51 protein-coding genes, 3 tRNA genes and 1 other RNA gene (2 of these 55 only partly in view) are annotated in these 57,068 nt (G+C 71.7%); 32 read left to right on the top strand and 23 right to left on the bottom strand.

Features of this window, described 5'->3' with window-relative positions; translation table 11 throughout:
* From ACGFRG_RS09110 to ACGFRG_RS09100, 3 genes are all read left to right on the top strand, one after another.
* Positions 1-457 carry the end of a sensor histidine kinase gene (locus ACGFRG_RS09110; protein ID WP_393262686.1) on the top strand. Its footprint begins 797 nt before the window's first position, so 457 of the gene's 1,254 nt are visible here — the last part of the coding sequence; its start codon lies beyond the left edge, outside the window; its stop codon occupies positions 455-457.
* A gap of 227 nt (positions 458-684) precedes the next feature.
* The gene (locus ACGFRG_RS09105; protein WP_361431576.1) at positions 685-1,287 is read left to right on the top strand and encodes a response regulator transcription factor; all 603 of its coding nucleotides are present in this window, start codon (positions 685-687) and stop codon (positions 1,285-1,287) included.
* Positions 1,288-1,309: 22 nt separating this feature from the next.
* Positions 1,310-1,382: transfer RNA gene (locus ACGFRG_RS09100), tRNA-Gly, on the top strand.
* Between the two features lie 51 nt (positions 1,383-1,433).
* On the opposite strand, the gene ACGFRG_RS09095 is transcribed toward ACGFRG_RS09100, so the two are convergent.
* The 6 genes from ACGFRG_RS09095 to ffs form a co-directional block, all read right to left on the bottom strand.
* Complete coding sequence (locus ACGFRG_RS09095; protein WP_361431553.1) at positions 1,434-2,345, bottom strand: phosphoribosylaminoimidazolesuccinocarboxamide synthase; 912 nt, start codon at positions 2,343-2,345, stop codon at positions 1,434-1,436.
* Between the two features lie 116 nt (positions 2,346-2,461).
* The gene (locus tag ACGFRG_RS09090; protein ID WP_361431551.1) at positions 2,462-3,925 is read right to left on the bottom strand and encodes a N,N-dimethylformamidase beta subunit family domain-containing protein; all 1,464 of its coding nucleotides are present in this window, start codon (positions 3,923-3,925) and stop codon (positions 2,462-2,464) included.
* A gap of 420 nt (positions 3,926-4,345) precedes the next feature.
* Positions 4,346-6,019, bottom strand: a complete 1,674-nt coding sequence (locus ACGFRG_RS09085; RefSeq protein ID WP_393262682.1) for a hypothetical protein — start codon at positions 6,017-6,019, stop codon at positions 4,346-4,348.
* Between the two features lie 285 nt (positions 6,020-6,304).
* Positions 6,305-7,561 (bottom strand): phosphoribosylamine--glycine ligase, encoded by a 1,257-nt coding sequence (purD, locus tag ACGFRG_RS09080; RefSeq protein ID WP_393262680.1) that lies wholly within the window; start codon positions 7,559-7,561, stop codon positions 6,305-6,307.
* A 61-nt stretch (positions 7,562-7,622) separates the two neighbouring features.
* Entirely contained in the window at positions 7,623-9,983 is a 2,361-nt protein-coding gene (locus ACGFRG_RS09075; RefSeq protein WP_393262677.1) for a DNA polymerase III subunit gamma and tau, read from the bottom strand.
* Between the two features lie 210 nt (positions 9,984-10,193).
* Positions 10,194-10,292, bottom strand: an RNA gene (gene ffs / locus ACGFRG_RS09070) — signal recognition particle sRNA small type.
* A gap of 71 nt (positions 10,293-10,363) precedes the next feature.
* Here ffs and ACGFRG_RS09065 point away from each other — a divergent pair.
* Positions 10,364-10,451, top strand: a tRNA-Ser gene (locus tag ACGFRG_RS09065).
* A gap of 338 nt (positions 10,452-10,789) precedes the next feature.
* Here the strand turns inward: ACGFRG_RS09065 and ACGFRG_RS09060 are convergent.
* The gene (locus ACGFRG_RS09060; RefSeq protein WP_393262675.1) at positions 10,790-11,509 is read right to left on the bottom strand and encodes a hypothetical protein; all 720 of its coding nucleotides are present in this window, start codon (positions 11,507-11,509) and stop codon (positions 10,790-10,792) included.
* A gap of 340 nt (positions 11,510-11,849) precedes the next feature.
* On the opposite strand from ACGFRG_RS09060, the gene ACGFRG_RS09055 reads away from it, so the two are divergent.
* From ACGFRG_RS09055 to ACGFRG_RS09040, 4 genes are all read left to right on the top strand, one after another.
* Positions 11,850-12,143, top strand: a complete 294-nt coding sequence (locus ACGFRG_RS09055) for a CopG family transcriptional regulator (RefSeq protein ID WP_361431574.1) — start codon at positions 11,850-11,852, stop codon at positions 12,141-12,143.
* The gene (locus ACGFRG_RS09050; protein ID WP_361431540.1) at positions 12,140-12,565 is read left to right on the top strand and encodes a PIN domain-containing protein; all 426 of its coding nucleotides are present in this window, start codon (positions 12,140-12,142) and stop codon (positions 12,563-12,565) included. The genes ACGFRG_RS09055 and ACGFRG_RS09050 overlap by 4 nt, the downstream gene beginning before the upstream one ends.
* Positions 12,566-12,773: 208 nt before the next feature.
* Positions 12,774-13,763, top strand: coding sequence for an ATP-binding cassette domain-containing protein (locus ACGFRG_RS09045; RefSeq protein ID WP_361431538.1), 990 nt, complete (start codon positions 12,774-12,776; stop codon positions 13,761-13,763).
* Entirely contained in the window at positions 13,760-14,608 is an 849-nt protein-coding gene (locus ACGFRG_RS09040) for an ABC transporter permease (RefSeq protein ID WP_361431536.1), read from the top strand. Before ACGFRG_RS09045 ends, ACGFRG_RS09040 begins: the two co-directional genes overlap by 4 nt.
* Before the next feature lie 21 nt (positions 14,609-14,629).
* On the opposite strand, the gene ACGFRG_RS09035 is transcribed toward ACGFRG_RS09040, so the two are convergent.
* Both ACGFRG_RS09035 and ACGFRG_RS09030 read right to left on the bottom strand, forming a co-directional pair.
* A complete protein-coding gene (locus ACGFRG_RS09035; RefSeq protein ID WP_393262671.1) occupies positions 14,630-17,806 on the bottom strand; it encodes a BTAD domain-containing putative transcriptional regulator in 3,177 nt (1,058 codons plus the stop codon).
* Between the two features lie 114 nt (positions 17,807-17,920).
* On the bottom strand, positions 17,921-18,136 hold the full coding sequence (locus ACGFRG_RS09030; protein WP_393262668.1) for a hypothetical protein: 216 nt from the start codon (positions 18,134-18,136) through the stop codon (positions 17,921-17,923).
* Positions 18,137-18,285: 149 nt separating this feature from the next.
* Between ACGFRG_RS09030 and ACGFRG_RS09025 the strand changes: the two genes are divergently transcribed.
* From ACGFRG_RS09025 to ACGFRG_RS09015, 3 genes are all read left to right on the top strand, one after another.
* Positions 18,286-19,380, top strand: a complete 1,095-nt coding sequence (locus ACGFRG_RS09025) for a DUF1152 domain-containing protein (RefSeq protein ID WP_393262665.1) — start codon at positions 18,286-18,288, stop codon at positions 19,378-19,380.
* A gap of 106 nt (positions 19,381-19,486) precedes the next feature.
* Positions 19,487-20,632, top strand: a complete 1,146-nt coding sequence (locus ACGFRG_RS09020; RefSeq protein WP_393262662.1) for a hypothetical protein — start codon at positions 19,487-19,489, stop codon at positions 20,630-20,632.
* Between the two features lie 457 nt (positions 20,633-21,089).
* Positions 21,090-21,878 (top strand): hypothetical protein, encoded by a 789-nt coding sequence (locus tag ACGFRG_RS09015; protein WP_393262659.1) that lies wholly within the window; start codon positions 21,090-21,092, stop codon positions 21,876-21,878.
* A gap of 217 nt (positions 21,879-22,095) precedes the next feature.
* Here ACGFRG_RS09015 and ACGFRG_RS09010 read toward each other — a convergent pair whose 3' ends face one another.
* From ACGFRG_RS09010 to ACGFRG_RS08995, 4 genes are all read right to left on the bottom strand, one after another.
* Positions 22,096-23,472, bottom strand: coding sequence for a serine hydrolase domain-containing protein (locus ACGFRG_RS09010; RefSeq protein WP_393262657.1), 1,377 nt, complete (start codon positions 23,470-23,472; stop codon positions 22,096-22,098).
* A gap of 127 nt (positions 23,473-23,599) precedes the next feature.
* Positions 23,600-24,919: an ATP-grasp domain-containing protein gene (locus ACGFRG_RS09005; protein WP_393262654.1), complete on the bottom strand. Its 1,320-nt coding sequence runs from the start codon at positions 24,917-24,919 to the stop codon at positions 23,600-23,602.
* Between the two features lie 52 nt (positions 24,920-24,971).
* Positions 24,972-25,445 (bottom strand): pyridoxamine 5'-phosphate oxidase family protein, encoded by a 474-nt coding sequence (locus ACGFRG_RS09000; protein ID WP_393262651.1) that lies wholly within the window; start codon positions 25,443-25,445, stop codon positions 24,972-24,974.
* 40 nt (positions 25,446-25,485) lie between these two features.
* On the bottom strand, positions 25,486-26,505 hold the full coding sequence (locus tag ACGFRG_RS08995; protein ID WP_361431523.1) for a dipeptide epimerase: 1,020 nt from the start codon (positions 26,503-26,505) through the stop codon (positions 25,486-25,488).
* A gap of 480 nt (positions 26,506-26,985) precedes the next feature.
* Between ACGFRG_RS08995 and ACGFRG_RS08990 the strand changes: the two genes are divergently transcribed.
* From ACGFRG_RS08990 to ACGFRG_RS08960, 7 genes are read left to right on the top strand one after another with little or no spacing between them, the layout of a single operon-like run.
* Complete coding sequence (locus tag ACGFRG_RS08990; protein ID WP_361431520.1) at positions 26,986-28,356, top strand: SUMF1/EgtB/PvdO family nonheme iron enzyme; 1,371 nt, start codon at positions 26,986-26,988, stop codon at positions 28,354-28,356.
* A gap of 11 nt (positions 28,357-28,367) precedes the next feature.
* Positions 28,368-29,783, top strand: coding sequence for an MBL fold metallo-hydrolase (locus tag ACGFRG_RS08985; protein ID WP_361431517.1), 1,416 nt, complete (start codon positions 28,368-28,370; stop codon positions 29,781-29,783).
* Positions 29,776-30,783: an alpha/beta hydrolase-fold protein gene (locus ACGFRG_RS08980; RefSeq protein WP_361431514.1), complete on the top strand. Its 1,008-nt coding sequence runs from the start codon at positions 29,776-29,778 to the stop codon at positions 30,781-30,783. The genes ACGFRG_RS08985 and ACGFRG_RS08980 overlap by 8 nt, the downstream gene beginning before the upstream one ends.
* Position 30,784: 1 nt before the next feature.
* Complete coding sequence (locus tag ACGFRG_RS08975) at positions 30,785-32,569, top strand: asparagine synthetase B (RefSeq protein ID WP_361431511.1); 1,785 nt, start codon at positions 30,785-30,787, stop codon at positions 32,567-32,569.
* A 10-nt stretch (positions 32,570-32,579) separates the two neighbouring features.
* Entirely contained in the window at positions 32,580-33,680 is a 1,101-nt protein-coding gene (locus ACGFRG_RS08970) for a hypothetical protein (protein WP_361431509.1), read from the top strand.
* Positions 33,677-35,101: an aldehyde dehydrogenase family protein gene (locus tag ACGFRG_RS08965; protein ID WP_361431507.1), complete on the top strand. Its 1,425-nt coding sequence runs from the start codon at positions 33,677-33,679 to the stop codon at positions 35,099-35,101. The genes ACGFRG_RS08970 and ACGFRG_RS08965 overlap by 4 nt, the downstream gene beginning before the upstream one ends.
* Positions 35,098-36,141 (top strand): threonine aldolase family protein, encoded by a 1,044-nt coding sequence (locus ACGFRG_RS08960; RefSeq protein ID WP_393262645.1) that lies wholly within the window; start codon positions 35,098-35,100, stop codon positions 36,139-36,141. Before ACGFRG_RS08965 ends, ACGFRG_RS08960 begins: the two co-directional genes overlap by 4 nt.
* 240 nt (positions 36,142-36,381) lie before the next feature.
* Here the strand turns inward: ACGFRG_RS08960 and sigJ are convergent, their stop codons facing one another.
* From sigJ to ACGFRG_RS08940, 4 genes are all read right to left on the bottom strand, one after another.
* Entirely contained in the window at positions 36,382-37,320 is a 939-nt protein-coding gene (sigJ, locus tag ACGFRG_RS08955) for an RNA polymerase sigma factor SigJ (protein ID WP_361431503.1), read from the bottom strand.
* Positions 37,293-38,069, bottom strand: a complete 777-nt coding sequence (locus tag ACGFRG_RS08950) for an NAD(P)H-binding protein (protein WP_361431500.1) — start codon at positions 38,067-38,069, stop codon at positions 37,293-37,295. Before ACGFRG_RS08950 ends, sigJ begins: the two co-directional genes overlap by 28 nt.
* A gap of 114 nt (positions 38,070-38,183) precedes the next feature.
* Complete coding sequence (locus ACGFRG_RS08945) at positions 38,184-40,427, bottom strand: germacradienol/geosmin synthase (protein WP_393262641.1); 2,244 nt, start codon at positions 40,425-40,427, stop codon at positions 38,184-38,186.
* 177 nt (positions 40,428-40,604) lie between these two features.
* On the bottom strand, positions 40,605-41,327 hold the full coding sequence (locus tag ACGFRG_RS08940; RefSeq protein ID WP_361431496.1) for an ANTAR domain-containing protein: 723 nt from the start codon (positions 41,325-41,327) through the stop codon (positions 40,605-40,607).
* Positions 41,328-41,457: 130 nt separating this feature from the next.
* Here ACGFRG_RS08940 and ACGFRG_RS08935 point away from each other — a divergent pair, with 130 nt between their 5' ends.
* The 3 genes from ACGFRG_RS08935 to ACGFRG_RS08925 all read left to right on the top strand — a co-directional run bounded on the left by ACGFRG_RS08935 (position 41,458) and on the right by ACGFRG_RS08925 (position 43,260).
* Entirely contained in the window at positions 41,458-42,102 is a 645-nt protein-coding gene (locus ACGFRG_RS08935; RefSeq protein ID WP_361431493.1) for an HhH-GPD-type base excision DNA repair protein, read from the top strand.
* Between the two features lie 128 nt (positions 42,103-42,230).
* Positions 42,231-42,527 carry a type II toxin-antitoxin system VapB family antitoxin gene (locus ACGFRG_RS08930; RefSeq protein WP_053725882.1) on the top strand — a complete coding sequence of 99 codons (297 nt, stop codon included), beginning with the start codon at positions 42,231-42,233 and terminating at the stop codon, positions 42,525-42,527.
* Between the two features lie 85 nt (positions 42,528-42,612).
* On the top strand, positions 42,613-43,260 hold the full coding sequence (locus tag ACGFRG_RS08925) for a LytR C-terminal domain-containing protein (RefSeq protein WP_393262638.1): 648 nt from the start codon (positions 42,613-42,615) through the stop codon (positions 43,258-43,260).
* A 27-nt stretch (positions 43,261-43,287) separates the two neighbouring features.
* Here ACGFRG_RS08925 and upp read toward each other — a convergent pair whose 3' ends face one another.
* Positions 43,288-43,923, bottom strand: a complete 636-nt coding sequence (upp, locus tag ACGFRG_RS08920) for a uracil phosphoribosyltransferase (RefSeq protein WP_101389265.1) — start codon at positions 43,921-43,923, stop codon at positions 43,288-43,290.
* A gap of 108 nt (positions 43,924-44,031) precedes the next feature.
* On the opposite strand from upp, the gene ACGFRG_RS08915 reads away from it, so the two are divergent.
* The 9 genes from ACGFRG_RS08915 to ACGFRG_RS08875 all read left to right on the top strand — a co-directional run bounded on the left by ACGFRG_RS08915 (position 44,032) and on the right by ACGFRG_RS08875 (position 49,978).
* Complete coding sequence (locus ACGFRG_RS08915) at positions 44,032-44,268, top strand: hypothetical protein (protein ID WP_361431488.1); 237 nt, start codon at positions 44,032-44,034, stop codon at positions 44,266-44,268.
* 156 nt (positions 44,269-44,424) lie between these two features.
* Positions 44,425-44,976 (top strand): hypothetical protein, encoded by a 552-nt coding sequence (locus tag ACGFRG_RS08910; RefSeq protein WP_361431572.1) that lies wholly within the window; start codon positions 44,425-44,427, stop codon positions 44,974-44,976.
* A 44-nt stretch (positions 44,977-45,020) separates the two neighbouring features.
* Positions 45,021-45,449 (top strand): tRNA adenosine(34) deaminase TadA, encoded by a 429-nt coding sequence (gene tadA, locus ACGFRG_RS08905; protein WP_361431570.1) that lies wholly within the window; start codon positions 45,021-45,023, stop codon positions 45,447-45,449.
* Between the two features lie 102 nt (positions 45,450-45,551).
* Positions 45,552-45,636 (top strand) — tRNA-Ser (locus ACGFRG_RS08900).
* A gap of 446 nt (positions 45,637-46,082) precedes the next feature.
* Complete coding sequence (locus ACGFRG_RS08895) at positions 46,083-46,244, top strand: hypothetical protein (RefSeq protein ID WP_361431486.1); 162 nt, start codon at positions 46,083-46,085, stop codon at positions 46,242-46,244.
* A 151-nt stretch (positions 46,245-46,395) separates the two neighbouring features.
* Complete coding sequence (locus ACGFRG_RS08890; RefSeq protein ID WP_361431483.1) at positions 46,396-46,689, top strand: Dabb family protein; 294 nt, start codon at positions 46,396-46,398, stop codon at positions 46,687-46,689.
* A gap of 233 nt (positions 46,690-46,922) precedes the next feature.
* A complete protein-coding gene (locus ACGFRG_RS08885; protein ID WP_393262740.1) occupies positions 46,923-47,774 on the top strand; it encodes an RNA polymerase sigma factor SigF in 852 nt (283 codons plus the stop codon).
* A 234-nt stretch (positions 47,775-48,008) separates the two neighbouring features.
* Positions 48,009-48,971, top strand: coding sequence for an RNA polymerase sigma factor SigF (locus ACGFRG_RS08880; protein ID WP_361431481.1), 963 nt, complete (start codon positions 48,009-48,011; stop codon positions 48,969-48,971).
* A 170-nt stretch (positions 48,972-49,141) separates the two neighbouring features.
* Positions 49,142-49,978 (top strand): hypothetical protein, encoded by an 837-nt coding sequence (locus ACGFRG_RS08875; RefSeq protein WP_361431479.1) that lies wholly within the window; start codon positions 49,142-49,144, stop codon positions 49,976-49,978.
* A gap of 9 nt (positions 49,979-49,987) precedes the next feature.
* Here the strand turns inward: ACGFRG_RS08875 and ACGFRG_RS08870 are convergent, their stop codons facing one another.
* Positions 49,988-50,197 (bottom strand): hypothetical protein, encoded by a 210-nt coding sequence (locus ACGFRG_RS08870; protein ID WP_188274995.1) that lies wholly within the window; start codon positions 50,195-50,197, stop codon positions 49,988-49,990.
* Between the two features lie 300 nt (positions 50,198-50,497).
* Here ACGFRG_RS08870 and ACGFRG_RS08865 point away from each other — a divergent pair, with 300 nt between their 5' ends.
* Together ACGFRG_RS08865 and ACGFRG_RS08860 are read left to right on the top strand one after the other, a co-directional pair.
* A complete protein-coding gene (locus ACGFRG_RS08865) occupies positions 50,498-50,977 on the top strand; it encodes a MarR family winged helix-turn-helix transcriptional regulator (RefSeq protein ID WP_393262634.1) in 480 nt (159 codons plus the stop codon).
* A gap of 15 nt (positions 50,978-50,992) precedes the next feature.
* Positions 50,993-52,642, top strand: a complete 1,650-nt coding sequence (locus ACGFRG_RS08860; protein ID WP_393262631.1) for an MDR family MFS transporter — start codon at positions 50,993-50,995, stop codon at positions 52,640-52,642.
* 139 nt (positions 52,643-52,781) lie between these two features.
* On the opposite strand, the gene ACGFRG_RS08855 is transcribed toward ACGFRG_RS08860, so the two are convergent.
* From ACGFRG_RS08855 to ACGFRG_RS08840, 4 genes are all read right to left on the bottom strand, one after another.
* The gene (locus ACGFRG_RS08855) at positions 52,782-53,555 is read right to left on the bottom strand and encodes a TetR/AcrR family transcriptional regulator (protein ID WP_361431471.1); all 774 of its coding nucleotides are present in this window, start codon (positions 53,553-53,555) and stop codon (positions 52,782-52,784) included.
* A 209-nt stretch (positions 53,556-53,764) separates the two neighbouring features.
* On the bottom strand, positions 53,765-55,297 hold the full coding sequence (locus tag ACGFRG_RS08850; protein ID WP_361431469.1) for an MFS transporter: 1,533 nt from the start codon (positions 55,295-55,297) through the stop codon (positions 53,765-53,767).
* A gap of 791 nt (positions 55,298-56,088) precedes the next feature.
* Positions 56,089-56,826: a response regulator transcription factor gene (locus ACGFRG_RS08845; RefSeq protein WP_361434089.1), complete on the bottom strand. Its 738-nt coding sequence runs from the start codon at positions 56,824-56,826 to the stop codon at positions 56,089-56,091.
* Positions 56,827-56,921: 95 nt separating this feature from the next.
* On the bottom strand, positions 56,922-57,068 hold the 3' portion of the coding sequence (locus ACGFRG_RS08840; RefSeq protein WP_361434087.1) for an antibiotic biosynthesis monooxygenase. The gene runs 225 nt beyond the window's last position; 147 of the gene's 372 nt are visible here — the last part of the coding sequence; its start codon lies off the right edge, out of view — the gene reads right to left on this strand; its stop codon occupies positions 56,922-56,924.

Raw genomic sequence — 57,068 nt, 5'->3', positions numbered from 1 at the left:
CGCGCGCGAATCGCAGCGGGAGGTACGGGAGTTGGTACGCGGCTACCGCGAGGCGGACCTCGCGGTCGAACTCGACGGCGCCCGTGGCGTGTTGGAGGCCGCCGGGATCGACTGCACGGTCTCGGGCCCGGCCGACGGCCTGCCCGCCGGGGTGCAGTCGGCGCTCGGCTGGGTGGTGCGCGAGGCGACCACGAATGTGCTGCGGCACGGCAACGCGCGCTCCTGCGCGATCCGGCTCGCGGCCGCCGACGCTGTGGTCACACTCGTCGTCGAGAACGACGGCGTCCCCGACCACGCCCCCGCCGCCCCCGGCTCGGGCCTCGCGGGCCTGCGCGAACGGCTCGCCCCGATGGGCGGCACGCTGGAGACGGCCCGCCCGGGCGACCGCTTCCGGCTGACGGTGACGGTACCGCTGCGGCGTCCTGCGGAGCTGGGCGAGGAGGTGGCTGCCGTATGAACGGGTTCGAGGGCGGAGTCGGGGACGGGGCTGGATCTGGGGCTGGGGTCGGACCCGAGATCGGAGCTGGGCCCGAGGGCGGGGGCGGGGTCGGACCACGGGGCGGGGCCGGGGCCGAAGCCCGGGCCCGGGCCGGAGCCGGAGCCCGGGCCGGAGCCGGGTCCGAGGTCGAGGTCGAGGTCGGGGTCGAGGCGGGGGCCGGGTTCGGGGCCGGGGCCGCGCGGCCCGTGCGGGTGCTGCTCGCCGATGACGAGCATCTGATCCGGGGGGCGCTCGCCGCGCTGCTCGGGCTTGAGGACGATCTCACCGTCGTCGCCGAGGCCGCGTCCGGGCCCGAGGCGCTGGCGATGGCGCGGGCGCACCGGCCCGATGTCGCCGTCCTCGATCTGCAGATGCCGGGCGCCGACGGTGTGAGTGTCGCCACATCCCTGCGGGCCGAACTCCCCGGCTGCCGCACCATGATCGTGACGAGCCACGGCCGGCCCGGCCACCTCAAGCGGGCGCTCGCGGCCGGGGTGCGCGGCTTCGTACCGAAGACGGTGAGCGCACGGAAACTCGCGGAGATCATCCGGTCCGTACACGCCGGAAACCGTTATGTGGACCCGGAATTGGCCGCCGACGCGATCTCCGCCGGGGACTCCCCGCTGACCGTCCGCGAGGCGGAAGTGCTTGAGCTCGCGGCCGACGGAGCGCCGGTCGCGGAGATCGCCGAGCGGGCCGGACTCTCCCAGGGGACCGTCCGGAACTACCTCTCCTCGGCGGCCTCGAAGCTGGGTGCCGAGAACCGTCACACGGCGGTGCGTCTCGCCCGCCGCCGGGGTTGGGTATAGTTAGCTGCGCGCTACGGCGCATGCGGACGTGGCTCAGTTGGTAGAGCATCACCTTGCCAAGGTGAGGGTCGCGAGTTCGAATCTCGTCGTCCGCTCAGCGAAAGAAGCCCCCGGTCGGATCTCCGACCGGGGGCTTCTTCGTGCGCTCAGCTCCAGCTGGTGCCGGTCAGCTGCTCGTACGCCTCGATGTACTTGGCCCGGGTCGCGGCCACGACCTCCTGCGGGAGCGGGGGCGGCGGCTGCTCGCTGTGGCGGTCCCAGCCGGACTCGGCGGAGGTGAGCCAGTCGCGGACGTACTGCTTGTCGTACGACGGCTGCGCGCGGCCCGGCTCCCAGGTCTCGGCGGGCCAGAATCGGGAGGAGTCGGGGGTGAGGACCTCGTCGGCCAGCACCAGCCGCTCCTCGCCGTCGACGGTCTCGAAGCCGAACTCGAACTTCGTGTCCGCGAGGATGATCCCCCGGTCGCGGGCGATGTCCCGGGCGCGGCCGTAGACGGCGAGCGTCGTCTGGCGCAGCAGGGCGGCGGTCTCCGCACCGACCTGGCGGGCGACTTCCTCGTACGGGACGTTCTCGTCGTGGTCGCCGACGGCGGCCTTGGTGGCGGGCGTGAAGATCGGCGCGGGCAGCTCGGAGCCGTTGCTCAGCCCCTCGGGCAGCGCGAGCCCGCAGACCGTGCGCGAGTCGTTGTACTCAAGGAGCCCGGAGCCGGTGAGGTAGCCGCGCGCCACACACTCGACCGGGACCATCCGCAGCGACTTGCAGACCAGGGTGCGCCCGGCCCAGTCGGCGGGGGCGCCCTCGGGCAGCTCGGTGGAGACGACGTGGTGCGGAACGATGTCCGCGAGCAGATCGAACCACCAGAGCGAGAGCTGGGTGAGCACCCGGCCCTTGTCCGGGATCTCGGTGGGGAGCACCCAGTCGTACGCGGACATACGGTCGCTGGCGACCATGATCAGGTCGCCGGACTCGTTCTGATAGAGGTCCCGCACCTTGCCCGTGTGGAGGTGGGTCAGGCCCGGGACCTGAATCGGCTCGGGCTTTTCTACAAATCCGGACACGGTTCCTCCGCGTAGATTGATCCAGGAGCGCTTCCGATTCTCTCGCACGCGACGAGTACCCGGCGACGCAGGTCAGCCCCGGGCCCGGACCCTGGTCGTGCCCGTGCGCTCCTGGATCAGTCCCGCTTGCAGATCCGGTCCAGCAGGTTGGCGGTGGCGCGCTGGATACGGGCGTCGGTGTGGCCGGGGCGGTCGAGGGCCGGGGACCAGGCGAAGGTGCCGGAGGCGAAGACGAGGGCGCCGGAGGGTGCGCGGTAGAGCGAGGTCTCCTGGTGCCGGGTCGCGCCCTCGCTGTCGCGGTACGGGGAGTGGGCGAGCAGGATGCGGTCCTGGTGCTCGGGCAGCGCGGTGCGCGGGTAGTACCGGTCGGCCTCGCCCGCCACGAGTCCGGGGATCTCGTCGCCCTCGTTGGCGCCGGTGGCCTCCCAGAGCCAGTGCTCGGCGTTCCGCACGACCAGCGGGGACGGCTCGGGGACGCGGCCCGCGTACTGGATACCGAGCAACTGCTGCTCGGGACGGGCGACTTCACGCCACAGCGCGGGCTTTCCCGGGCCGCGCCGCTTGCGGCAGGTGAGCAGCCGGTCCGGGACTCCGGAGGGCGAGGGCGCGAGATCGACCTGCCAGTACAGGGTGTTGGCGGACAGGAAGACGAGCGAGGTGCCGCTCTCGCGGGCGAGCTCGACGGTGCGGCGCATGGGCGCCGACCAGTACTCGTCATGGCCGGGGAAGACCAGGCCCCGGTAGCGGGTCGGATCGATACGCCCGGCGTGCAGATCGCGGGTGTCGGCGTACGCGAGGTCGTATCCGTACCGCTCGGCCCAGCGGATGAAGTCGTACGCGTGCCCCACGTGCAGAGGCAGTCCCGCGCCCGCGTACGGCCGGTCGAAGGAGACGGTGATGGCCGCGTCCTCCTCACCGAGCAGCCGCCCGTGCTGGTCCCACGCGTGGTAGAGCGAGGCGCCGGTGCGGCCGTCCTCCGGGAAGAGGTTGTAGGCCTGCCAGGTGATGTCGGGCAGCAGGAGCAGCAGATCGGCCGGATGGCTGTCCCGCACGGTGAACGGGATGTGCGAGCGGTATCCGTCGAGGGTGGTCAGGACGGCCACGTAGGCGCCGATGGAGGCGTACGAGGGCACCTGGTAGCGCCAGGAGAGCCACCAGTGGTGGCAGGAGACGGTCCGGTCGGCGGCGAGGGGGGCGGGCTGCACGATCCCGGCGAGCCGGGGGGAGGTGGCGGTCTTGGCCGCGCCGTCCCCCCCGTAGTGCCCGATCCGGTAGATGTCCACCGAGAACTGCTGCGGCGGGTCGACGGTGATGTGGAAGTCGATGGCCTCGCCGGGCGCGACGGCGCCGGTGGAGGCGAACCCCTTGATCTGCTGCCGGACGTCGTCGGCGGTACGGGGCCCGGGGGCGCCGGCCGCGCCGGGCCGGACGGTCTCGACGTACCAGGGCACGACGTGGCCGGTGTCGTCGAAGTAGTGCTCCCCGCCGCGCAGCCACGGCAGCGGGCCCTGCCCGAAGGGATCCGAGACGGCGTGCGCGAGGGCCCCCGACTCCCACCGCCGAATCTGCTCCGCCCCCATGCCACTCCCCTCCTTCTCCCCCGAGACCACATCGCTCCCACGGATACGCCATATGGCGCCCGCCCGTTCAGCGACCGGTCTCCAGCACATCACATAACGCACGCACTCCGTCACCGTTCGTCGCGAATTGATGTGAACGGAACGGTTGGTTCCGGTACGGGTGTTCCGGTACGGGGTGGGGGGCTGCCGCGTGTTGTTGTTCGTCTGCGGGTGGGTGGGTGGCTGCTCGCGCAGTTCCCCGCGCCCCTGAAGGAGGGCCCGAAGGGCCCATCCAAGGGGCGCGGGGCTGTGACATTTGCGGCTCCGCCGCGTGGGCGCGAGCAACCCAGCACGGTCCGCAGGCGAGAACGGGGTACTGGGGCGGAGCTCCGTAGCGGGGTGCAGGGGGCGGAGCCCCCTGGAAGGGGTGCGCAGCCGCCGTCACACCAGCCGTACCGGCTTCTCCGGCCGTACCCCCACCCCCACCAACCACCGCCGCAGGGGCTCCACATCGCCCTCCTCCAGCAGTGTCAGAACCCGCGAGGACAGATCGCCCCGGCGCTCCCCGTCCACCAGCAGCGCCGGCCCGTCCAGCCAGTCGAGCCCCGGCGCCGCCCCGGCCGTGTCGACCGCCGCGCAGCACACCATCGCCGTGACGTGGTCGGCCAGCAGCTCGCGCCCGGTCCGCGGCGGCTGGAGCGGGAACAGCGGGACGCAGTCGCCCCACACCTCCGCCGTCGGCCGAGGCGGCGAGGACGCCTCCTCGACGGCCACCTCCGCCGCGATCCCCGCCGCCAGCGCCTCCCCGTCCTGCCCGGCCAGATGCTCCATCACCCGCGCCAGCGTCGGCGCGACCGGCTCACCGCCCCGCGCCCCGGCCCCGTCCGGCTCGTCCATCCCGTCGAGCACGCGGTGCAGCCGGGACGCCTCCGCGCGCCACTTCCGGTCGACGACTTCCTCGGGATAGTGCTGCCAGTCCACCGGCGACCAGTCGGGCCCGGGCTCGGCCGGACCGCCGTGGAACAGCCGGGCGGCAAGCAGCGAGGCCGCCTCGTCGGCAGCGCCCGGCTCCTCCAGGAGATCGCACGCGGGCCGCTCCCCCAACCGGGACGCGAACCCCTCGGCCAGCCGGTCGCGCCGGGACAGCTCGGTCAGCGCCGACACCACCCCCGCGTCGAGCCGGGACGGCCACCGCCCCATCCGCCAGGCGGGCAGCGCCACCCGGGTGAGCAGCCGGTCCCAGCCCGCGTAGGCGAGCCCGACCTGCTCCTGGGCGACGATCCGCAGCCCGTAGTCGACGGTCTGGGCCCGCTCGGACGCGGCGGCCGCGACCCCGCGCTCCATCTCGGCGGCATGTGTCCGGCAGCCGCGCAGCAGCAGCCGGGCGATCGGCCCGACGAACCCGAGCAGCACCCGCCGCACCCGCCCGACGCCGGACCCGCTGGTCACCGCTACGGCGGCGTCCAGACCCCGGACGAACCGGCGGGCCGAGGCTATGTCGGGGTGCGCGGACGGTCCCGTACCGGCCACGACGGGGGCGAGGATGGCCCGCAGCTCGCCGACCCGCATCCACCACAGGAACGGCGACCCGATGACGAGGACCGGCGCTTCGTCGCCGCGGCGCCGCACGCCCGGTGTGCGGACACCGCCACGTATACCGAGGGCTCCCCGGGCGCCGGGTCCGCGTCGTAGCGAATGCGCCGGATGCGTACGGTCCTCCAGCCAGCTGTCGCAGTCCGGGGTGAGGGCTATGGCGGAGGGCGCGGGCACGTCGAGCCGGTCGGCCAGGTCCCGCACCAGCCGGTACAGATCGGGCGCGGAGGACTCGGCGAGGTCGACCGTGGGAGAGAGCGCGGGTCTCGCCCGTACGATCACGGCCGCGACCGCGGCGGCGGCCAGCAGCACGGCGAGCGCCGCACCCGTCACCGCCCAGCGCGCCGCGTCCCAGCCCCCGCCGCCGATCCGGCCCTGCGCGTCCGCGACGAGCAGTACGACGGCGACCGCCGCCGGAAGCAGAGCGACGGCCAGCGCCCGGCTGCGCACCCGCAGCACGGCCAGCGCCCGCGAGCGCGCCGACCGCGCGCCCGCCTCACCACCCATCCCGGAACCGGACACGGCCGGACGTCACCCCCTCTGCACTGCGTCGGCGTTGCTCACTCCCCCACTGTGGCACCCCCCACTGACATCGCAATGCCGGTGACCCAAGTGCCGGACCGCTCCCGCCGCACCCTAGTTGCGCCCCCGCCACGCGTCATCCGGATGGCTCAGCCGTCACTCGATGGAATGGCTTTGGGGTGTGGTTGGCGGCGCGTTCCGGCACCGGATCCGCAGACGAGAAGGTCCGGGGCGCGGCCCCCGCAGAGAGCCGCGCCCCGGACCAGGGCATCGGGAATCAGGGCATCAGCCCTGCGCGTCCGCCGCCTTCAGCGCGATGTCGCCGCGGTGCTGCGACCCGTCGAGCCGGATGCGCGCGACCGCCGCATACGCACGCTCCCGGGCCTGCGCCAAGTCCGCCCCGGTCGCAGTGACCGAAAGAACCCGTCCGCCCGCGCTCACGACCGCGTCGCCCTCGCGCAGGGTCCCCGCGTGCAGGACGTACGCGTGCGGCGCGTCCAGGGCCGCGACCTGGTCCAGGCCCTCGATCGGGTCGCCGGTCCGGGGCGTGCCGGGGTAGTTGTGCGACGCCACGACGACCGTGACCGCCGCGTCGTCCCGCCAGCTGAGCGGCGGCTCGCAATCCAGCGTTCCGTTCGCCGAGTTGAGCAGCACGCGCGCGAGGGGCGTCTTCAGCCGGGCCAGCACGACCTGCGTCTCGGGGTCGCCGAAGCGCGCGTTGAACTCGATGACCCGCACCCCGCGCGAGGTGATCGCGAGCCCCGCGTACAGCAGGCCGGAGAACGGCGTGCCCCGGTGGCGCAGTTCGTCGACGGTCGGCTGGAGCACGCTCGCCATGACCTCGTCGACGAGCTTGGGGTCGGCCCACGGCAGCGGCGAATACGCGCCCATGCCACCGGTGTTGGGGCCCTCGTCGCCGTCGAGCGCGCGCTTGAAGTCCTGCGCGGGCTGCAGCGGGAGCACGGTCACGCCGTCCGTGATCGCGAACAGCGAGACCTCGGGACCGTCGAGGAACTCCTCGATGACGACCCGGTCGCAGGCGAGCGCGTGCGCGCGGGCCACCTCGACGTCCTCGGTGACGACGACGCCCTTGCCGGCCGCGAGGCCGTCGTCCTTGACGACGTACGGCGCGCCGAACGCGTCCAGCGCCTCGTCGATCTCGGCCGGGGTCGTACAGACGTAGCTGCGGGCGGTCGGCACACCGGCGGCGGCCATCACGTCCTTGGCGAACGCCTTGGAGCCTTCGAGCCGCGCGGCCTCGCCGGAGGGGCCGAAGCAGGGGATACCCACGGCCCGTACGGCGTCGGCGACCCCGGCGACCAGCGGCGCCTCGGGCCCGACGACGACCAGGTCGGCCGCGAGGCCGGTGGCGAGCCGGGCGACGGCCTCGCCGTCCAGCTGGTCCACGGGGTGGAGCTCGGCGACCTCCGCGATCCCGGCGTTGCCGGGGGCGCAGTACAGCGCCGTCACGTCGGGGTCGAGGGACAGGGAACGGCACAGGGCGTGCTCGCGGGCGCCGCCGCCGATGACAAGGACCTTCACGGCAGCCAGCCTATCTGGAGTGGCGGATTCTCCCTCGTACGGGTCACCGAACCGCGCACCGCTACTCGTTTGTATATTCCTCCACCACCGTCGCACCGAGCTCGCGCACGATCAGGTCGTGGCCGGAGAGCGCGTTGTCGACGAGGTCCGGGTCGTCGTCCTCCGGAATGTCGTCCTCCGGCCGCACCGGGGGCGGTGCGTCGTGCGTGACGGGGGCGGGCTGCGAGGGCTGGTTCCGTACGGGCGCGGATGCCTGCGGCTGCTGCTGTACGGGGGTGGGGGCGGCCTGGGTGGACGGCTGGGGGGCAGCCTGGGCCGAGGGGCGGGCGGCCGCGTTGGCGTAGCCGCCGGGGGCGCCGCCGGTGCCGCCGCCGAAGTTGCCGGGGGCGCTGGTGCCGCCTCCGTAGCCGCCGGGAGCGGCGGGGCCGCCGAAGCCGCCGGATCCACTGGCGCCGCCGGACCCGCCGGGCCCGCCGCCGAAGTTGCCCGCGGCGGCCGGGGGCTGGGAGCCGCCCGACGGGTCGATGATCGCCTCGACCTTCCACTGCACGCCGAACCGCTCGCCGAGCACGCCGCGCAGCACTTCCTCGCTGCCGCTGCTCGCGAAGTTGTCACGGGCGCCCGCGTTGATGAACCCGAGCTGCAACGTGGTGCCGTCGAATCCGGCCACCTGCGCGTTCTGACTCAGCAGGATCCAGGTGAAGCGCCGCTTGTTCTTCACGGCCTCCAGGATGTCCGGCCACATGTTGCGTACGTGGACGGCGCTGCCCGGGGACGCCCCACCGGCGGCCGGGGCGGGCGCGGCGGCGGGGACCGGCTGCTCGGGCGCCGCGGGCTGCCCCGGGGTGGAGGCGGAGGGCCAGGCACCGGCGGAGGGGGCGGGGGCGGGGGCGGCCGACGATCCGGGCCAGGCGCCCGGGCGCTGGGCGCCACCCTGGCCGGGTGCGGCGGCACCGGGCCAGGCACCCGGGGCGGGGGCCTGCGGGGCGGGCTCCTGGGGCGGGGCGACGGGGGCGGCGGGGACCGTCTGCGCGACCGGGGCCGGGGTCGGGGCCGGGGCCGGGGCGGCGGGGGCCTGAGCGGCCGGGGCAGGCGCGCCACCGCGAGCGGCGGCCCGAGCGGCTTCGGCGCCACCGGGGCCGACCTGCCCGCCCTGCATGCCCTGCCCCTGCCCGACGGCGGGCGCGGGCGGCATGGGCGGATGGGCGTCCGCCCCCGGCACGTACCCCATCGCGGGTCCGGCGGCGGCGGGCGCCTGGAAGTTGGCACCGCGCTCCAGCCGGTCGAGCCGGGCCTGGAGCGAGCGCTCGTCGTCGTACGCGGCCGGAAGCAGCACGCGCGCGCAGATCAGCTCCAGCTGGAGCCGGGGCGAGGTGGCGCCGCGCATCTCGGTCAGCCCCGTATTGACGAGATCGGCGGCCCGGCTGAGCTCGGCGGCGCCGAACACCGAGGCCTGCGCCTGCATGCGCTCGACGACGTCGGCGGGCGCGTCGATGAGGCCCTTCTCGCCCGCGTCCGGGACGGCGGCGAGGATCACGAGGTCGCGCAGCCGCTCCAGCAGGTCGGCGACGAACCGCCGGGGGTCGTTGCCGCCCTCGATGACCCGGTCCACGACCTCGAAGGCGGCGGCGCCGTCCCCGGAGGCGAAGGCGTCCACCACGGAGTCGAGAAGTGACCCGTCCGTGTAGCCGAGGAGGGAGGTGGCCATGGCGTACGTCACACCGTCGTCGGCGGCACCGGCGAGCAACTGGTCCATGACGGACATGGAGTCACGCACGGACCCGGCGCCGGCGCGCACGACCAGCGGCAGCACGCCGTCCTCGATCGGGGCGCCCTCGCGCGCGCAGACCTCACCCAGGTACTCCCGCAGGGTGCCGGGCGGCACGAGCCGGAAGGGATAGTGATGGGTCCGCGACCGAATGGTCCCGATGACCTTCTCGGGCTCGGTGGTGGCGAAGATGAACTTCAGATGCTCCGGCGGCTCCTCGACGACCTTCAGCAGAGCGTTGAACCCCGCCGAGGTGACCATGTGGGCCTCGTCGATGATGTAGATCTTGTAGCGGCTGCTCGCGGGCCCGAAGAAGGCCTTCTCGCGCAGCTCACGGGCGTCGTCCACACCACCGTGCGAGGCCGCGTCGATCTCGATGACGTCGATGGACCCCGGCCCGTTGCGCGCGAGGTCCCGGCAGGACTGGCACTCCCCGCACGGCGTCGGCGTCGGCCCCTGCTCACAGTTCAGGCACCGGGCGAGGATGCGCGCGCTGGTCGTCTTTCCACATCCGCGCGGCCCGCTGAACAGGTACGCGTGATTGACCCGGTTGTTCCGCAGCGCCTGCTGCAGCGGGTCGGTGACATGCTCCTGCCCGATGACCTCGGCGAAGGACTCCGGGCGGTAGCGGCGGTAGAGCGCAAGGGACGACACACCTACGAGGTTATCGGGACCCACCGACAACCGGCCCCGCCCAGCCACCGGGCCCACCCGGGGAACCCACCCCGGCGCCCCCGGCCGCGACCGCTCAGCCCCAGCGGCCCGCCGCGCAAAGCCTGGCCGGGCCTATGGGCAGGCCCCGCCCCGTGGGCAGGCCCCGCCGCGAAATCCGGCTCAAGGCCGAGCACCGGCCCCCAGCCCGCAAACGCAAGCGCCCCCCACGCACCCGCCAGAGCCGACCTACCCTTGCTGCCTTCCGGCCCTGGGGGAGTTCAGTCAGATAGCGCCACGTGAGGGGCTCCGCACAGGGTACCCGATCCCGGCGGGGTGAACGAGTTCGCGAGCACCCCTCAGCGTCTTGTATTGTTTGCGGCGGAGGATTCGCCTAGTGGCCTAGGGCGCACGCTTGGAAAGCGTGTTGGGGGCAACCCCTCACGAGTTCGAATCTCGTATCCTCCGCCAGTGCCTCACCGGGCACGATGTCGATGGGCCCCACCGTTCGCGGTGGGGCCCATCGACGTTTTCCGGCTCAACCGGTGGACGTCAGTCCCATCGCTTCGCGAACTCGGCTCCGGCCAGCAGGTCCTCGATGTGCACGCGGGGATCGTCGAGCCCCATGGACTCCATTACGTCCGCGACGGATGCCACGTACCTCCCTTTCAGCTTCGTGACGCGACAGGGGAAGCGGTCCGCCCGCACCAGCCCGGACGCCTTCGAGGCGTCAAGGCCGAGAAGGTCGGCGACCTTGTGCAACGGCAGAGGCCCGGAACACCACTGCGACAACCGCCTCGCGCTTGAGCTCACTCGATTCCCTCCCGCGGTCCGTCGACTTCGCCGCACGCGGCCTCGACCGCATCATCCGAAGCCGAGGCAAGAACCTCGTCCAGGATTCCGAGGTGCTGCAATGTCGCACCCACGCGTTCACCACTGATGCGCTCCCGCAGTGCCGAGTCGATCTCGCCGACCACTTCGATGTCCGACTCGTCCCGGACGGGCGAGTACTCGTCGTCATAGCGGCCCCCGCAGCCCACGAGGATGTGCGGATCCATCGCGCGCTCCGCCGGATCGCCCCGCTCGACCGCCCAGCCGGCGTCATGGGCGGCGCGGACGATCTCGTCCCGGACATCGTCGCCATCGTCAGCCAGAGCCAGGCCGCGCAGTGCGCCCAACACCATCGCGGACCTCACATCCGTCACGTCGACGTAGAGGGTCCTCGACACCTTCGCGGCCGACTTCCGCAGGTAGGGGGCGACGAAGAACAACGCGAGCAACTGACCCCGCTGGGCCAGGTTCGGCACGTCGCTGCGGGCGTGGCGACCCACGGAACACCACAGGGCGTCCCGCAGGGCGATGTCTTCGGCATCGCGCGCCGCTGCTTCCTTCGCCTCCGAGAGCGTCAGGTGCTCACTCGCGGTACATCTCTCCTCTGCCGTATGCGGACAGACCAGCTGCCCGCGGAGCAGCTGCGTGACTTGCAGCTCGATCGATCTGAAGACGTCTGCCGAGGGCAGCATGGACACGGGCGCCTCCTGTTGTTCGCTCAACGGCAGGAGACTCACCCCGACGCGACACAGTTATCCCAAATAGGCACTTATTTGCCATTACAGGTGAATTACCCCGGACAACCGAATGGGGGCGGCTCGCCCCACCTGGTCGCGCGAAGACCTGACCGGTCACGCTCCACGCAGTGGCCGACCCGGGCCGCGCCAGAACGTTTCCGTGGCGCTGGGGCGGTGTACCCGCGAGGCGGTCAATACCGCGCCAGGGCCGCACACTCGGGTTGACCGTCGCGTCCACGACATCCGCCCGATCGAGGCAATCATCGATAAGGCTGCCTACACGAAGAGTATGGTCGCTTGTATGGCGACAAAAAAGGTGACCGTTACGGTTCCCGAGGATCTTCTCGACGAGATCCGCGCGGAGGCGGCGGAGCGAGGCCTGTCGGCGTACATCACCGAGGCATTGCGCTTCAAGCGCGACCGTGACCGGCTGCTTGAGCTGGTCGACTGGTTGCAGGAGGAACACGGCCCGGTGACCGAGGCCGAACGTGCGGCAGCGTTCGAGGAGTTGGACGAGCTCGACGCCGAGCACGAGCGCCGCCACACTGCTGGAAAGCGCGACGCCGGAAAGCACGATGCCGGAGAGGCCGCGTGAAGAAACAGGCCGGTGAACACGGGCAGCGGCCACTGCGCGTCTTCGTACTCGACTGCGAAGCCCTGTCCCTGGCCGTTCGCGGCGACCGGAAGATGATCGCCTGGCTCGACCTCGCTGCCCGGGGTGAGGCCGAGGTGGTCACGTCCCCCATGACGCTGGTCGAGGCCTACGACGGCAGAACCACCGAGCAGCGCTGGGACTGGGTGCTCTCCCGGCTCAAGGTCGCCGACATCGGGAAGGACGAGGCCCGCCAGGCACGTCGGCTCCTGGCCGAAGCCAAGCTGCACGGCCACAAGTACGCGATCGACGCGGTACTCGCGGTCATCGCGCGCCAGCAGAAGGGGCAGGTCACCGTCTTCACCTCCGACGTGGACGACCTGGAGAAGCTGGTCCCGGAAACGATCGTCGTCAAGAAGGTGTGACCCGGCGCTTCCCGGTCGGCACGGACCGAGCCACCACCCCCGTCACCCCCTGACACCCACCCCCACCCCCACCCCCTGTCAGCACCCCGACAGGACCTGTCAGCACCCCCGACACCCCCTGTCAGCGCCCTACCCACCCCCTGTCAGCACCCCCCGGCATCGTCTTGCTCATCGAGAACGGCGAGTGGGTTCGAAGGGGAGAGAGCACATGGCGTACGCCATCCGGGCCGAGGGTCTGGTCAAGCGGTATGGGGACTTCGTCGCGCTGGACGGGGTCGACCTGGAGGTGCCGGCCGGGAAGGTGATCGGGGTGCTCGGGCCGAACGGGGCCGGGAAGACCACCACCGTACGGATTCTGTCGACGCTGATGCGGCCCGACGCCGGGCGGGCCACCGTCGGGGGGCACGATGTGGTGCGCGACCCGGTGCGGGTGCGCCAGCTCATCGGGCTCACCGGGCAGTACGCCTCGGTCGACGAGGCGCTGTCCGGGACCGAGAACCTGGTGCTCATCGGGCGGCTGCTCGACCTGTCGAAGCGGGACGCCAAGGCGCGGGCCGACGAGCTGCTGGAGCAGTTCTCGCTCACCGAGGCCGCGAGCCGGCCGATCAGCACCTTCTCGGGCGGTATGCGCCGCCGCCTCGACCTCGCGGCCAGCCTGGTCGGCCGGCCGCAGGTGATCTATCTGGACGAGCCGACCACCGGCCTCGACCCGCATGCCCGTAACGAGGTGTGGGATGTCGTGCGGGAGCTGGTCGCCGACGGGTCCACCGTGCTGCTCACCACGCAGTACCTGGAAGAGGCCGACCAACTCGCCGACTCCATCACCGTGTTCGACCGCGGCCGGGTGGTCGCCGAGGGCTCTCCCGGTGAGCTGAAGCGGCGGGTCGGCGGGCAGATCATGCAGGTGCGCCCGACGCTGTCCACCGACGTGGACGCGGTGGCCCGGATCCTCACCGAACTCACCGGCGCCGACCCCGCCCGGGAGCAGCACACCAGTGTGCTCACCGTCCCGGCCGACAACCCGCTCCTCGTGTCCGCCCTGGCCCGGCGCCTCGACACCGCCGGTATCAGCGCCGACGAGATGGGCCTGCGGCTGCCCAGTCTCGACGAGGTCTTTCTCGCTCTCACCGGCCGCAACAGTGCCACCGAAGACGACAAGAACAGCGACGACAACCTTTCCGAGAGGAACGCGGCATGAGCGCCCCCACCATCAACCCCGCCCACGCCCCGGCCGCCCCCGGCGGCACGCACGCCGCCGCGCCGCCGCTCCGCCTCGGGTTCGCCCGTACCCTGCGGCACAGCCTCGCGCTCGCCGGGCGCAGCATCACCAAGTTCGCCAAGTCCCCGGCCCAGCTGACCGATGTCGTGCTCACGCCGGTCATCTCGCTGCTGATGTTCGTCTATCTCTTCGGTGGCGCCATCGGCGGCGGTGACACCCACGCCTACGTCCAGCTGATCGCCCCGGGCGTCATGGTGATGACCGTCTTCCAGGCCAGCATCGGCATCGGCACCTCGCTGAACGCCGACGCGAGCACCGGGATGTTCGACCGGTTCCGTTCCATGCCGATCGCCCGCTCCAGCCCGCTGATCGGCGCCGTCCTGGCCGACGTCGTCCGTTACGTGGTGTGCCTCGCCACCCTGCTGGCCGTCGCCCTGATCATGGGCTACCGGATCACCACCGACCCGCTCTCCGCGCTGGCCGCGTTCGGCCTGCTGATCGGCTTCGGGCTCAGCTTCTCCTGGCTGTCGGTCTACGTCGGCATGCTGGCCAAGACCCCCGGCTCGGTGTACGGCCTGATGACCGTCCTGATCCTGCCGCTGACCTTCGCCAGCAACGTCTTCGTGAAGCCCGCGACCATGTCGGGGTGGCTGCGGGCCTGGTCGGACGTCAACCCGGTCAGCCTGATGGCCGACACCACCCGCGCCCTGCTCAACGGCGGCGACGTCGCGGGCCCGCTGCTCGGCAGCCTCGGCTGGATGGCCGGTCTGATCGCGGTCTTCTTCCCGCTGGCGATGCGGGCCTATCGCAAGAACGCGGGCTGAGCCACCTCACGTACGACCTGCCTACGACGCCACCGGCTGGCCGACCTCCTCGGCCAGCCGGTTCAGCGCGTCCCGCCTCGGCATTCCCGCGCCCTCGCCGTACGCCGCCCGGTAGCCCGCCTCGCCGAGGCGCCCCACCAGCCGGTCGACCAGCTCGCGCAGCTCCGGCTCGCCCTCGTCGAAGGCACCCCGGATGACCTGGCTCATGCCCAGCGCGGTGGCCGCGCCCACCGGGTCGTCCTCCAGGGCGAGCAGCCCGCCCAGCAGCTCCGCGACCCAGGCGAGGCCCGCCCCGGCGCCCTGCGCGAACAGCGCGGCGGCGGCCCGGGGCAGCAGCTCGCGGGCCTGGGCCGCCGCGCCCTCGGCGAGCCGGTTCTCCATCCGGGTGCTCACGATCAGGTCCTCGGCGACCTCGACCGGGATCGCCCGCCGCCGCACCAGGTCCTCCAGCTGGTCGAGGACCGCGTTGGCCTGTACGAGGTCGCCCGCGCGGCGGTGCAGATTGGCGAGGCCCACCAGGATGTTGGCCTCAAGGCGCCGGTGGCTGCGCTCCTTGGCCTGCCGCAGCGCGGACTCCAGGTCGCGCCGGGCGCCGTCCAGGTCGCCGCTGCGCCGCCGCTCCCGCGCCAGCCTCGCCTTGCTGAGATAGAGGAAGTCCTCGGTGCCGAGCTCGGAGCTGAGCGCGACGGCCCGCTCGAACGTGGCGACGGCGGCGGCGTGTTCGCCCCGCAGCGAGTGGTCCCGGCCGACCGGCATCAGGCTCAGCACCAGACCCCAGCGGTCACCCACCGCCTCGAACCAGCGCAGCGCCTCAAGGCGCGAGGGCTCTCCCGTCCGCAGGTCGCCCTGCTCGGTGAGGACGAAGTCGTACGCGAGGTGGGCGCTGGCCCGCACCCACGGATCCGGCGAGTCCAGCGACCGCCGCAGACTCGCACCCGCGTCACCCGCGGACTCCACCTCACCCTCCGGGAAGGCGAGTTGGGAGACACGAAGAAGCATCCCCGCCGGATGGAACTCCCGGGCCCCGGCGGAGACCACCGCGTCCGCCCCGCCCCTCCGCGCCCGCGCCCCCGGCCCCGCGTCGCCGAGCCCCCGCACCTCGGCCAGAGCCGTCTCCAGCTGGGTGTTCATGCCCCGGACCCCCCAGTACCAGAACATCGCCTCCACGAAACGGGAGGCCACCACCGCGTCCCCGGCGGCCACGGCCGTCCGCAGCGCGTGGACCAGGTTGGCGTGTTCGGCGTCGAAGACCGCGATCGCGTCCAGCTGTTCTCCCGTACGCAGCCGGGGCTCGTGCTCCTGCGCCAGGGCGAGGAAATACGCCGAGAAGGGCGCGCGGATGTCGTCGCCGGACGCGGTCAGCCGGGTGGCGGCGTAGGCGCGTACGGTCTCCAGCATCCGGTAGCGCGGCTCACCGGCGTCCGATTCATGGGCGGTGACCAGGGACTTCTCGATCAGCGAGTCGAGTACGTACAGGACGTCGTCGGGCGCCGGCGCGGCGCCGTCCGCGCACACCGCCTCCAGGGCGGCGAGCGTCGCGCCGCCGGGGAACGCCGACAGGCGGCGGGCGAGGACGCGTTCGGGCTCGTCGAGCAGGTCCCAGCTCCACTCGACCACCGCGAGCAGCGTGCGCTGGCGCGGCAGTGCGGTCCGGCTGCCCGAGGTGAGCAGCCGGAAACGGTCGTCGAGGCGGCGGGCGATCTGGTCCACGCCCATCGAGCGCAGCTTGGCGGCGGCCAGCTCCAGGGCGAGCGGCAACCCGTCCAGGCGTCGGCAGATCTCCACCACGGCGCCCACGGTGGAGTCGTCGAGCGCGAAGCCGGGCCGGACGCCGGCGGCCCGCTCGACGAAGAGCCGCACCGCGTCCGCCCGGGCCGCGACGGACGGCTCCGGCGTTCCGGTGGGCAGGTCGAGCGGGCCGAGGTGGCAGAGCACTTCGCCGGTGATGGCGAGGGGTTCGCGGCTGCTGGTCAGAATCGTCAACCTCGGCAGCCGCTCAAGGAGTTGATCGGCGAGTTCGGCGGCCGCCTCGACGAGGTGTTCGCAGTTGTCGAGGACGAGGACGGCGTCGCCGATGTCCAGGAGCTCGGCCATCCGGTCGACCGCAGCGGTCTTCGGCGCGGCCGTCTGCCCGGCGTCGTACAGGCCGCCGTCGGTGGAGCCGATCGCGCCGAGTACGGCGTCGGCCAGCTGGTCGGCCGCCCCCACCGCGCCCAGCGGCACGAACCACACCCGGCCGCGCCCATGGGCCGGGTGCCGGGTGACCGCCTCCAGGGACAGCCTGGTCTTGCCCGCGCCGCCGGGGCCGACGATGGTGACGAGCCGGGAGGCGGTGAGCAGCCCGTCGAGCTGCGCGAGCTCGGCCTTGCGGCCGACGAAGCTGGTCAGCCGGGCGGGAAGCCGGTTCGCGGAGCTGGTGGAGCTCGCCGAGGGCCGCTCCAACTCCCCGCGGAGCAAGGTGAGATGGATCTCCTGGAGCTCGGCGGAGGGATCGACCCCGAGCTCGTCGCTCAGCCGCTGACGTATCTCCTCGTACGTGGCGAGGGCGTCCGACTGCCGTCCCGCCGCCCACAGCGCCCGCATCCGCAGCTCGGCGAGGCGTTCGCTGAGCGGGCGGGCGGCGGCGGCCGCGCCCAGGTCGGCCAGGGCCTCGGCATGGCGCCCGAGGCGCAGCTCGGCGTCGAACCGGTCCTCGACGGCGGTGGACCGCACCTCCTCCAGACGCGCGGCGGCGGCCCCGGCGAACGGCGCCTCCAGCACGTCCGCCAGCGCCGGGCCCTGCCACAGCGCCAGGGCCGCGCCGAGCGAGGAGGCCGCCTCGCCGAACCGCCCGGCGGCGAGCTCGCGCCGTCCCCGCGCGGCCAGTTCCTCGAAGCGAAACGCGTCGACGTCCTCGGGCCACACGGCGAGCCGGTACCCCCCGGCCGTGGACTCCAGCGCTCCGGTCCCCCGCAGCGCCTTGCGCAGCCGCGACACCAGGGCCTGCAACGCCCCCACGGCGTCGGCGGGCGGCTCCTCCCCCCACAGCCCGTCGACCAGCGCGTCGACGGACACGGCCCGCCCGGCGTCGAGCGCGAGCCGGGCCAGCAGCATCCGGAGCCGGACACCGCCGACGGGGACGGCCGCGGCGTGATCGTCGTACGCGCCCGAGGTGTCATCGCCGTACACCTGAACCGAACCGAGCAGAACTACCCGCACCGCATGTCCCCCATTGCCACCGGCCCCACGGCCCCGGTCAGCCGGTTTGCGCCCGGGTCCGGCACAGTTCTATCAAGGGTTCCTGGGGGACAGCGGTTTGTCGGTCGGGGGGCCTCACGGGCTGCCGGACCGCGAGACGCTGTCCGCGAGTTGGCCCATGACGTGCTGGACACCCTGCCCGAAGCCGGTCGGGGCGACCAGCACGCCGAACGCCAGCACGATGGCCACGGTCAGCCACTGATCGGACCGGCTCCGAGCCTGTACGCGTCTGCGCACGCGTACGAAGATGATGACGGCCAGCAGGACCGCCACATTGATCGACAGAATCACTTGGCCGGTCCTCCCGTCGGGCGGGACGTCCTACACCTTCGTTTTCCTGGATAGTCCGAGCCGGACGACGCCGCAGCCCGGATACCGGGGGTTGGCGACATAGCTCTCATCTGAGGCTTGATTGCCGAGGTCCCCGTACGCTGAATCGCATGACGAGGTTGATCGTCGCAGCGGGAGGAGGCGGCGACGCGGTCGCCGCCGCGATGCTTGATGTCGCCCTGTACGGGGGTGAGGACCGGGCGGTGATCCTCACGTACGCGTGGGACCGCCTGCTCATTGACCCCGTTCCGGGTCCCCGAGGAGCCGCCCACTTCACCGGACTCGAACCTCTCACTCCCGCCGTCCGGGCGGTGCCGGCCGAGGCCCGGCCGATTCCTCCCGCAGGCTCCACGCTCCCCCGGCTCGCGAAAGAGCTCCCGCACACGTTCGCCCTGATCGACCCGTATCACGGAGCCAAGGGCATCACCCGCCAGCTCGAAGAGCTCGTCCGGCACTTGGAGCCGGACTCGATCGACCTTCTGGACGTGGGCGGGGACATCCTCGCCCGGGGTGACGAGTCAACGCTCAAGAGTCCGCTCGCCGACGCCCTCACGCTGGCCGCCTGCTGGCAGGTGAACGCACCCGTTCGACTGCTGGTCGCGGGCCCTGGCCTGGACGGCGAGCTCCCGCCCGACGATCTGCGCGGCAGCCTCGGCGCGTTGGTCCACACCCTCACGGCGCCGGACGTTGTCCCGATCGGCTCGGTCCTGGAATGGCATCCCTCCGAGGCCACCGGGATGCTCGCGGCGACAGCCCGGGGCGCACGCGGAATCTGCGAGGTACGGGACACCGGGCTCCCCGTGCCCCTCACGGACGAAGGCCCGACGGTCCACGAAGTCGACCTGGACGAAGCGGTGAGCCGCAACCAGTTGGCCCGTGCCGTCATGACGACGACCGCCCTGGACGAAGCCGAGGCTCACAGCCGCGAGATCTGCGGCCGATCGGAGATCGACTACGAGCGCGCAAAGGCGGCGCTGCTCAGAAACCAGCCGCCTGCGCAACTCGATCCCGCCATCGCGCTGTCCCAACTCCATGAGTTCGAGGCAGAGGCCCGAAGCCGCGGAGTAACGCACACGACGTTCCGCCGCCTCACGGAGGCGCTGCACCTCAACGGCTCGCAACGGGAAGCCCTGCGCCAACTCCTCATCGGCCGTCGGCCGGAGCAGTACGCGGCTCCGCTGTGGCGCACCTTCGCCGACGCCTGAGCATCAACGCTCTGCGAGTCAAAGCCGCTCGTACCTTCCTCACGCCGCCGAACCCAAATCCGCAGAGCTAGCCCCACGCCTCTAGATCCGAAAGTACACTGCCTGGATGAATCCCCAGGCCCACATCGAACTAATCACTGTGCCGCAGGATTTCACTCGTCTATGCAACGCTGTGCTCCAAGCCGAACATGGGGCAGATTTCCTGCCGATCGACGATGACCGGGCCGACCGAGGAAACGACGGGTATCTCAAGTCCGAGAAGCGGATGTTTGCAGCACACTGCTTCAAGAGGATTCAAAACCAACGCGTCGACCAGGAGATTCGCTCAAAAATGATGAGCGACCTGCGAAAAGCAATCATACTGAAGTCAACGGGCGCATGGGAAATCACTGCCTGGACTTTCTTGTCGAACTATCCGATCCCAGAACACATCGCCGCCCAAGTGGTCGCCATCGGTAAGGGATCCGGCATTGATGTCAGCTGGAGCGGGCCCGGCTACTTCGCGGAGGTTCTACAGCGTTTCAGGAGTGTCCGAGAAATGTTCCCGAACCTCATGGGAAACGATATACTCGATCAACTTGACTCAATATCAAAGAAGTTGAACTCGCTGTCCGAAGCGGAGCCCATCGTGAACTGGGCTCCTCGAACTCGCGATGAACAAAGGGCTCTGGTCTCGCAGCGCCCCCACGCATGGGAGTACTTGCTCTTTGCCGGGGTCTTACTTCAAGGGAAGGCACACCTCGAATCAAAGTGGCGCGACTACCTGCTGGGAAATGGCTGCCGAACAGGGCGCTACCTGGACGAGCGATCCGCGCGCACCCACCTGAAAGGCATTTGGTCAGATGTCGAATCGACTGCGGACAGCCTCATGTCGGTCTTCGATGAACGGGTGCAGCTAATGGCTTTCGGGGCTCCTGGATCACCGGGAAATCCTGAGCTCATCGAACATTTCGCTGATCGCATCGTGAGAAGCTACGAGGATCTCCTCGATTGGGCGGCGGAGATTCGAGGAACAGTTGTTCCGGAGAGAATGAGCAGAGCATTCGAAGCGGCTGCCCTGGTAGCAGCTCAACCGGCCGCTGATATTCGGAGATTCATTGATCTGACTGTCGAGTCGATCGATGGGATACCCGCAAGGCTGGCCCAGCCAAACCCTCAGCCAATCGCCCTCACTCTGACGTTGACATTGACTGTGAACGACGCAGCCATCGCCGCATTCATCAAGGAAGCAAAGCGCGTTCGTTGGCGCTAGCGGATTCCGCCTGAACCCTTGGGGGGTTTGGAGCCTCTAGGGCGCCAACAGCGTGATTCACCTGATCAGCGTGCCCGACGAGGTACCTCTCGTGGCCCTGCTCGAAGCGAATGTGCCCGCCCCGCACCCCACTGGTGGCGGCGCGGCGCAGGGGAGTCGAGCGGGTGCGGCTGGTCGGCAGCAACCGTGTGGTCGGCTTCTACCAACCCCGTCGGGACATCTCGGCGCTCCACACGATCGGGTGCGCTCAGACGATCTCTCGCTCAGCCTGTTCTTGATCTGCCTGCGCATCGGCGGCAGAGGCCCAGCCCTGTCCCCACAGGATTTCGCGGCCCGATGCGAGTCGAGAGCAGCCCGTTGGGAGTTCATGAAGGAGCACCAAGCCCCCGAAAGCACCATCCCTGGGACGCCGAGCGCTCTACCCTAGCCGTGCATACGACTGGCTGGGGGGGGACCTATGCCGAGCAGACCGCCAGAAGGACCGCTGCACCTCGACGAGGATCTGATCCGGTTCCACAACGGGGACACGCTCGACAACATTCCGGTCGTACGGAACCCTCGCCCCCGGCGATTCACCGGCAAGGACATCGCCCTCGCCGGAATCATCGTGCTCGTGGGCGCGGCCTCCGGGGCGCTTCTGGCCCTCCACCCCTCTGGCAGGTCGAGCGACGGGGCACCTGGTGATCAGCGCCCTGAGACCAGCCTGAAGTCATCCGCAGCAGCGAAGGACGATCCGAAGCCGGGCACCCATGTGGCCTCCGTGCCCCCAACCGCACGGACTACCTGCGTGACTGTCACGTACAAGACTCCTGCGGGTCCCAGGGATTGCAAATCCACCGACGACATCTGCAAGGCCGGCGCCCCTTGGTACACGAGCGCCATCGACTCCCTGTGCGGGGCACCCGTGGCGATTCAAACCGTACGACTCCTCGCCCAACCTACGACGGGTGGCGACCCCGGCTCCTCGTTCTGCATCGCTTGGACGGGCAGCCGCGACGGTGTCGGTCGCGACGGAGTCCTCTTGATGAACGCCTCTGGCTACGAGTGTGGCGCAGATGTCGTTGATCCCCAGACTGGCCTTGCGTTCAATCCAGCAGGGTCAACGCGGTTCTCCAACACCCCCCAGAGCTGCGCCGACACTTATCCCCTGACTCGCCTCACCTATCCGGCCGTCCTCGACTACAGCAGGCTCACACCGGACGAACCAGCCATGTTCGTCTGCCTCACCGAACATGCCGGTGCGTGAAAAGACCAAGAGCTTCTCGGCTTCCACCGCGTACCTCCCGCTTGCACTCGACGCATTCGGTCAACGCTGCAGCAAGTTGTACTGGCGGACTGTGCCATGCAGTACCGCGCGCAGGGGGCACTGACGTACGAAGAACGCGAACAGCCAGAGCGTTCGGGTGGCGTGCTGCGGGAACCGACGGGAAGGACCCGGCCCACGGGCGGTGCCGACGCCCCCCTCACCCCACCTTCGGCGCAGCCCGCATCCCCACGTAGCAGCAGGCCGTCCCGTCCGCCAGGGTCGCGAAGACCACCGGCATCCAGTCCTCGCTGAACGCCGCGCCCACGCCCGAGCCCGCGAAGACCGTCGATGTCACCGGGGAGAGGTCGATCTCCAGGGGCGGGGAGAAGTCCTTCATGCCGCCGACGAACTCGTAGCGCAGGTGGCCCGCGCCCTTCTCCTCGGTCACCGTGATGACCACGCCCTCGCGCGCGTACGTGCCGACCAGGGGGGTGAAGTCCACCGCGACAGGCTGCGCCGCGGGCTCGAAGGGGGGTGGCATCTCCACGTCCGCCAGTTCTGAGAGGAGTTCGCGCATCAGGGTCGCGTAGAGCGGGCGGGCGCCGCCGCCGTTGGTGAGGAGGGCCACGGCGACGTTCGCGTGCGGGACCACGCGGAGGTAGGCGTACTGGCCGATGGACGCGCCGTCGTGGCCGTAGCCGGGGTCGCCGGACCAGTCGTACAGGGTCCAGCCCAGGCCCCAGCCGTCCGCGCTCACCGTCCACTTGTCGGGAACGTCCACGACTCGGCGGCGCATCGCGGCGACGGTGGAGGTGGACAGTACGCGCGTGCCGTCCTGCGCCACACCGTCGTCCAGGTGCAGCTTCGCCAGGCGTACGACGTCGGCCGCGCTCGCGATGACCCGGCCGTACGGGCCCGCCGAGCGCGGCATCAGGTCCCATGCCGGGGCCGGCTCGGGGTCCCGGCCCGGCTCGCCGAGGTGGCCCATCGCGGCGCGGAAGCGCAGCGCCTCCTCGGGCAGGGTCATCGTGTGCTCCGCACCGAGCGGCGTGAGGAGACGTTCCCGCAGCGCCTCGTCCCAGGTCCGGCCGGTCAGCACCTCGACGATGCGGCCGAGGACGTTGTAGCCGACGCTGCTGTACGAGACCCCCGTACCCGGCGCGCAGTCGAGCGCCACCCCCCGCGCGGCCTCGACGTACTTGGCCAGGCAGTCGTCACCGCGCCCGGTGTCATGGGTGAAGTCGCAGGTCAACCCGCTGGTGTGGCTGAGCAGTTGGCGGGTGGTGATCGCGGCGGTCGCGGCCGGGTCGGCCACCGCGAACTCCGGCAGTACGTCCACCACCGGCGCATCCAGGTCCAGTTCGCCGGACTCGGCCAGCTGCATCACCAGCGTGGCCGTGTAGACCTTGGCGATCGAGCCGAGCTGGAACACCGAGTCGGTCGTCGCCTCCACCCCGGTCCCCCGGTGCAGCACACCGCTCGCCAGCTCGTGGATCGTCCCGTCGACCAGGACGGCGAGCGTGGCGCCCGGGACGCGGTGAGCGGCGCGCAGCTCCTCGAAACGGGCCTGCCAGTGAGCGGTGTCGAAAGTCATGACGGTCTCCCCGATCGCATCGCGCGGCGTGCGGTGGCGCCCTTGCGCCGCCAACGAACCAGCTGACGAACACTGTACGGAGTCCGTACAGTGTTCGCAACAGTCGTACGCCGTGCGGGATCGGTCTCTACGTCGTGGGCGCGCCCTCCTCCATCTCGTCGCCCTCCTCCGTCTCGTCGCCCTCCTCTATGTCGTAGAACCCTTCCCGCTCCCACCGGCGGATCGTCTCGTGGTCCCTGGCCACCACCTCCGCGTCCGGGTGGATCAGGTAGACCGCGCCCGGGCGCGTGAAGAGGTCCGTGGTGCGGGGGATGTACTCGCCCGCCTTGGGCGCGGGGGCCAGCAGGCTGTGGAAGGACGGCAGGGTGTGCAGCGGCGACCAGTCCAGGTCGCGGCGCAGACGGCCGCCGCGGGGGCAGATGAAGCTGACGCCCCGGGCCACCCGTTGCGGCGGTGGCGCGGGCGGGCCGCCCCGGGCGTACAGCTCCGGGTCGAGCAAGGCGTGGACCACCTCCGCCACCGGGTTGCGACCGGTCGCCCGGGTGATCGCGGAGAGGTCGGCGGTGCCCTGCGGGCGGGCGGCCGTCTCCACCAGGCGGGGGCCGGCGGGGGTGCAGATCACCTCCGTGTGGGAGGGACCCCACTCGATGCCGACGGCACTCAGGGACGCGCCCACATAGGCGGTGATCTCCGGCACCGACCCCGGATCCACCAGCTCCGTGTAGTCGTACACCGGCGACGTCCCCACGACCGTCTTCACCGACCGCCACACCTCAAGGACGGTGTGACGGCCCGCCGCGCTCACGCAGTTGACCATGTACTCGTCGCCCTGGAGATACTCCTGGACCAGTACGGCGTCGTTGCGCTCACCGTAGATCGACTCGCTGCCCAGCAGTTTCCCCGCCGCCCCGGCCACCTCCTCGGGGTCCGCGCAGAACACCACCCCGTCCGTGCCCCCGCTGCGCAGCGGCTTGACGATCACCGGGCCGGAGCCGTGCCGCCGCGCCACCTCCTCGGCCTCGGCCGCCGTCGTCACCGCCGCGTGCCACGCCGTGGGCACCCCGGCCGCCGCCAGCGCGCGCTGCATCGCCAGCTTGTCGCGGCGGGCCGCCGAGGTCGCGGGGGCGTTGTGCCGGGTGACGCCCAGCGCGGCGGCCAGCCGGTCGGCCAGGGCCACACCGGAGTCCGTGCCCGCGATCACCCAGCCGATCCGGTGGCGGCCGAGCGCCCTCAGCAGTTCCTGCCAACCGCCCTCCCCCTCGTACGCGTAACACGCCACGTACGTCTCCGGCGCGAACGTCCGCAGATGGGCCTCGGAGCGCTCGGCCCTGTTCTCCACATGCACCGAGCCGATCCCGTACGCGGTGAAGGCCGGAGCCAGCAGCGCGCCGGTGGAGTGGCCGTCCACCACGACCGCCACCCGCTCGTTCATCGTCTGAACCGGCACCCGTTCTCCCTAAGTTCGGACCTGCTACTTCGGACCTGCTACGTCGGGCCTGCTACTTCGCCTCGGCCGTCAGCCACTCGCCGTCCTTCATCAGCGTCCGGCCCGCCAGTTCGTCGACCTCCCGCCACGCCTGTACGCGGCGGGGGCGGATGCGGAAGTACTGATACGGCTCGTTCTCCTCGCGCGGGTCGAAACCCGTCTTGGCGGCGAAGGCGGCCGCCAACTCCTCGTCCAGTACGTCCCCTTCGATGGGTTCGGCCACGCCCTCGACCAGGATCACGTCCCTCGTCGCGCCGAACGCGAGCCGCACCTTCCCGCCGCTCGCGAGCAGGTTCCTGCTGGTCGGCGAGGTGCGTACCGTCGAGATGACGACACTGGTGCCGTCCCAGAGGAACGAGAGGGGCACGAGGTACGGGGTGCCCGCCTCGGATGCCGTCGACACCCAGGTGTCGACGTCGTCCGCCAACCGCTGGTGCGTGTCCCGGATCCGCTCTTCGCGTGTGCGCGCCGCTGCTGCGTCAGTCATGCCCGCGAAGCTACCCCCAAGACCGCCCGCACAACGGCTCTCACCCCCACAACTCCCGGGCCGGCGGCCGCAACCAGCCGTCCTTCACCGTCATCCTCGGCTCGATGTCGTCGACCAGCCGCAGATGGCCGTCCAGGTCGACGAACTCGGCCAGCCGGGCCGCGTGGAAGCCGACGGCGGCCGAGAGCGAACTGCCGGGCAGACAGCCGACCATGACGCGCAGGCCCGCCCGGCGGGCCCGGGCGATGATGCGCAGGGCCGCGGTGAGGCCGCCGCACTTGTCGAGCTTCACATTGATCCCGTCGTACAGGCCGCGCACCCGCTCCAGGTCGTCCTCGGTCTCGAAGGACTCGTCGGCGACGATCGGGATGGTGCGGCGCAGGCCCCGCAGAGCGGGTTCGGACTCGGCGGCGACCGGCTGCTCGATCATGCGGACCCGGTGCTCGACCAGCGGCGGGAGCATCGCGCGCAAAGTCTCCGCATCCCAGCCGCCGTTGACGTCGACCACCACGCGCGCGTCGGGGCGAGCGGCGCGCAGCTTCTCCAGGCGGTGTACGTCGTCGTCGGCGTCCGGGGAGCCGAGCTTGAGCTTCAGGACGTGCGCGGAGCGGCTTTCGGCGATCTCCCGGTCCAACTGGTCCGGATCCGCGAGGGAGATGGTGGTCATGATCTGGAGCGGCTGGGGCGCGGGGATGCCCAGACGCCGCCACACCGGCACGTCCGTCCGCTTCGCCGCCAGGTCCCACAGCGCGGCGTCCAGCGCGTTGCGCGCGGCGCCCCGGTCGAGGCGGGACAGCAGCTCCGCGCGCTCGGCCGGGCCGTGGGGATCGATCGAGCCGCTCTCGACATACGGCCTCACCGCTTCGAGTTCGGCCACGGTTTCCTCGGCGGAAACCTCGAAGAAGCTCTCGAAGGGCGCTCCTTCGCCGCGCCCGACATGCCCGCCGTCGCGCAACTCGACGCGTACGACCGTACACGTGAGGTCATGGCCGCGGGCGTACGTGTAGGGAAGCGAGAAGGCAATCTCCTCGCGTGACACTGCGAACCGCAAGGAATCCACGCGCCGAACGATAACTCAGGTTCCACATATTCGACAGACATGGTTGAACTTTTTACCTGTGATCTGCGCAACAGGTGGTTTCGAGCCAGGTCCTGGCTTGTCAATTCCCCTGGCGGAGTCAATCCAAAACGCTGTCAGCAGCGAAACCCTCGATCGAGCGCCGATATCCGGACGTGTCAAGGAGACCAAACCGGCCCTGTGCGCGCTCAATTGAAGATCGAGCTGTTGACGGACCACGGGAAGCGACGGAACATGATTCGGGTCGGCAAGCGGTTGCTGTCCGGCCGCCGTCGGCAGTCTTGGTCATTCCTATGTGGAAGGAGGCTGATTCTGATGTCGGAAAAGGACTTCATGGGAACGCGTGACAACGAGCAGGACACCACGAAGTGGTAGTTCCCTCTTAACAGCGCGAACAAGATGACAAAAGCCGCCCGCGCCCTTCCAGCGCGGGCGGCCCCCAGTCGAGGAGGGATCGATCTGGTGGTCGGCAATCTGCCATCCACGACCGTGGAACTGCCGCCCGAGTTTCTCAAGGTGGACGGGTCCGACGACACCCGGTACTGGGAGTCCGTCCAGTCCGTGGTGGACCTCGCCGACCGTCGCGGCCGGGGCCCCGAGGGCGTTCCGCTGCTGGCCGGGCTGGCCGTGCAACATCCGGAATGGCCGGTCAGGGCCGCCGCGATCAGGCTGCTCGCGGTCCACCACCAAGACGATCCGGCGGCTGCCGCGGCGGTGGCCGGCGGCACCCACGACCCGGTCGACTGGGTCGCCTTCACCTCCCTCAAGGTGATCACCGAATACCGGGTGCGGGCCGCCGTGCCCGACCTGATACGGATATCCGGCTGGCCCAGCAATTTCGCCCGCGAGGACTTCTCGCGTAAACCGGTGGGCTGCGGCGCCGCGTTCACCAAGCGGGCGCTGCTCACCATTTTCGGCACCCGGGACCCGCAGGAACTGCGGCGTCTTGAGGACGAGTACTTCACGGATATGCGGGCCCGTATCAAGGCACACGGCGAGCGGCCGCGCAGGACCGAGGACGCGATTCTCGTCCCGGCCGGTCCTTTTCTCGCCGGAACGGCTTCCGCACAGAGCGGACCTTTCCGTATGACACAGGACGACAATCCGCTCCGGGCGGTCGACCTGCCCGCCTTCTACATCGACCGCACCACCGTCACCAACGCCCGCTACGCCGAGTTCCTGGACGAGGCCGGGGAAAGCGGCGTGTTCGACCACCCGGACCAGCCCGAGGACGGCAGAAATCACCGTCCGGCGCACGGGCACGACCCCCGGTTCAACGCACCGGAAATGCCGCAGGTGGGAATCGACTGGTACGACGCGTGGGCGTTCGCGAACTGGGCGGGCGGCTCGCTGCCGAGCGAGCTGCAATGGGAGAAGGCGGCACGCGGAACGGACGGCCGGACCTACCCCTGGGGGAACGACTGGGATCCGGAGCGGGTGAACTATGTCGAGCGCTCCTACGGGCGGCAGGTGGCCGACCTGGACGAGTTGGAAGCGCTGTTGGTCACCACTACCCATGACGACAACCCCGCACACCCCGTCCTCCCCTCCGACAGCCTCCCCGGCGGCGCGAGCCCGTACGGCGTGCTCCAGATGTCGGGAAACGTCTGGGAGTTGACCCGGACCAACTTCTACACCGGCGACGACATGGACCCGTTCTTCAAGGGCCGCCACCCGATGGAGTTCATGAACCGCAAGGACGCCTTCCATGTGCTGCGCGGCGGCACCTGGACCTCGCCCGTCGCCTGTCTGACCACGTTCTACCGGGGCAAGGACCTGATCACCGATCTGCACAACGAGGTCGGCTTCCGCTGTGTGTACGAGGCGGAGTGAAAGGCGAAACCATGCGGCTCACCTCCCTCGGCCACGCCGCCGTGCTCATCGAGACCGATGAGCGGCGCATCCTCGTGGACCCCTGGCTCACCCAGCGCCTCGACCGGTTCTGGGAGCACCACCCGGCCCTGCCCGACGGCCTCGACCAGGTCCTGGACGGCGGTGTCGACCACATCGTCTTCAGCCACCACCACTTCGACCACCACCACTTCCCCTCCCTGACCCGGCTGCTGGAGGACGGCGAGGTCGACTTCGACGACAGCCCGCACCGGGCCGCCGAGACCGAGTGCGTCTTCCCGGTCGGGCCGGTGCCGCCGCGCTTCACCGCGTCGGGCCTGGGCCACCAGGCGATTCCCTGGACGCTGCGCAGGCTCGGCTTCGAGCGCCTGACGCCCGTCACCCCGGGCGACACCGTCCACCTCGGCGACGTCGTCGTGCGGACCTTCGTCTCGAACGTGCCGTTCCCCGAGATGAGCGTCCTGATCGAGACCGAGGAGGCGGTGGTGATGCTCTGCGGCGACTCGATCCTGCACGAGTCGACCGTCCGCCACTTCGAGCGGCCCGACGCGCGCCCCATCGACGTGGCCTTCGTACCGGCCCACAGCGTCTCGCCCCCCGGCGTCCTCACCGAGCGCAGGCCGCTGAGCGACCCGGAGGCGGTGCGGGACCGCGCCGCCGCCGCCTTCGACCGGTACGTCACCACCCTGAACGCGGCCGTCACCGTCCCCTCCTCGTTCGGCTGGAAGGTCAGCGGCGACGGCGGGCAGGACTACGACTGGTGCAACCGCACCATCTTCCCGTTCACCCCGTGGCAGGCCCTGGCCCGGCTGCGCGAGCTCGGGCGCGAGGGGCTGCTGTGGGGGCCCGGCCAGATCCTGGAGGTCGCCGACGGCAAGGCCGAGCTGCGCAACGGGCCGCAGGTGCCCGGTGGTTACGACTTCGAGGCCGTGTACGCGGAGGTCACCCTCGACCCGGACGCCGAGGTCCCCGCCTTCGACCCCGCACGCGACCGCGCCGGACGCCAGACCCGTGGCGCGCACACCCTGCTCACCGAGGTGATGGAGCGGATCGTCGGCACCGACTTCTGGTACCGGGCGCTCGACAGCGGCGCCACCCACACCATCTCGCTCCACGACGACAACGGCTCCACCCACGCGTATCTGCTCGAACCGGTCAGCGGCCGCATCAGCCACCTCGGCCCGGGCCCGGCCCGCGACCACCTCAGCCAGGAGAACGGCTACACCGAGATCGCGGCGAGCACCCTCCAGGCGCTCCTGGACGCCGAGTTGCTGTTCGGCAGCTCGTACGGGCTGTGGGCGAGCAACAGCAATCTGCTCTCGGCCGTCTTCCACCACCCGGCGTACTACACGCGCCTCGTCGACCGCGCGCTGAGCGCCGACGGCACCGGGCCGGTCGCGCATGGGTGAACCGCTGGGGACGCGCGTCCTGGTCGAGCACACCAGCGCCGCGCTGCGCGACAACCCGCTCGGGGACCCCTGCGAGCGCCGCATCGAGGTGCTGCTGCCGCCCGGATACGACGAGTCCAGGCGCTACCCGGTCGTCCACTGGCTGCCCGGCTTCGGCGCCAACCCGACGCTGACCACCCGCCCGCTGGCGTTCGGCGAGGCGCCGGCGGACCGGATCCACCGGGCCATGGCGCTCGGCGAGATCCCGGCCGCGCTGATCGCGGTCCCGGACGCGACCACGGCGTACGGCGGCTCGCAGTACCTGGACTCACCCGCCTGCGGCCGCTACCTCACGTATCTGCGCGAGGTGGTGGACGAGGTCGACCGGCGCTTTCCCACCCTGGCCGAGCCGAAGTGGCGGGCCGTGGGCGGGAAGTCGAGCGGGGGGTACGGGGCGGTGGTGGCGGCCATGGAGACCGAGCTGTTCGGGGCGGTGCTCGCGCACACCCCGGACGCGGGTTTCGAGCACAGCTATCTGCCGCTGCTGCCGGGGGTCCTGGACACCCTGGAGGCGGCGGGCGGCATCGAACGGCTCCTGGCCACCAGGGAGTCGGGGCCGCACGACACCCCGTTCATGGTCGCCATGAGCATCCTCGCCATGGGCATGTGCTACGCCGACAAGCCCGGCACCACGCCCGCCGAGGCGCTGCCCTGCGACCCTCGCACGGGTGTGTTCCGCCCGGCGGTGTGGGAGCGCTGGCTGCGCCACGACCCCGTACGCACCTCGGCGGCGCACACCGGCCGGCTCAAGGCGCTGCGGCTGCTCTACCTGGACACCGGACTGCGGGACGACTACCACATGCACTGGGGCGCCCGGGCCCTGCACGCCGTCTGGCAGGAAGGCGGCATCCCGCACGAGTACCGGGAGCACGACGGCGGCCACCACGGCATCGAGCACCGTTTTCTGACCTCGCTCGCCCTGCTCGGCCGGGTGTGGGCACGCGCGGGAGAAGGGGACTGACATGTGCGGGATCGCGGGCTTCATCAGCCTGGACGGCCCGCGCGAGCGGCCGTGGCTCGGGGCGCTCGGCGCGACCCTGACGGACGCGCTGCACCACCGGGGCGAGTCGGCGGCCGAGCCGTGGATCTCACCGGACGCCACCGTGATGCTGGCCTGTGTGCGGCTCGCGGTGCGGGACCGGTCGGCCGCCGGGGACCAGCCGATGGCCTCCCCGGACGGGCGGGTGACGCTGGTCTCCAACGGAGAGGTGTACGCCTCCCGGGCGCCGCTGCCCGAGCCGTGGCCCCGGCGCACGCACTGCGACACCGAGTTCGTGCTCCAGCAGGTGAGCGGGGCGGCGGACGCCGGGCCCGTACTCGCCGGTCTCGACGGGATGTTCGCGCTGGCCTGGCACGACGCGCGCACCGGCCGCACCACGCTGGCCCGCGACCACTTCGGGGTCAAGCCGCTGGTGTACTGCCGGGTGGCGGACGGGCTGCTCTTCGCCTCCGAGCCGCAGGCGCTGCTCGCCACCGGGCTGATCGCACCGGAGGTGGACCGCACCGAGTTCGTGCTGCGGTCGTGGGTGCGGATGGACGCGGCGGACGAGCGGACCTGGCTCACCGGTATCGACGCGCTCCAGCCCGCCGAGTACCTGACCGTCGAGGGCTCGCGGGTGAGCACCGGTCGCTACTGGCAGCCCACCGCGTCGGACGAGCCGGTCGGCGCCGAGGAGATCCGGGCCGCCTTCGACCGGGCCGCCGCACTGCGGACCGCCGCCGACGTGCCCCGGGCGGCCGTGCTCAGCGGCGGCGTCGACAGCTCGGCCATCTTCGCGGCGCTGCACACGCGGGGCGTGGAACTCACCCCGTACGTCCTGCAGTACGAGGACGGCGTCGGTGGGTCGGGCAGCGACGTCGAGCACGCCAGGACGGTCGCCGACGAGCACCATGTCCCGCTCACCGTCGTGGAGTTGTCGCGGCGCGACGCCGTGAAGCTGATCCCGGAGGTGGCCGGGCGGCTCACGCGGCCGCTGCTGCACGGCGCCGAGCTCGCGATGTACCAGCTGTACGAGCGGATCGCCGCCGAGGGGCAGGTCGTCGTCTACTCGGGCCACGGGGCCGACGAGATGTGGGGCTACCAGGACGGTGGCTACTTCCCCGTGGTCGCCCCCGACGCCCCCACGCATCTGCACGGCCGCCACTACCTCACCCACCGCCTCTACCCGGACGAGCGGCCGGTGTGGGGCGAGCTGGTGGAGTGGATCGCGGCCGGGCTCGACGTGGACATGGGCGAGGTCAGGGAGCGGGTCTGGGAGCGGGTGCTGCGCGAGTACCGGGCCCTGGACACCCTGGACCCCGTCAAGCGCGGCCGCCACCACCTGATGCGCCGCTTCCTCGTGTACGTGAACGACATGGTCGACCTCACGTCCTCCACGTACACCCTGGAGGACCGGCCCGTCTTCCAGGACGTGACGCTCGCCGAGCTCGCCTTCCGCTGCCCCGAGCACCTGAAGAGCACGGGCCGGCCGGGCGACCACAAGGACCTGCTCAAGAAGGCGCTGGGCGGGCTGCTGCCGCCGTCCGTCGTCCGGCGCCGCAAACAGGGCTTCCCCGCGCCGTCCGACCCGTCGTACCGCGAGGCGCTGCGCGGCCTCGCGGACGAGCAGGGCATGCCCTTCGGGCTGCCGGAGCCGCCGCGGGCGCTGCGGGACGCGCTCGGCACCGGCGAGCTCATGTACCTCGCGTCCAGCTCGGCGTGGCTCACCAGAACGTCACCCACCGCGCTCACCGGAACAGGGAAGTAGGACACACCCCATGGCCTCCACCGAACTCTGGCACTGGCGCACCGCGCCCGACGCGGCCGCCCTGGAGGACGTGCCGCCGCACCTCACGCCCCAAGAGGCCCAGGAGTGGTGCAACTTCACGCTGTGGCACCCCTTCGAGCTCCCCGCGGGATGCGACACGGCCGTCGGCACCCTGCGCAAGGAGGCGCCGCCCGGGCGCACCGGACCGGACGCGGGCCGCTCGCCCTGGTCGGCCGCCAACCCGGCCGCGTTCCGCACCGAGATCGGCGGCCCGGGGCGGCGGCTGCGGCTCAAGCAGTTCCTGTACGACTGGGCCTTCCCGGCGGCCGACCACCCGGCCCTGTGGGGCAGCGAGACCCGGCACTTCCCGATCGGCTCGGGCCGGGTGGTGTGGCTGGGCACCGACTACCTCGGGCACGCGGCGGCCTCGGCCCGGATGCTGCGCACGACCGTCGAACTGTCGGTCCTGGAGGGCGAGTTCACCGGCGAGGAGCTGGTGGAGCTGTACCGGTCGCTGCGGCCGGCCGTCGCCGAGGTGCCCGCGCGGGTGGTGCGCACGCCGTTCAGCGCGCTCAGCTACTGGGCGCGGCACCGGGACGTGGAGATGGTGTCGGTCCCGACCGGCCTGTTCACCTTCCACCGCCGCACCCGGCCGCACGAGGGCGACTGGGTGCCCACGGCGGAGCTCGCCCGCTTCCTCGCGGCGCGGCGCGTCCCGGCGTCGCTGGGCGGGTTCGCGTGCGACAGCGCGGCCGTCTTCGCGGACGCCGACGGCTCCCGCGAACTGGAGGTGATCTACACCTCCGGGGACGGCGACGAGCTGCGGCTCGTGCTCCAGCGGCCGGGCGGCGGCCGGATGCCGTTCCCGCCGCAGCGCGAGAAGCACCCGGCCCGGGCCGAGGAGATCTCCGTCGACGGCCGCACGGTCCATCTCGCGTACGTGGACGACGAGGTCGGCCCGTTCGACGCGATGTGGCGGGACGAGGCCGCCGGGGTCGAGGCCAAGCTGCTCACCAGCGCCCGCACGGGCCTGGACAAGGAGTTCGTGCTCGGATGTGTGCGGGCCGTCCTCGCCGCCGCGCCGCTGACGGATGCCGGGGCGGCCCTGTGAGCGGTGGCGCGCGGGAGTTGACCGATCCGGCGACCGGTGAGGTGTACGACCGGCTGCCCGACAGCTCGGCCGTGGAGTGCGCCCGGACCGTACGCCTGGCGGCCGGGGCCTTCGACGCCTGGCAGGCGGCCGGGCCCCGCCACCGCGCGGAGCGGCTGCACGTGCTGGCCGATCTCGTGCACGGGCGGCGCGCCGACTTCGTCGAGCTGGAACGGCGCGGCGCGGGCAAGCCGGTCGGGCGGATCGGCGGCGAGGTGGACTTCGCGGTCCGGGCGCTGCGCTGGTTCGCCGGGCAGGCGCTGCGCCCGGCGGGCGAGATCCATCCGTCGGGGCCGGGCACACGCGCGTACACCGACCGGGTGCCGGTCGGGGTGTGCGCGGCGATCGTGCCGTCCAACTACCCACTGCTGATGGCCGCGTGGAAGGTGGGCGGGGCGCTCGCGTACGGCAACACGGTCGTCGTCAAACCGGCGCCTCAGACCCCGCTGAGTGTCCGGCTGCTGGTCGAGCTGGGCCGCGAGGCGCTGCCCCGGCATGTGCTGGGCGCGGTGTACGGGGGCGCCGACGTGGGCCGGATGCTGTGCCAGCTCCCCGAGGTCGCGGCCGTCTCCTTCACCGGCTCCACGGAGGCGGGCCGCATCGTGGCCGCGAACTGCGGACGCACGATCAAACGCGTCTCGCTGGAACTCGGCGGCAAGAACCCGCTGGTCGTCTTCCCCGACGCCGACCTGGAGGCGGCCGCGGCCTCGGCGGTCGAGGCGTTCACCGGCAACTCGGGCCAGATGTGCGTCGGCGCGTCCCGCCTGATCGTCCACGAGAGCGTGCACGACGACTTCGTACGGGAGGTCGCCGCGCGGGCCGCCGCGCGCCCGCTCGGACCGACCGACGACCCGCGCACCGAACTGGGGCCGCTGATCACCCGGCAGGCGGTGGAGCGGATCACCTCGGCGGTCCTGGAGGCGGTGGGCGAGGGCGTGCAGGCCCTGTTCCCGCCCGGCGAGAAGGACGTACGACCGGACCTGGACGCCCCGCTGAGCGGCGGCCACTACGTCAACCCGGTCGTCCTCGACCAGGTACCCGGCGAGCTGCGGGCCTGGCGCGAGGAACTGTTCGGCCCGGTCCTCGCGGTGCGCTCGTTCCGTACGGAGGAGCAGGCGCTGAGTCTCGCGCACGACACCGAGTACGGCCTGTCGGCGTCGCTGTGGACGTCGGACGCGGGCCGGGTCGAGCGGTTCGCGCGGCGGCTGCGGGCCGGGATGCTCTGGTTCAACACCTGGGGCGACACGGACGAGCACATCAGCGTGGGGGGCCTGGGGCAGAGCGGGTACGGGCGGGAGCTGGGGGTGCACGCGGTGGAGCAGTACACGCACACCCGGGCGGTGTGGATCGCGCACGGAGCCGGGTCGGGGGGCGGCGGGTGAGCGCGGTGCCCGTCCTCCTGGACTTCCGCAGCGACACCCGGACCGCCCCCGACGCGGCGATGCGGGCCGCGCTGGCCGGGGCCGAGGTGGGAGACGACGCGTACGGGGACGATCCGTGCGTGCTCCGTCTTGAGGAGGCGGGGGCGCGGCTGCTCGGGAAGGAGGCGGCGCTGTTCCTGCCGAGCAGCACGATGACCAATCTGGTCGCCGTGCTCGCGGCCGCGCCGCACCCCGGCACCCGGCTGCTCACCGGCGCGCACACCCATGTGGCGCGCTTCGAGGACGCGGGGATGCGGCGGTTCGCCCGCGTCGAGATGGTCCCGCTGGCACAGGGCGACGACGGCGCCCCCGACCCGGACGCGCTGGTGGCGGCCGTGCGGGAGGGCGCGCGGGACGGTCGGCCGCAGGTCCTCTCGCTGGAGAACACCTGCATGCTGCATACGGGCAACGCGCTGGACCTCGCGGCCTTGGACCGGCTCGCCGGGCTCGCCCGGGAGCACGGTGCCGGCCATGTCCACCTGGACGGCGCCCGGCTCGCGAACGCGGCGGTCGCGCTCGGCCTGCCGGTCGAGAAGCTGGCGGCCCCGGCGGACAGCGTCACGTTCTGCCTGGCCAAGGGGCTGGGCGCGCCGGTGGGCTCGCTGCTCGGCGCGGACGCGTCGTTCGTGGACCGGGCCCGGGAGCTACGGCTCCAACTCGGCGGCACCATGCACCAGTCGGGGGTGCTGGCCGCCGCCGCGCTGGAAGGTCTGGCGCGTCTCGACCGGCTGGCCGACGACCACGCACTGGCGGCCGCGCTGGCCCGGGCCCTCGCGTCGGTCCCCGGGGCCGAGGTCGCCGAGCCCCCGCACCGCACCAACATCGTGACCGTACGGCTGCCGGGCGTCGACGCCGCGGAACTGCGGCACCGCCTCGCCGAGCGGGAGGTGCTGGTGCTGCCGCTGGACGACGGGTGGGTGCGGTTCGTGGTGCACCGCGAGCACGCGGCCGAAGCGGTGCCGGTGGTGGCGCGGGCGCTGGCGGGGGCGGCGGGCGGGTAGCGGCCCGAACTCGGCATCGGCGCGCTGGCCGCGCTCCGGCTGGTCACCTCGTGACGCGTGACCAGCCGGAGCGGGCGCTCATGGGTTCCCCGGGCCGGTCGGCGTGGCTCGGGGGCCAAGGAGAGGCGGATCCACAGCGGACCCAGGGGCGCGGGCCTGTGACATTGTGCGGCTCCGCCGCGTGGGCGCGACCAGCCACAGACGGCCCGCAGTCGAACAACCGCGCTTCCAGCGGAGCGCTTACGCGTCGGGTACGTGAAGGAGCTTGTCCGGGTTGCGGATCGCGTCCACGGACGTGATCCGGCCGCCGTCGACGGTGATCGCCACGATGGTGCGGGCACCGTCCCAGTGCCACAGGGCCAGGCCCGGAGCGCCGTTGACATGGGCCAGGCGCAGCCCGTCCGGCGGCACATGGACCCGGGTGAGCGCGATCAGCCCGCGCGCCACGCTCTCCGCGCCCCGCACGATGCCCCGCAGCGCCGTCACCTTGCCGCCGCCGTCGCCGCGCCAGACCACACCGGGGTCGAGCAGCGCGACCAGCCGTTCCAGATCGCCCTCCTGGCACGCCTTGCCGAAGGCGCTGACCAGCTCCCGCTGACGGGCGTACCCGGCGGGGTGGTGGGGGCGGCTGCTGTCGACGTGGCGGCGGGCCCGGGACGCCAACTGCCGTACGGCCGCCGGGGTGCGGCCCACGACGCCCGCGACCTCCTCGAAGGGCAGCCCGAACACGTCGTGCAGCAGGAACGCGGTGCGCTGCGCGGGCGACAGCTCGTCCAGGACGATCATCAGCGCCATCGACACCGACTCGTCCAGCGTGACCCGGTCGGCGGGGTCCTGCTCGTCCGGCGCGTGCTCGACCAGCGGCTCGGGCAGCCACGTACCGACGTACCGCTCACGCCGTACGCGCGCGCTCCCCAGCGCGTCCAGGGCCAGGCGCCCCACCGTCGTCGTCAGCCAGGCCCGCAGATCCCGTACCGCGCCCGGGTCCTTGAGGCCGCGCAGCCGCAGCCACGCCTCCTGGACGCAGTCCTCCGCCTCGGCGAGGCACCCGGTCGTCGTGTAGGCGACCCGCAGCAGCCGGGGCCGCTCGCGCTCGAAGGCGCGGGCCAGACCGTCCTCGCCGGAGTGCGGGCCGTGCCCGCCCACCGGGTTCACCGCAGCCCCGCGACGCTCGCCCACACCTGTTCGGTGCGCAGCCACTCCCCGAACGACATGGTGCCGCGTACGTCCGGCTTCGCCACGGTGAGCGCGCCCGAGCGCAGCGCCTGGCCCACCGGCCCCGGCAGCGGCACCGGCATCAGGACCGCCTTGCGGCCGGTGACCGTGCGCCAGACCTTGGCCATCTCCCGGATGTCGACGTCCTCGGGCCCGCAGATCTCGATCCGGCCCCGGTGCGGCACCCCTTCCGCCACATCGGCGACCACCCAGGCCGCCTCCATGCAGGCGACCGTCCGCAACCGGGCCCTGGGCACCGGCACCACGCCCCATTTGGCGGCCGACGCGAGCGCCGAGGCGAGCAGTTCATGGAACTGGGTGGCCCGCACGATGGTCCAGGGCACCCGTCCCTCCCGTACCACCCACTCCTGCTCGGCCTTGGTCCGCAGATATCCCATCGGCACCATGTCGCAGCCCACGATCGAGACGCACACATGGTGCTGCACGCCCACCGCGCGGGCGGCGGCCAGCAGCCGCCGCGAGCCGTCGACGAGCGTCCTGGCCGCCCCCTTGGCGGACCCGTGCGCATTGGCCGCGTCGACCACCACCTCGCATCCCGACAGGGCGTCGATGAGCCCTTCGCCGGTGGTCAGATCGACCTTGTAATCCGGGGACCGACGGCTCAAAATCCGCACCCGGTGCCCCCGCGTACGCAACTCCTCGGCGACGCGGCTGCCCAGCGTCCCCGTCCCTCCCGCAATGGCGATGTCCATGTCCCTAGGACGACGCGCCGGGCCGGGATGTGACAAGGGCGAACCGCGCCACCGGTTGGTTCCCGGGTACCGGCTCGGCGGGCGGCCCGCGGTCATGCCCGTACGGCTGGTCGATCACGCCCCGCTGAGCCCCGCGACGGGCCGCTCCACCGGCGGCGGCGACTGCCCGAACACCTCCTGGGCGAACCGCATCGCGGCCGTGCCCGGGCCGGAGGAGGCGAGGACGGAGGGCAGCGCGTTCGGCAGCGAGCCGCCCCGCAGGTCCTCCTCCGCGTAGCGGCGGGTGTGCCGGTGCCAGTGCAGGACGCCCGCGATCCAGTCCTCCAGCTCGCGCACATACGCGTCGAGCGCGGCCCGGCCGTCCCGGTCGAGCCCGAACTCCTCGGCCAGCAACGGGAGTTCGTGCTCCTTCACATGGAGGTACTGGCGCAGCCGTGAGCGCATCAGGTCGTCGACGATGCCGAGAGCGGTCGGGTAGTCGCAGTCGAAGAAGCGCTCCACGACGAGGGACAGATTGTGCACCTCACCCTCGAACTCGATCTCCTTCTGGTACGAGAAGACGTCGTTGATCAGCATCCCGTAGTCCATGACCGCGTGCTCAAGCGCCTCCATCGCGCCCGTCCGGAACAGCTCGGCCGGGAGCGTGTCGGTGTGCCGCAGACGGCCGAGCGCCATGGTCAGCTCGGAGCCGAAGGTGTGCCGGCGCATCTCGATGTAGTCGACCGGGTCGGGGACGCGGTGCTGGGCCTGGTTGTGCAGCTCCCACAGCCAGCTCTGAAGCATCACCCCGATCGCCGTACGGAACTCCGTGCGCCCGCGCGCGGACATCGGGGCGGCCGAGCGCGCCCAGACGTCGGCGAGCGCGCGCTCCATCGGGGTGGCGGCGAGCGCGGCGCCGGCCGCCGGCTCGTCCACGTCCAGACAAGCCAGCAGCCGCTCGACGCACAGCCGCGCCCCGACGAGATCGCGCGAACGCCCGTACACCACCGGGAAGTAGTCGTCCGCGTACGTCCCCCAGGTCAGCCACTGGGCGTGCAGCTCCAGCTCCTGCGAGGTGGCGTCCGGGTCGAGCCCGGCCGAGCAGAGCGCGAAGTCGTAGCCGACGAGCTTGTGTTCGTCCCAGATGCCGGTGAGCAGGCCCATCCGGTCCGCCCAGGCGACGGAGAGCCGACGCGCCTCGGCCAGGTGCGGGCTGAGGGTGAGCGGGAACGGCATGTCGAAGTCGGGCAGCAGGGACGGCCCGACGTGCCGCGTCGGCACGTGGGTGTGGCTGCGCAGCCGGGCCGCGGCCGGGCGGCCGAAGAGGCTCTGGATGTCGAGCGCCGAGGTGCCGAGCACCCCGCCGACCCTCGATGTGCGCTCCCGCGCCTCCTGGTTCATGTACCGGCTGGAGCGCATGTGCCACTCCTGGCCGCCGGACTGCCAGTCCTGGAGGCCCTTCACATACGCGCCGACCCGCGCGCACTCCTCGGGAGTGAGCCCCTTCTCCAGGCAGAGCGGGGGGACTTCGGTGAGCGCGGTGTTCTCGAACTGCTGGAGCCGCGAGGTCAGCAGATCGTTGACGGTCTCGGCGGCCTCCTGGGTGGTGCACCCGAGGAAGGTCTCAAGTACCAGGATCCCGTTGCTCAGTTCGCCCTCGTCCTCGACCTCCCGCTGGTACGAGAAGAGGTCGTTGCGCAGATGGACGCTGTCCGCGAAGGCGTCGGTGAGCACGCGCAGCGGCCGGGAGCCCGCGACCGCGCGCGGGATCTCGGCGTTCGCCGCGTACTCGACGAGCCCCGCCGACCAGGGCGCGCCGCCCACCTTGCGGCGCATCTCGATGTACTCGACGGGGTTGGCGATCCGCCCCTCGTTGATGTTGACGAGCTCCCACATCGACTCGTTCAGCAGATTGCGGGTCGACTCGGCGAACCGTTCCCGCCAGCCGTACGACATGCTCGGCACGGTCCGCGCCCACAGGTCCGCGAGGCCCTTCTCGACCTGGTTGACCGGCTCGGGGAACCCGTCGGCGAGATCCATCGGCATGAACGCGGCCAGCCGCTCCAGATAGCTGCGGCCGCCGTCGCGGTCGAGCGTGCGCTTGAACGCCTCCAGGAAGTGGTCGTCGAAGAAGAACACCCACACGTACCAGTCGGTGACCAGCGACAGCGCGTCGGCGTCGCAGTCGGGGTGGGTGTACGAGCACAGCAGCGCGTAGTCGTGCGCGTCGAGGTCGCTCTGCTCCCAGATCCCCGACCCCTCCAGCATGCCCATCTCGCGCGCCCACGCGCGCGAGTGCGTACGGGCGACTTCCAGATGGGGATTGAGCCGGGCCGGATACGGCATATAGAAATCCGGCAGGACGAACGGCTGGGTCACTGGGCTTCCCCTCCTGATGCACCAGTTCGCGATGCGGTCGCGCCCAGCACTACCCCGCGCCCCGGCGCGCATTCCGCGAGGGCGAGCCGGTCATACGAAAGCGTGAGTTCCAGCGAAAACATGTACGAGGGGACTGCGGCCGAGGGGCCCCGGTCGAGGGGCTGTGGCCGAGGGGGTCTACGGTCGCCGCGCCCGCCCGGCGCTCCACATCACTTCCGTGTCGACCTCGCCCGAGATGACCCCCCTGGCCAGCACGGCGATCCGCAGTCCATGCGTACGGGCGTAGTCGCGGAGGACGGCGAACGCCTCGTCCACCTGGATCCGCCAGCGCTCGGCGAGGATGCCCTTGGCCTGTTCGATGACGATACGGCTGGTCAGCGCGGCTCTGAGCTGGTCGCGCTCGACACGGCCGCGCTCCAGCGCGCGCTCCTGCACGACGGCGACGGCCGCGAGCGCGGCCAGCGCCTGGGCGAGCGCGACCCCGTCGGGCGCGAGGCGGCCGGGGCCGCGCTGGAAGAGGGTCAGCGCGCCGACGGCCGCGCCCCGGCCGGGCGGCCGCAGCGGCAGGGTGTGGGCGACGGCGAAGCCGGTCCGGCGGGCCCGGGCCGTGAAGTGCGGCCAGCGGGCCGCGGCCGCCGGGTGGCCGAGGTCGATGCCGGTGCGGGCCACGCCGGTGCGGTGGCAGTCCACGCACGGCCCCTGACCGTGCTCGACGGCGAACGCCGCCAGGAGCCGGGTGGGTTCGTCGGAGGCGGCGACGATCGTGAGCTCGTCGCCCCGGCCGGCGGCCACGACGGCGCCGGAGGCGAGGCCGAGCAGATCCGCGCAGCGCCCCGCGAGGCCCTGGAGGACACCCGTCATGTCGACGGAGTCCAGCTCGTCGGACAGGGACCCGGTCAAGACGTGGGCCACCTCCAAAGCCGATGCCGATACGGGACGGATGCTGACGTTCCTCTTCTCCTGCCCGCAAAAGGGCCGGGGCACGCGCGTCCGCGTGCGGGACCGGGGACGCGCGCCGATGATCGGTGCCATGGCACCCACGAAGAAGAAGGCGGCGGGCGGTTCAGGTGGCCCGGGCGGTCCGGACGGGCCGGGGCACACGCTGCACCTCGCCCAGCAGCCCGAGGCGGACGAGCTGCTGAGCCGCAGCCCGCTCGCCGCCCTGGTCGGCATGCTGCTGGACCAGCAGATCCCGATGGAGTGGGCCTTCGCGGGCCCGTACACGATCGCGACCCGGATGGGCGCGGACGATCTCGACGCGGCGACGATCGCGGCGTACGACCCGGAGGCGTTCGCGGAACTCCTCAAGGAGAAGCCCGCGGTGCACCGCTACCCCGGGTCCATGGCGCAGCGCGTGCAGCAGCTCTGCCGCTATCTGGTCGAGGAGTACGGCGGCGACCCCGAGGCGGTCTGGCGCGACGCCGCCACCGGCGCGGAACTCCTCACCCGCCTCAAGGCCCTCCCCGGCTTCGGCGACCAGAAGGCCCGCATCTTCCTGGCCCTGCTCGGCAAGCAACTGAACGTCCGCCCGCCGGGCTGGGCGGAGGCGGCGGGCCCCTACGGCGAGTCCGACTGCCACCGCTCGGTGGCGGACATCACGGGCCCTCAGACGCTGGCGAAGGTACGGGCGTACAAGCAGGAGATGAAGGCGAAGGCGAAGGCGTCGGGCGCGTAATCGGGGCTGCGCCCCCTGCACCCCACCCTGCAGCCGTGCCCTCTATGCCGGATTTGCCGTACTTGACCCAGGATCGCACTGACGCACCATGGCTGCGCCCGGAGCCGCTTGCCCGGTAGGCTTTCCGTGTGATCTTCAAGCGCATCGGAAGCGGGCGGCCGTACCCCGACCACGGCCGGGAAAGCACCCGGCAGTGGGCGGACGTCGCGCCGCGCCCGGTCCGGCTCGATCAGCTCGTCACCACGAAGGGTCAGCTCGACCTGGAGACCCTCCTCGCGGAGGACTCCACGTTCTACGGCGACCTCTTCGCCCATGTCGTGAAGTGGCAGGGCGACCTCTACCTGGAGGACGGGCTGCACCGCGCGGTGCGCGCGGCGCTCCAGCAGCGCCAGGTGCTGCACGCGCGCGTGCTGGAGATGGACTGACCCTTTCGGGCTCTTTACGGCGCATACGGCGCCATCCATTGATCATTTAGTAGGCATCGTCACCGAGCGGCACTACGCTGCCCACATGAGCATGCTCACTCCCCCCGGCATGGGCGGAAAGTACCGCATCACGGGTGACAAGTACCCGAGGATGCGCCGCCCCCGCCGACGCGGCCGAATCCTGCTCGCGGCGGTCGCCGCCGTCGTGGTCCTCGGCCTGATCGGCTGGGGGACGATCCAGCTCATCGACGTCTTCGGCGGGTCGGACGACACCAAGAAGGACGCCGCGGCGGGCGCCGGACACGACTGTCCGGCGAGCCCCAAGCCGTCCGCCTCGACCGCCACGGTCGCGGCCGGCGCACTGCCGAAGCCCGCGCAGATCACCGTCAACGTCTACAACGCGACGCCGCGCGGCGGACTCGCCAAGGAGACGGCCGACGAGCTGAAGAAGCGCGGCTTCGCCATCGGCAAGGTCGGCAACGCGCCGCAGGAGTACGACAAGAAGGTCACCGGGAACGGGATACTGCTCGGCGCCCCGGCCGCCACGCGCGGGTCGTTCGCGGTCCTCGGTACGCAGCTGAAAGGCACGACCCAGAAGACGGACACCCGGGCCACGCCGGACGTCGACCTCATCCTGGGCTCGACGTTCCAGACCCTGGATCCGGAGAAGGACGCGGCGACCGCCCTGGCCACGCTGGCCAAGCCCGTCCCCGCGTCCTCCGGGAAGTGCTGAGCGCCCCGTAAAGGGGCGCGCGACGTACTACTCCGCCGAGCCGTACATGCGGTCACCCGCGTCGCCGAGGCCCGGCACGATGTAGCCGTGCTCGTTCAGGCGCTCGTCGACCGAGGCCGTGACGACCGTGACCGGCGTGCCCGCGAGCTCGCGCTCCATGACCTCGACGCCCTCGGGCGCGGCGAGCAGCACGACGGCGGTCACGTCGTCCGCGCCGCGCTTGATGAGCTCCTTGATGGCCGCGACCAGCGTGCCGCCGGTGGCCAGCATCGGGTCCAGGACGTACACCTGGCGCCCGGAGAGGTCCTCCGGCATACGCGTCGCGTACGTGGACGCCTCCAGCGTCTCCTCGTTGCGGATCATGCCGAGGAAGCCCACCTCGGCGGTCGGCAGCAGCCGGACCATGCCGTCCAGCATGCCCAGGCCCGCGCGCAGGATCGGGACCACCAGCGGACGCGGGTACGACAGCTTCACGCCCGTCGTCGGGGTCACCGGGGTCTCGATGTCGACCTGCTCGGTGCGCACGTCGCGTGTGGCCTCGTACGCGAGCAGGGTGACCAGCTCGTCGGCGAGGCGCCGGAAGGTCGGCGAGTCGGTGCGCTTGTCGCGCAGGGTGGTGAGCTTGTGGGCGACCAGGGGGTGGTCGACGACGTGGAGACGCATAACCCCACAGTAACCGGGGCGCAGGGCCCTGCGCGCCGTCCGCGCTGGCATCAAACCACCCACCCGGGGGAAGGTGGGAGGGACTGACACACCCGGGGCGGTGCCCACATGGCCAAGCAGCAGGACCACCGACAGGACCACCGAGACGAAGAGCGGGCCGCGAGCGACGCGGATACGGACGCCTACGGCGAGCCCGCCGAGACGCTCGCCGAGCGGCGCCGCCGGCGCGCCCAGTTCCTGCGCGAGCTGCACGAGGCGAAGGCGCTGCGCGACCGGGTCCAGCCGCGCCGCGCCCGCGCGGCCCGTATGCGTCAGGCCATGCGCATGCGAACCTTCCGCTGGTGACCTGAGAATCGGCGAGGACGACGACCGGGAGAAACGACCGGAGAAACGCAACCGCGGAAGAACTCTCGCAACGGCGTTGTTTCTGCAACGATTCCAGTGAAGCCACGGCCGGGGGGACCCCCAACCGGCACGCCTATGACCAGTGGGAGAGTCACGGTGTACTTCGCCGCACTGCTCGCGCGCACCGAAGACGGGTGGGAAGCGAGCGACACAGAGCTCGACGATGTGGAGACCCTGTCCGACCTCGCGGACCTGGCCCGGGAGGCCACGGCCGACGGGGCCGACGACACGGTGCTCGTCTTCATCGAGCAGGAGGATGTCTGGTTCGGCGTCGTTCGCGTGGACGGCGAGGAGGACCCGCGCATCTACGTCTCGAACGCCGCCGCAGCCGCGCGTTCGTCGTACGGGGAGATCCTCCTCACCGACGAACTGCTCGGCCGCGATCCCGCCTCCGACGACAGCGCCGACGACCTGGACGCGCTGGACCTCGACGGCACGGAGGACGGCGACCTCGACGAACAGGAGGAAGCCGACGACGACGAAGTCCTGGCGGGCCTGGACCCGGTGCCCGCGGGGCCGCTCGGGGACACCGCGATCCTGGCCGACCTGGGCGTGAGCGAGGGACAGCTGCTCACCCTGGACTCGGACGCGCTGGTGGAGATCGCCGACGCGCTGGGAGCGGCCGAGGTCCTGGAGGCCGTGCGCTAGTGGCCGTGGCGCACGATCCCGTACGCGACCCCTGGGCGGAGCCCATGCGCACCGCCCTCGGGGAGGCCGGGCGGGCCGCGCTGGCCGGCGACGTGCCGGTCGGCGCCGTCGTGCTGTCCGCGGACGGCACCCTGCTCGCGACGGGTCACAACGAACGCGAGGCCACCGGCGACCCCACCGGCCACGCGGAGATCGTCGCGCTGCGGCGCGCGGCCGAAAAGACCGGCGAGTGGCGCCTGACGGGCTGCACGCTGGTGGTGACCCTGGAGCCGTGCGTGATGTGCGCGGGCGCACTGGTGCAGTCCCGGGTGGACCGGGTCGTGTACGGGGCGCGCGACGAGAAGGCGGGCGCCGTCGGCTCGCTCTGGGACCTCGTACGGGACCGGCGGCTCAACCACCGTCCCGAGGTCGTCCAGGGCGTCCTGGAGGACGAGTGCGCACGGCAGCTGACGGCCTTCTTCCGGGACCGCTGACCGGGCGCCGACCGGGCGCCGGGGGCGTGGTGACCCACGTCTCACCCCGGTCGCCGCATACGGATTTCAAACCAGGGGCCACCTTGGGCTAAGCTCTCTCTCGGTAGCGTGTCCGAGCGGCCGAAGGAGCTCGCCTCGAAAGCGAGTGTGGCGCAAGTCACCGAGGGTTCAAATCCCTCCGCTACCGCTTGTGAAGGGCCCCGGCATCGCCGGGGCCCTTCGTGCGTTCCCCCCGCGTGTACGCGAGCGGGCACGGACGCCGAAAAGCCCCGGCCGTGGACGGCGACCGGGGCTTCGTTCTCTCGGGACGGGGGGAGCGGCGTCGGGGGGACAAGGCCGCTCCCCCCGACGAGAACAGGACCTGCAAGTCCTCGCCGCGTTCAGGGGGAAGCTCGCGGCGCGGACCCCGCAGTGAGGTCCTGTTCCGGCCCGTGGATTCCTGCCAGATCCCCCGGGCACAGGAACCATCCTGCTCTCCCGTCACGTCCGTAACGTGCGGCGAAGGGCCCAGATCCAGGGGTCCTTGGTCCTTAAAGACGGGGTGAGGACGCGGGCGGTGTTGGTTAGACTCACGCGATCACGCAGGCGAACGCACAGGCGAATCGCCCAGGGGAACGGGGAGGGTGCACGCACGTGGACGTGAAGAAGGTCCTGCTCTATTGCGCGGTCGTCTTCGTGCTGTACACGATCATCACCTCGCCGGTGCAGGCCGCCGGGATGGTCCAGACGGGCTTCGAGGGGATCTCGTCGGCCGCGAAGGGCATAGGCAGGTTCATGACCGAGCTGGTCCGCTGAGGCCCGCCGAGGTCCGCCGAGGTCCGCCGAGGTCCACTGAGCGCGCGTCGGCCGAATGCCGATCGGCCGGGCGCCGGTCCGCCGCTTCGCCGCTCCTGCTCGTACGATCTTCGAGGGCGCTGACTCGAACGTACGACGGCAGGGAGCACACATGATCCGCCATCTGGTCCTCTTCAAGCTCAACGAGGGTGTCTCGCGCGACGAGCCGCGCGTGGCCGCCGGCGCGAAGGCCTTCCAGGAGCTGGACGGGCTCGTGCCCGAGCTGCGGTTCTGGGAGTGCGCCTGGAACATCGCCGACCGGCCGATCGCGTACGACTTCGCCATCAACTCGGCGGTCGAGGACGCGCCCGCGCTGCAGCGCTACCTCGAACACCCGGCCCACCAGGCGGCGGCCGCGCAGTGGCGCGAGTTCGCCACGTGGGTGATCGCCGACTACGAGTTCTGAGCCGGTACGCACGGATTCCGAGCCGGTACGCGAGCAGGCCCCGCACCCCCGGGTGTGGGGCCTTTCGTCTGCCTTTGTGCCCAACTTGCCCTCAACACGTGGATATACGGTGCTTGCACACAGTGGACATGTCTTGTGATGCTATGACCGCTTTTGACGGATGAGTCGACGATGCGTCGATGGTCACCGGAACACAGGACCAGGACCAGGACCACAAAGGGGTGGCGTTGACCGTGCCGGCCAGTACCGCACCTCAAGTGCCGCCCCAGAACGAGCCCCAGGAGGCCCCCGAGGCGCACCGGGTCCCCCTGCGGCCCAGCAGCCGGGGGGCCGACACCCGGGCGCTCACCCAGGTCCTCTTCGGGCAGCTGAAGGGCCTTCGGCCGGGCACCCCGGAGCACGACCGGGTGCGCGGTGCGCTGATCGAGGCGAATCTGCCGCTGGTGCGGTACGCGGCGGCCCGCTTCCGGTCCCGCAACGAGCCGATGGAGGACGTCGTCCAGGTCGGCACCATCGGGCTCATCAACGCGATCGACCGCTTCGACCCGGAGCGCGGGGTGCAGTTCCCGACCTTCGCGATGCCGACGGTGGTGGGCGAGATCAAGCGCTACTTCCGGGACAACGTGCGCACGGTCCACGTGCCGCGCCGACTGCACGAGCTGTGGGTCCAAGTGAACGGCGCCACCGAGGACCTGACGACCGCTCACGGCCGCTCGCCCACGACCGCCGAGATCGCCGACCGCCTGAAGATCGGCGAGGACGAGGTGCTCGCCTGCATCGAGGCGGGCCGCTCGTACCACGCGACCTCCCTGGAGGCGGCCCAGGAGGGCGACGGCCTGCCGGGCCTGCTGGACCGCCTTGGTTACGAGGACCCGGCGCTGGCGGGCGTGGAGCACCGCGACCTGGTCCGCCACCTTCTCGTACAACTGCCCGAACGCGAACAGCGGATCCTGATGCTGCGCTACTACAGCAATCTGACGCAGTCCCAGATCAGCCAGGAATTGGGCGTCTCCCAGATGCATGTGTCCAGGCTGCTGGCCAGGAGCTTCGCGCGGCTTCGATCCGCAAATCGAATCGAGGCATAACCGGATCGAGTGATCCACCTTCGGCCGAACATCGGGGCCGGAAAACCCGCACACCCCCTGCTAACTGCACGTATCCGCCCCTGACTTGTCGACATGTCACTACAGCGTGTTGCCGACATGTGACATTCTGCTGGAACCGCGTTTGCCGCAGCTCCGCCTCCGGTATTCAGGTGGAGGCTGCGTTCCTCCGATGGTCGTGGCCACCGCGACCGTCCGCGACCTCAAGGGGGTGGCATGTCCGCAGAACAGGGCAGCTCCAAGGTGCAGGTGCTCACGCTCACGCTCACGAAGAGCGCGCCCGCGCCCGATGTGTGCCAGAGCTCGGAAGCCGCCGTCGACGCCATCGGCGCCGTCGAGGCCGTCGGCGTCCCGGACGCGCTCGGCTTCCCGGAGACGACCGCCCCCCGGCGCGCGGCTCCGTCCGGCTCCCGGGACCCCATCGACACCCGGACCCTGTCCCGCTCCCTGTTCCTGCGGCTGGCCGCACTGGGCGCGGACAGCCCGGAGCGTACGTACGTACGCGACACCCTGATCGAGCTGAACCTGCCGCTGGTGCGGTATGCGGCGGCGCGGTTCCGCTCGCGCAACGAGCCGATGGAGGACATCGTCCAGGTCGGCACGATCGGCCTGATCAAGGCGATCGACCGGTTCGACTGCGAGCGGGGCGTGGAGTTCCCGACGTTCGCGATGCCGACGGTGGTCGGCGAGATCAAGCGCTTCTTCCGCGACACGTCGTGGTCGGTACGGGTCCCGCGCCGCCTCCAGGAGCTCCGTCTCGCCCTGACCAAGGCGAGCGACGAACTGGCCCAGAAGCTGGACCGCTCCCCGACGGTGCCGGAGCTGGCGGCGGTGCTCGGCGTCTCCGAGGAGGACGTGGTCGACGGCCTGGCGGTCGGCAACGCGTACACGGCGTCCTCGCTCGACTCCCCGTCCCCCGAGGACGACGGCGGCGAGGGCTCCCTCGCGGACCGCCTCGGCTACGAGGACGCGGCGCTGGAAGGCGTGGAGTACCGCGAGTCCCTCAAGCCCCTGCTGGCCAAACTCCCCCCGCGCGAACGCCAGATCATCATGCTCCGCTTCTTCGCGAACATGACGCAGTCGCAGATCGGCGAGGAGGTGGGCATCTCCCAGATGCACGTCTCCCGCCTCCTGACGAGGACGCTGGCGCAGCTCCGGGAGGGGCTGATCGCGGACTAGCCGCTCCGCGGGGGTGCGGTTTTCGCCTGCGGACCGTGCTGGGTTGCTCGCTCCCCCAAGTTCTCGACTCCGCTCGAACAGGGGGGACCCACACCGGGCCGCAGACTGACTCCGCACCATTACCCCGTTCCCGGGTTCCCATTTGACGGTACGTCAGTAACACTGCCCGCATGCGACGTGCTGCGTTGATCGGCATTGCGGCGGTGGCCACGTTCGGGCTGGGCGGTGCGGTGGCCGCCTGCGGCGGGGAGGGTGGCAAGCCGTACGTCGCGCTGGGCGCGGCCGGGCCCACGCCGACGGTTACGGGTGCGGTGCCGCCCAGCGGCAAGGTGGAGCTGGTTCCGCTGGACGGGAGCGCGGGCACGGCATCAGCGGGTAATACGCCCCTCCCCGGGACGTCCGAACCGGCTCCGGCAATAGGCGCAGCCCGGCGGGACGGGGGTGCCCGCGCGCCCACCCTCCCCCAAGCTCTTGAGGAGCAGGGGGGACCCCCAGCCCCTGGCGGCACACATGCCCGCAGCGGCGGGGGAAGCAGCAACAGCGGGGACGGGGGCGCCGGTCGGAGTGGCGGAGGCACCGGTGGCGGTCGGGCAACCGGCGGCAGCACCGGGGACGGCGGCGCCGGTCGGAGTGGCGGAGGCGGCACCGGCGGCTCCGGCCGAAGCGGCGGCAGCAGTGGCGCGCCCTCCGGGACGCCCGCGCCCGCCGCCCTGGGCGTCGGCGCCATCACCCGCGCCCCCGCCGACACCCGCTGGTGCGACCGCGTGACCGTGGCGCTGAGGAACACCGGCGGCACACCCGTCCGCTCGGGCACGCTCACGTTCGCGACGCATGTCATCGGGCTGCTCGGGGTCGACTGGGCGACCCTCACGTCCACCCGGCCGCTGCCGGGGCCGATCGGCGCCGGGGCGGCGGTGTCGCCCACGTACACCGTGTGCGTGGACGCATGGCGGGTCCCCATCGGCATGCATGTGGAGACCCGCGAGGTCACCGCCGACTGGCGGTGACCGGGGGCGTCAGCCGAGCGCCAGCCAGGCGACGCCCGCGAGGACGGCCAAGACGATGATGACGCCCGCGATCAGGCCGACGCGCGGACCGGCCGGCGCCGCCGCCGGGGTCGCCGCCTGACGGCCCTGCGGCGCGCCCTCGTCGACGAAGGCGCGGAACATCTGGGTGCTGCCCGCGGGGTCGTAGTTGCCCTCGGGGCCCGGGGTGTTGTGTGCCATGGACGGGACCCTAGCGAAGTCCGGGGTTCCGCCCAACCCCCGCCCCCACGCGCCCGCGCACCCACACTCCCCGTACACACCCCTCGTACACGGCGCCCGCACGCCGAGAGCGAGCACCCGTCCGAGCGCGGACCAACCGCCCGCACCCGCCCCCACCTGCGGGTTGACTTTCCGCATGCAAAGCCTTTGCGTGCACTTTACCCACCCCTTCCCCCATTCGCTTGCCTTCAGCAACCAACCACCTCTATGGTTGCCCTAAGCAACAAGATCATGGCCGCTCACCTGGACCGGAGGAGCCCGATGGCCGCGCAGAGCCACTACGAGGAACTGGCCCGGCAGCTCAGTGCCATCGGGGCCGTGAAGCGCGGGCTCGGGCGGATCCTGCCCGCCGAGTGCCCGGCCGGGTCCGCCGCCGTGCTCACCCTGCTCGGGCGGCACGGCGAGATGCGGATCAGCCGGCTCGCCGAGCTGCTCGACGTCGACATGTCGGTGACCAGCCGCCATGTCGCGCACGTCGCCGCGCGCGGCTGGATCGAGCGGGACCCCGACCCCCTGGACAAGCGCTCCCGCATCCTGCGGCTGACCCCCGCCGGCACGGCCATGCTCGACGAACTCGGGCGGCGCACCGCCGACATGTTCGCCCACACCCTGCGGGACTGGACCGACGACGAGGTCGGGCAGCTCAACACCATGCTCGCCCGGCTCCGCGAGAGCTTCGACTGCCGCACGACGGTGCCGGCAGCGCCCATCGCCCGTACACCCGCCGCACAACTCACGTAACAGACAAGGAAGTTCATGGCCACCACCACACCGGCCGGTGTGCGGGACGGCAGCGCCGCGCACGGGGGGCACCCCTCCGATGGCGGCGCGCCGATGACTCACCGGCAGATCATGGAGGCGCTCTCCGGGCTGCTGCTCGGCATGTTCGTCGCCATCCTGTCCTCGACGATCGTCTCCAACGCCCTGCCCCACATCATCGGCGACCTCGGCGGCGGCCAGTCCGCGTACACCTGGGTCGTCACGGCCTCGCTGCTCGCGATGACCGCGACCACGCCGCTGTGGGGCAAGCTCTCCGACCTCTTCAGCAAGAAGCTGCTGGTCCAGATAGCCCTGATCATCTACGTGAGCGGTTCGATCGTCGCGGGGCTCTCGGTGAACGCGGGCATGCTGATCGCCTGCCGCGTGGTGCAGGGCGTCGGCGTCGGCGGTCTGTCCGCGCTGGCCCAGATCATCATGGCCGCCATGATCGCGCCGCGTGAGCGGGGCCGGTACAGCGGTTACCTGGGTGCCACGTTCGCGGTCGCGACCGTCGGCGGCCCGCTGCTCGGCGGCGTCATCACCGACACCGACTGGCTCGGCTGGCGCTGGTGCTTCTACGTCGGCGTGCCGTTCGCGGTCATCGCCCTGATCGTGCTCCAGAAGACCCTGAAGCTCCCGGTGGTCAAGCGCGAGGTGAAGGTCGACTGGGCGGGCGCGTTCTTCATCAGCGCGGCGGTCTCGCTGCTGCTGGTGTGGGTCACCTTCGCGGGCGACAAGTACGACTGGCTGTCCTGGCAGACGGCCGCGATGGTCGGCGGCTCGGTGCTGCTCGGCGCGGTCTTCGTGTACGTGGAGTCGAAGGCGGCCGAACCGATCATCCCGCTGCGGCTGTTCCGCAACCGCACGATCACGCTGGCTTCGCTCGCGTCGCTCTTCGTGGGCGTGGCGATGTTCTCCGGCACGGTGTTCTTCAGCCAGTACTTCCAGCTGGCGCGCGGCGAGTCCCCGACCATGTCGGGCGTCCTCACCATCCCGATGATCGGCGGTCTGTTCATCTCCTCGACCGTCTCCGGCCAGGTCATCACCAAGACCGGCCGCTGGAAGGCGTGGCTGGTCAGCGGTGGCGCGTTCGTCACGGCGGGCCTCGCGCTGCTCGGCACCATGCGGTACGACACCGCGTACTGGCAGCTCGCCATCTACATGGCGCTGATGGGCCTCGGCATCGGCATGATGATGCAGAACCTGGTGCTCTGCACGCAGAACCAGGTCTCCCCGGCCGACCTCGGCTCGGCGTCGTCCGTGGTGACCTTCTTCCGGTCGCTCGGCGGTGCGGTGGGCGTGTCCGCGCTCGGCGCGGTCATGGCCAACCGGGTCACCCACTACGTCAAGGACGGGCTCACCGAGCTCGGCCCCAAGGCCGCCGGAATGGCCCAGGGCGGCGGCGGTGGCGGCATCCCCGACCTGAACAAGCTGCCCGCGCCGCTGCGGACGGTCATGGAGAGCGCGTACGGACACGGCGTCGCGGACGTCTTCATGTACGCCGCCCCGTGCACGCTGATCGCCTTCTTCGTGACGATGTTCATCAAGGAGGTCGCGCTCAAGTCCCGCGCGGCAGCCCCGGCGGCGCCCGCGGAGACCGCGGAGACCGCGGAGGTCGCGGCGGAGCAGAAGGCCTCGGCCTCGTAAAAAGCTCGGGTGTCCCGAGCGGAGGCACCCGATACGGGGGCGGCGGGCAGGGGACGGCCCTGCCGCCCCACTCCCCCTCGAAGGGGTCCACGCGCACCGCCCGTGGGCCCCTTCGTGCTGCCCCGTGTTCTGGCCAGTGCTACCGCTCCCGCTTCGCCTCGATGCCCGCGATCACCAGGTCGAGCGCGAAGACGAAGTCCCGTTCGCGCATCTCGGCCACGGTGTCGCCGCCGCGCGCCTCCATGAGCTCCTCCGCGATCGCGAACTGCTCATGGATCTCGGGGCGTTCGCGTACGGTGCCCATCGCCTGGGCGAAGTACTCGTCCTCGGTGACCCCGGCCTCCGCGCACCGCGCGACGAACTGCCCCTCGATCGTGCCGAATCCGTACACGAACTGGAACACCGCCGAAAGGCCGCCGGTCACCCCGTGCGCCGGAAGGCCGCTGCGGGCCATGACGGTCTGGGCGGCGACCGAGAAGGCCATGAAGTTGGGGCCGATGTTGAGATACCGGCCCATCAGCGGGGACACCCACGGGTGGCGGACCAGCATCGACCGGTAGCCGACGGCGAGCGCGCGGATCTGGTCGCGCCAGTCGGCGTCCTCGTCCGCCACGTCCGGCACCGACACCTCGGCGGCGACCGCGTCCAGGGCGAGTTCGAGCAGGTCGTCCTTGGTGTCCACGTACCAGTACAGGGACATCGCGGTGACCCCGAGCTCGCCCGCGAGGCGGCGCATGGAGAACTTCGTCGCGCCCTCGGCGTCGAGGAGCCGTACGGACTCCGCGATGATCCGGTCCCGGTCGAGAGCGGCCGCGGGCTGCCCGGACCGCTTGGCCCGGCCCGCCGCCCTACCGGCCTCCAGCCACACGCTGGTACGCATCGGATGCTTCGCGCGGTCGGCTGCCGACACCATGGCGTGCCCTCCTGGTGGGTCGTCGTCGGACTGATGCGTCGGACCGGTCTTCGATCCGGCCGTCGGACTGTTGTACGTACGACTGTCGTACGCCGTTCGTGCGGCAGTCGGCCACCGGGCCGTGCCGGCCGACGGCGCGTGGTCAGCGGCGCGGCGGTCAGCGGAAGACTGCACTCCGCTGACCGCCGCTCCGATGCTATCCATGCCGCCTATGCCGTGGGCGCGGCCTGCGGCGCCGGGGCCTGCGCCCCGTCGCCGCCGACGCGCTCGGCCCGGGCGAGCAGCGCCGCCGCGAGCAGACCGCCCGCGAGGACCGCCACCGCGCCGACCAGCTGGCTGGTCTGCAGGCCGTCGGCGAACGCGTCGGCGATCCGGGCGCGTTCGCCGTCGCTGCCCGCCGCGGCGAGCGCGGCCGGCAGGGATGCGGCGCCCACCACGGACGGGATCAGCGCCGCGAAGCGGGAGTTGAGGACCGCGCCGAGCACCGCGACACCCAGGCCGTTGCCGAACTCCGCGAGCGTGCCGTTGACGCCCGCGCCGACGCCCGCCTTCTCCGGCGGGATCGCGCTCATCAGGGTGTTGGCCATGGCGGGCATGGCGATCGCGATGCCCGAGCCCATCACGACCAGGCCGAGCAGCATCCCGGCGTAGTGGTCACGGCCGAGCAGCGCTATGGCCGCGAGGCCGAGGGCGTTGGCCGACATGCCGACCGCGATGGTCCTGGGCGTGCCGAGCCTGGGCAGAATCCGCGCGCCGACACCGGCCATGTTCAGCGCGACCACGGCGAGCGCCAGCGGCGCGGTGCGCAGACCGGCCTCCAGCGGGCTGTAGCCGAGGACGAACTGGAGGTGCTGGGTGAGCAGGAAGAGCGAGCCGCCCATGCCGAAGGCGACCAGGATCGAGCCCGCGACCGCGCCGGTGAACTTCTGGTTGCGGAAGAAGTGCATGTCCAGCATCGGGTACGGGATGGACAGCTCCCAGCGGGCGAAGGCCGCCAGCGCGACCAGGCCGACCGCCGCCGAGACGAGGACGTGCGCCGACGTCCAGCCGTGGCCGGGGCCGGAGATGATCGCGTAGACGACGCCGCCCATGCCGATGGTGGAGAGCACCGCGCCGAGCAGGTCGGGCCGGTCGCCCTGCGGGTTCTTCGACTCCGGGACCATGACGAGCACGGCCACCAGGCCGATGGCCGCGACCGGGATGTTGACCAGGAAGATCGCGCCCCACCAGAAGTGGTCGAGCATGACCCCGCCGATCAGCGGTCCGGCGGCGAAGCCGAGCGAGTTGACGGTGGCCCACAGGCCGATCGCCTTGACCCGCTCCTCGTTGTCGAAGATCTGCACGACGACGGCGAGGGTGGTGGTCATGAGCAGCGCGCCGCCGACGCCCATTCCGGCCCGGGCGGCGATCAACTGCCCGGCGTTCTGCGAGAGTCCGGCCGCGAGCGACCCGATCCCGAACAGCGCGAGCCCGGCGGCCAGCATCTTCTTGCGCCCGTACCGGTCGGAGGCGCTTCCGGCGGTGAGCAGGAGCCCCGACTGGACGAGCGAGTACGCGTTGATCATCCACTGGATGTCGGCGGTGGACGCGCCCACGGAGGTGGTGAGGGAGGGGATCGCGACGTTCAGGACGGTGTTGTCCAGCAGCACGGTGAGCTGGGCGAGGCAGATGACCCCCAGAATCAGCCAGCGCTGCGGGTGCCGCGAGGGGGTGCCGAGGGTCTCGGCGGCCGTGGCGGTCATGCGGGCCTCCTGATGGAGTTGTACAGCGTATGGGGACGTGCCGTACACCGTAAGGGAGATCCTTGTACGGTGTAAAGCGATTTCGTCGCGACGCTGGCAACTGGAGGGGGCCCGGGGCGGGTTCGACCCGGTACGGGCGCGGCGCGTTCGGCCGTGGGGGGCGCGTGGTTCGTCTGCGGACCGTGGCGGGCTGCTCGCGCAGTTCCCCGCGCCCCCAATAGGTGCAGCCACAGAGCGGGATGCAGGGCGTGCGGCAGTTCGGCTGCGGACCGTGGGGGCTGGTCGCGCAGTTCCCCGCGCCCTCGATGGGCCCTGCGGGCCCTTCCAGAACTGGGCCCGCAGGGCCCTCTGAGGGGCGCGGGGAACTGCGCGAGCAACCACGCACGGTCCGCAGCCGAACGTCCGCAAAAGCGGGGTGCAGGGGGCGCAGCCCCCGCTCGGGGCCGCCGGGGGCCGCTCCTCTTCCACCTCAGCCCCCAGCGGGGTCCGGGGCCGCAGCCCAGATGCGGGGTGCGGGGGCCGCAGGCCCCGCCCGGGGGCCCGGGGGGCGTAGCCCAGATGCGGGGTGCGGGGGCCGCAGGCCCCGCCCGGGGGCCCGGGGGCGCAGCCCAGATGCGGGGTGCAGGGGCCGCAGGCCCCGCCCGGGGGCCCGGGGGCGTCGCCCCCGGGAAACCTTCCCCTCCCCCCTCAACCCCCACCCACCCCCGGAGGGTTTAGGTGGAGGGGCGGGGTGGGGCTATCGCTCCCGGGTACGCGGCGTCCACCGCCGACGCGGCCGCCCGGGCACCGGTTCACTCACCGGGCTTGATCAGATACCCCGCCCCGCGCCGGGTGTGGATCATCGGCGAACGCCCCGCGTCGATCTTCCGCCGCAGATACGAGATGTACAGCTCCACGACGTTGGCCTGGCCGCCGAAGTCGTACGACCAGACCCGGTCGAGGATCTGCGCCTTGCTCAGCACCCGGCGCGGGTTGCGCATCAGGAACCGCAGCAGCTCGAACTCGGTGGCGGTGAGATGGATGTTGACCCCGCCCCGGGTCACGTCGTGGCTGTCCTCGTCGAGCGTGAGGTCCCCCACGACCAGCAGCGACTCGCTCCGTACGGCCGCCGCGCCGGACCGCCGGATCAGCCCGCGCAGCCGGGCCACGACCTCTTCGAGCGAGAACGGCTTGGTGACGTAGTCGTCGCCCCCGGCCGTGAGCCCCGCGATCCTGTCCTCGACCGCGTCCTTCGCGGTGAGGAACAGCACGGGCACGTCCGGGAGTTCGCGCCGCAGCTGCCCGAGGACGGCCAGACCGTCCATGTCGGGCAGCATGATGTCGAGGATGACGACGTCGGGCCGGAAGTCCCGGGCGGCCCGCACCGCACCGGCCCCGTCCCCGGCGCTGCGCACCTGCCATCCTTCGTAGCGCAGCGCCATCGACAGCAGCTCGCTGAGCGCCGCCTCGTCGTCCACGACGAGCACCCGGACGGCGGTACCGTCCGCCCTCAGCAATTCGGTACGCCCCTGGGGGGAGATGGTGGTCATGCCCCCACCCTGTGAGCACCCCGTGAGAACACCCTTGGGCGTTTCTGTGAATTACCTGAGAAGTTGCGCGCCGCCCTCTAAGCGGCGTCCGCTCCCTAAGCGGCGTCGCCGCCGCCATCACCCTCCCGTACGAAGTGGTAGGCCCGCTCGACCTTGGCGACATGGAGGCTGTAGCTCTCGTACCACTCGGCCCGCCCGCGCTTCTGCGCGCTCTGGTGCTCCAGGCGCGAGCGCCACGCGGC

Origin of the sequence: Streptomyces sp. NPDC048696 (assembly GCF_043198895.1) — a bacterium.
GTDB lineage: Bacteria > Actinomycetota > Actinomycetes > Streptomycetales > Streptomycetaceae > Streptomyces.
Note: the sequence above shows the minus strand (reverse complement) of the source record. Positions and strands in the feature narration are given on the sequence as shown.

What these genes read in the sequence shown, in the direction of transcription:
- ACGFRG_RS09010 (WP_393262657.1), bottom strand. Translation starts at nt 23,472, where the DNA reads ATGACTTTCGACACCGCTCACTGGCAGGCCCGTTTCGAGGAGCTGCGC.
- tadA (WP_361431570.1), top strand. Translation starts at nt 45,021, where the DNA reads ATGCGCACCGCCCTCGGGGAGGCCGGGCGGGCCGCGCTGGCCGGCGAC.
- ACGFRG_RS08975 (WP_361431511.1), top strand. Translation starts at nt 30,785, where the DNA reads ATGTGCGGGATCGCGGGCTTCATCAGCCTGGACGGCCCGCGCGAGCGG.
- upp (WP_101389265.1), bottom strand. Translation starts at nt 43,923, where the DNA reads ATGCGTCTCCACGTCGTCGACCACCCCCTGGTCGCCCACAAGCTCACC.
- ACGFRG_RS08970 (WP_361431509.1), top strand. Translation starts at nt 32,580, where the DNA reads ATGGCCTCCACCGAACTCTGGCACTGGCGCACCGCGCCCGACGCGGCC.
- ACGFRG_RS08870 (WP_188274995.1), bottom strand. Translation starts at nt 50,197, where the DNA reads ATGGCACACAACACCCCGGGCCCCGAGGGCAACTACGACCCCGCGGGC.
- ACGFRG_RS08875 (WP_361431479.1), top strand. Translation starts at nt 49,142, where the DNA reads ATGCGACGTGCTGCGTTGATCGGCATTGCGGCGGTGGCCACGTTCGGG.
- ACGFRG_RS09015 (WP_393262659.1), top strand. Translation starts at nt 21,090, where the DNA reads ATGCCGAGCAGACCGCCAGAAGGACCGCTGCACCTCGACGAGGATCTG.
- ACGFRG_RS09090 (WP_361431551.1), bottom strand. Translation starts at nt 3,925, where the DNA reads ATGGGGGCGGAGCAGATTCGGCGGTGGGAGTCGGGGGCCCTCGCGCAC.
- ACGFRG_RS09045 (WP_361431538.1), top strand. Translation starts at nt 12,774, where the DNA reads ATGGCGTACGCCATCCGGGCCGAGGGTCTGGTCAAGCGGTATGGGGAC.
- ACGFRG_RS09020 (WP_393262662.1), top strand. Translation starts at nt 19,487, where the DNA reads ATGAATCCCCAGGCCCACATCGAACTAATCACTGTGCCGCAGGATTTC.
- ACGFRG_RS08985 (WP_361431517.1), top strand. Translation starts at nt 28,368, where the DNA reads ATGCGGCTCACCTCCCTCGGCCACGCCGCCGTGCTCATCGAGACCGAT.
- ACGFRG_RS08855 (WP_361431471.1), bottom strand. Translation starts at nt 53,555, where the DNA reads ATGGTGTCGGCAGCCGACCGCGCGAAGCATCCGATGCGTACCAGCGTG.
- ACGFRG_RS08845 (WP_361434089.1), bottom strand. Translation starts at nt 56,826, where the DNA reads ATGACCACCATCTCCCCCCAGGGGCGTACCGAATTGCTGAGGGCGGAC.
- ACGFRG_RS09040 (WP_361431536.1), top strand. Translation starts at nt 13,760, where the DNA reads ATGAGCGCCCCCACCATCAACCCCGCCCACGCCCCGGCCGCCCCCGGC.
- ACGFRG_RS08980 (WP_361431514.1), top strand. Translation starts at nt 29,776, where the DNA reads ATGGGTGAACCGCTGGGGACGCGCGTCCTGGTCGAGCACACCAGCGCC.
- ACGFRG_RS08935 (WP_361431493.1), top strand. Translation starts at nt 41,458, where the DNA reads ATGGCACCCACGAAGAAGAAGGCGGCGGGCGGTTCAGGTGGCCCGGGC.
- ACGFRG_RS08860 (WP_393262631.1), top strand. Translation starts at nt 50,993, where the DNA reads ATGGCCACCACCACACCGGCCGGTGTGCGGGACGGCAGCGCCGCGCAC.
- ACGFRG_RS08850 (WP_361431469.1), bottom strand. Translation starts at nt 55,297, where the DNA reads ATGACCGCCACGGCCGCCGAGACCCTCGGCACCCCCTCGCGGCACCCG.
- ACGFRG_RS09055 (WP_361431574.1), top strand. Translation starts at nt 11,850, where the DNA reads ATGGCGACAAAAAAGGTGACCGTTACGGTTCCCGAGGATCTTCTCGAC.
- ACGFRG_RS08925 (WP_393262638.1), top strand. Translation starts at nt 42,613, where the DNA reads ATGAGCATGCTCACTCCCCCCGGCATGGGCGGAAAGTACCGCATCACG.
- ACGFRG_RS08890 (WP_361431483.1), top strand. Translation starts at nt 46,396, where the DNA reads ATGATCCGCCATCTGGTCCTCTTCAAGCTCAACGAGGGTGTCTCGCGC.
- ACGFRG_RS09025 (WP_393262665.1), top strand. Translation starts at nt 18,286, where the DNA reads ATGACGAGGTTGATCGTCGCAGCGGGAGGAGGCGGCGACGCGGTCGCC.
- ACGFRG_RS09000 (WP_393262651.1), bottom strand. Translation starts at nt 25,445, where the DNA reads ATGACTGACGCAGCAGCGGCGCGCACACGCGAAGAGCGGATCCGGGAC.
- ACGFRG_RS08880 (WP_361431481.1), top strand. Translation starts at nt 48,009, where the DNA reads ATGTCCGCAGAACAGGGCAGCTCCAAGGTGCAGGTGCTCACGCTCACG.
- ACGFRG_RS08950 (WP_361431500.1), bottom strand. Translation starts at nt 38,069, where the DNA reads ATGGACATCGCCATTGCGGGAGGGACGGGGACGCTGGGCAGCCGCGTC.
- ACGFRG_RS08865 (WP_393262634.1), top strand. Translation starts at nt 50,498, where the DNA reads ATGGCCGCGCAGAGCCACTACGAGGAACTGGCCCGGCAGCTCAGTGCC.
- ACGFRG_RS08915 (WP_361431488.1), top strand. Translation starts at nt 44,032, where the DNA reads ATGGCCAAGCAGCAGGACCACCGACAGGACCACCGAGACGAAGAGCGG.